At 72.7% G+C, this 56824-nt stretch carries 51 protein-coding genes and 1 pseudogene (1 of these 52 cut by a window edge); 21 read left to right on the top strand and 31 right to left on the bottom strand.

Annotated features, from left to right (window positions below):
• From qcrB to IE305_RS30290, 9 genes are all read right to left on the bottom strand, one after another.
• On the bottom strand, positions 1-1428 hold the 5' portion of the coding sequence (qcrB, locus tag IE305_RS30330; RefSeq protein ID WP_190133027.1) for a cytochrome bc1 complex cytochrome b subunit. The gene continues 228 nt to the left of window position 1, outside the view; only the first 1428 of its 1656 coding nucleotides appear in the window; the start codon lies at positions 1426-1428; the stop codon falls past the left edge of the window.
• 269 nt (positions 1429-1697) lie between these two features.
• Positions 1698-2792, bottom strand: coding sequence for a hydrogenase expression/formation protein HypE (gene hypE / locus IE305_RS30325; protein WP_308440289.1), 1095 nt, complete (start codon positions 2790-2792; stop codon positions 1698-1700).
• Positions 2785-3906, bottom strand: a complete 1122-nt coding sequence (gene hypD, locus IE305_RS30320; protein WP_190133026.1) for a hydrogenase formation protein HypD — start codon at positions 3904-3906, stop codon at positions 2785-2787. The genes hypE and hypD overlap by 8 nt, the downstream gene beginning before the upstream one ends.
• A gap of 4 nt (positions 3907-3910) precedes the next feature.
• Positions 3911-4222, bottom strand: coding sequence for a HypC/HybG/HupF family hydrogenase formation chaperone (locus IE305_RS30315; protein ID WP_190133025.1), 312 nt, complete (start codon positions 4220-4222; stop codon positions 3911-3913).
• 53 nt (positions 4223-4275) lie between these two features.
• Positions 4276-6732 (bottom strand): carbamoyltransferase HypF, encoded by a 2457-nt coding sequence (gene hypF / locus IE305_RS30310; RefSeq protein WP_190133024.1) that lies wholly within the window; start codon positions 6730-6732, stop codon positions 4276-4278.
• Positions 6732-7466: a hydrogenase nickel incorporation protein HypB gene (gene hypB / locus IE305_RS30305; RefSeq protein ID WP_190133062.1), complete on the bottom strand. Its 735-nt coding sequence runs from the start codon at positions 7464-7466 to the stop codon at positions 6732-6734. The genes hypF and hypB overlap by 1 nt, the downstream gene beginning before the upstream one ends.
• Positions 7467-7524: 58 nt before the next feature.
• Positions 7525-8124 carry a hydrogenase maturation protease gene (locus IE305_RS30300; protein WP_190133023.1) on the bottom strand — a complete coding sequence of 200 codons (600 nt, stop codon included), beginning with the start codon at positions 8122-8124 and terminating at the stop codon, positions 7525-7527.
• Complete coding sequence (locus IE305_RS30295; protein WP_190133022.1) at positions 8121-9842, bottom strand: enoyl-CoA hydratase-related protein; 1722 nt, start codon at positions 9840-9842, stop codon at positions 8121-8123. The genes IE305_RS30300 and IE305_RS30295 overlap by 4 nt, the downstream gene beginning before the upstream one ends.
• A 26-nt stretch (positions 9843-9868) precedes the next feature.
• Positions 9869-10237, bottom strand: coding sequence for a low affinity iron permease family protein (locus tag IE305_RS30290; protein ID WP_190133021.1), 369 nt, complete (start codon positions 10235-10237; stop codon positions 9869-9871).
• An 83-nt stretch (positions 10238-10320) separates the two neighbouring features.
• On the opposite strand from IE305_RS30290, the gene IE305_RS30285 reads away from it, so the two are divergent.
• A complete protein-coding gene (locus IE305_RS30285; RefSeq protein WP_190133020.1) occupies positions 10321-10671 on the top strand; it encodes a phage holin family protein in 351 nt (116 codons plus the stop codon).
• Between the two features lie 18 nt (positions 10672-10689).
• Positions 10690-11109: pseudogene (locus IE305_RS30280) on the top strand (GNAT family N-acetyltransferase); the annotation flags it as partial.
• A gap of 151 nt (positions 11110-11260) precedes the next feature.
• Here IE305_RS30280 and IE305_RS30275 read toward each other — a convergent pair.
• A complete protein-coding gene (locus IE305_RS30275) occupies positions 11261-12634 on the bottom strand; it encodes a tetratricopeptide repeat protein (RefSeq protein WP_190133019.1) in 1374 nt (457 codons plus the stop codon).
• 210 nt (positions 12635-12844) lie between these two features.
• On the opposite strand from IE305_RS30275, the gene IE305_RS30270 reads away from it, so the two are divergent.
• Together IE305_RS30270 and IE305_RS30265 are read left to right on the top strand one after the other, a co-directional pair.
• Positions 12845-14233: a phosphatase PAP2 family protein gene (locus IE305_RS30270; RefSeq protein WP_190133018.1), complete on the top strand. Its 1389-nt coding sequence runs from the start codon at positions 12845-12847 to the stop codon at positions 14231-14233.
• A 121-nt stretch (positions 14234-14354) separates the two neighbouring features.
• Positions 14355-14909 (top strand): phosphatase PAP2 family protein, encoded by a 555-nt coding sequence (locus IE305_RS30265; RefSeq protein WP_190133017.1) that lies wholly within the window; start codon positions 14355-14357, stop codon positions 14907-14909.
• 18 nt (positions 14910-14927) lie between these two features.
• Here the strand turns inward: IE305_RS30265 and IE305_RS30260 are convergent, their stop codons facing one another.
• Together IE305_RS30260 and IE305_RS30255 are read right to left on the bottom strand one after the other, a co-directional pair.
• Entirely contained in the window at positions 14928-15479 is a 552-nt protein-coding gene (locus IE305_RS30260; RefSeq protein ID WP_190133016.1) for an HAD domain-containing protein, read from the bottom strand.
• A gap of 107 nt (positions 15480-15586) precedes the next feature.
• A complete protein-coding gene (locus IE305_RS30255) occupies positions 15587-15733 on the bottom strand; it encodes a hypothetical protein (protein ID WP_190133015.1) in 147 nt (48 codons plus the stop codon).
• Positions 15734-16018: 285 nt separating this feature from the next.
• Between IE305_RS30255 and IE305_RS30250 the strand changes: the two genes are divergently transcribed.
• The gene (locus tag IE305_RS30250) at positions 16019-17821 is read left to right on the top strand and encodes an APC family permease (protein WP_190133014.1); all 1803 of its coding nucleotides are present in this window, start codon (positions 16019-16021) and stop codon (positions 17819-17821) included.
• On the opposite strand, the gene IE305_RS30245 is transcribed toward IE305_RS30250, so the two are convergent.
• The 3 genes from IE305_RS30245 to IE305_RS30235 are packed head-to-tail and all read right to left on the bottom strand — an operon-like array spanning position 17796 to position 20798.
• Positions 17796-19469 (bottom strand): hypothetical protein, encoded by a 1674-nt coding sequence (locus IE305_RS30245; RefSeq protein ID WP_190133013.1) that lies wholly within the window; start codon positions 19467-19469, stop codon positions 17796-17798. The two genes, IE305_RS30250 and IE305_RS30245, sit on opposite strands and share 26 nt — an antisense overlap.
• The gene (locus IE305_RS30240) at positions 19466-20494 is read right to left on the bottom strand and encodes a hypothetical protein (protein ID WP_190133012.1); all 1029 of its coding nucleotides are present in this window, start codon (positions 20492-20494) and stop codon (positions 19466-19468) included. Before IE305_RS30240 ends, IE305_RS30245 begins: the two co-directional genes overlap by 4 nt.
• 1 nt (position 20495) lies before the next feature.
• Positions 20496-20798, bottom strand: coding sequence for a hypothetical protein (locus IE305_RS30235; protein WP_190133011.1), 303 nt, complete (start codon positions 20796-20798; stop codon positions 20496-20498).
• A 335-nt stretch (positions 20799-21133) separates the two neighbouring features.
• On the opposite strand from IE305_RS30235, the gene ctaD reads away from it, so the two are divergent.
• On the top strand, positions 21134-22795 hold the full coding sequence (gene ctaD, locus IE305_RS30230; protein ID WP_444546179.1) for an aa3-type cytochrome oxidase subunit I: 1662 nt from the start codon (positions 21134-21136) through the stop codon (positions 22793-22795).
• Positions 22796-22876: 81 nt separating this feature from the next.
• On the opposite strand, the gene IE305_RS30225 is transcribed toward ctaD, so the two are convergent.
• Both IE305_RS30225 and IE305_RS30220 read right to left on the bottom strand, forming a co-directional pair.
• Positions 22877-23821: a MerR family transcriptional regulator gene (locus tag IE305_RS30225; RefSeq protein ID WP_190133010.1), complete on the bottom strand. Its 945-nt coding sequence runs from the start codon at positions 23819-23821 to the stop codon at positions 22877-22879.
• 56 nt (positions 23822-23877) lie between these two features.
• On the bottom strand, positions 23878-24747 hold the full coding sequence (locus IE305_RS30220) for an SDR family NAD(P)-dependent oxidoreductase (RefSeq protein ID WP_268255959.1): 870 nt from the start codon (positions 24745-24747) through the stop codon (positions 23878-23880).
• Positions 24748-24854: 107 nt separating this feature from the next.
• Between IE305_RS30220 and IE305_RS30215 the strand changes: the two genes are divergently transcribed.
• Entirely contained in the window at positions 24855-25445 is a 591-nt protein-coding gene (locus IE305_RS30215) for a TetR/AcrR family transcriptional regulator (protein ID WP_190133008.1), read from the top strand.
• 140 nt (positions 25446-25585) lie between these two features.
• Here the strand turns inward: IE305_RS30215 and IE305_RS30210 are convergent, their stop codons facing one another.
• Positions 25586-27814 (bottom strand): MMPL family transporter, encoded by a 2229-nt coding sequence (locus tag IE305_RS30210; protein ID WP_190133007.1) that lies wholly within the window; start codon positions 27812-27814, stop codon positions 25586-25588.
• 248 nt (positions 27815-28062) lie between these two features.
• Between IE305_RS30210 and IE305_RS30205 the strand changes: the two genes are divergently transcribed.
• The 6 genes from IE305_RS30205 to IE305_RS30180 all read left to right on the top strand — a co-directional run bounded on the left by IE305_RS30205 (position 28063) and on the right by IE305_RS30180 (position 34232).
• The gene (locus IE305_RS30205; RefSeq protein WP_190133006.1) at positions 28063-29331 is read left to right on the top strand and encodes a sensor histidine kinase; all 1269 of its coding nucleotides are present in this window, start codon (positions 28063-28065) and stop codon (positions 29329-29331) included.
• On the top strand, positions 29331-30056 hold the full coding sequence (locus IE305_RS30200; RefSeq protein ID WP_268255960.1) for a response regulator transcription factor: 726 nt from the start codon (positions 29331-29333) through the stop codon (positions 30054-30056). The genes IE305_RS30205 and IE305_RS30200 overlap by 1 nt, the downstream gene beginning before the upstream one ends.
• A 53-nt stretch (positions 30057-30109) precedes the next feature.
• Positions 30110-30799 carry a flavin reductase family protein gene (locus tag IE305_RS30195; RefSeq protein ID WP_190133005.1) on the top strand — a complete coding sequence of 230 codons (690 nt, stop codon included), beginning with the start codon at positions 30110-30112 and terminating at the stop codon, positions 30797-30799.
• Positions 30796-31599, top strand: a complete 804-nt coding sequence (locus IE305_RS30190) for an alpha/beta fold hydrolase (protein ID WP_190133004.1) — start codon at positions 30796-30798, stop codon at positions 31597-31599. Before IE305_RS30195 ends, IE305_RS30190 begins: the two co-directional genes overlap by 4 nt.
• A 109-nt stretch (positions 31600-31708) precedes the next feature.
• Positions 31709-33412 carry an amidohydrolase gene (locus tag IE305_RS30185; protein ID WP_190133003.1) on the top strand — a complete coding sequence of 568 codons (1704 nt, stop codon included), beginning with the start codon at positions 31709-31711 and terminating at the stop codon, positions 33410-33412.
• A 31-nt stretch (positions 33413-33443) separates the two neighbouring features.
• On the top strand, positions 33444-34232 hold the full coding sequence (locus IE305_RS30180; protein WP_190133002.1) for a helix-turn-helix transcriptional regulator: 789 nt from the start codon (positions 33444-33446) through the stop codon (positions 34230-34232).
• On the opposite strand, the gene IE305_RS30175 is transcribed toward IE305_RS30180, so the two are convergent.
• Together IE305_RS30175 and IE305_RS30170 are read right to left on the bottom strand one after the other, a co-directional pair.
• On the bottom strand, positions 34209-35294 hold the full coding sequence (locus IE305_RS30175) for a carbohydrate kinase family protein (RefSeq protein ID WP_190133001.1): 1086 nt from the start codon (positions 35292-35294) through the stop codon (positions 34209-34211). The genes IE305_RS30180 and IE305_RS30175 overlap by 24 nt on opposite strands.
• Entirely contained in the window at positions 35287-36345 is a 1059-nt protein-coding gene (locus tag IE305_RS30170) for a LacI family DNA-binding transcriptional regulator (protein ID WP_190133000.1), read from the bottom strand. The genes IE305_RS30175 and IE305_RS30170 overlap by 8 nt, the downstream gene beginning before the upstream one ends.
• A gap of 149 nt (positions 36346-36494) precedes the next feature.
• Between IE305_RS30170 and IE305_RS30165 the strand changes: the two genes are divergently transcribed.
• From IE305_RS30165 to IE305_RS30155, 3 genes are all read left to right on the top strand, one after another.
• Positions 36495-37628 carry a substrate-binding domain-containing protein gene (locus IE305_RS30165; RefSeq protein WP_190132999.1) on the top strand — a complete coding sequence of 378 codons (1134 nt, stop codon included), beginning with the start codon at positions 36495-36497 and terminating at the stop codon, positions 37626-37628.
• A 102-nt stretch (positions 37629-37730) separates the two neighbouring features.
• Complete coding sequence (locus IE305_RS30160; RefSeq protein ID WP_190132998.1) at positions 37731-38765, top strand: ABC transporter permease; 1035 nt, start codon at positions 37731-37733, stop codon at positions 38763-38765.
• Complete coding sequence (locus IE305_RS30155; RefSeq protein WP_190132997.1) at positions 38762-39544, top strand: ATP-binding cassette domain-containing protein; 783 nt, start codon at positions 38762-38764, stop codon at positions 39542-39544. Before IE305_RS30160 ends, IE305_RS30155 begins: the two co-directional genes overlap by 4 nt.
• A gap of 14 nt (positions 39545-39558) precedes the next feature.
• Here IE305_RS30155 and IE305_RS30150 read toward each other — a convergent pair whose 3' ends face one another.
• Positions 39559-39732: a hypothetical protein gene (locus IE305_RS30150; RefSeq protein ID WP_190132996.1), complete on the bottom strand. Its 174-nt coding sequence runs from the start codon at positions 39730-39732 to the stop codon at positions 39559-39561.
• On the opposite strand from IE305_RS30150, the gene IE305_RS30145 reads away from it, so the two are divergent.
• Positions 39731-47665 (top strand): type I polyketide synthase, encoded by a 7935-nt coding sequence (locus IE305_RS30145; RefSeq protein WP_190132995.1) that lies wholly within the window; start codon positions 39731-39733, stop codon positions 47663-47665. The genes IE305_RS30150 and IE305_RS30145 overlap by 2 nt on opposite strands.
• 33 nt (positions 47666-47698) lie before the next feature.
• On the opposite strand, the gene IE305_RS30140 is transcribed toward IE305_RS30145, so the two are convergent.
• The gene (locus tag IE305_RS30140) at positions 47699-47947 is read right to left on the bottom strand and encodes a TauD/TfdA family dioxygenase (protein WP_373311782.1); all 249 of its coding nucleotides are present in this window, start codon (positions 47945-47947) and stop codon (positions 47699-47701) included.
• A gap of 156 nt (positions 47948-48103) precedes the next feature.
• Positions 48104-48250 (bottom strand): universal stress protein, encoded by a 147-nt coding sequence (locus IE305_RS30135; protein WP_373311785.1) that lies wholly within the window; start codon positions 48248-48250, stop codon positions 48104-48106.
• 24 nt (positions 48251-48274) lie between these two features.
• On the opposite strand from IE305_RS30135, the gene IE305_RS33860 reads away from it, so the two are divergent.
• A complete protein-coding gene (locus IE305_RS33860) occupies positions 48275-48430 on the top strand; it encodes a hypothetical protein (protein WP_373311781.1) in 156 nt (51 codons plus the stop codon).
• Between the two features lie 136 nt (positions 48431-48566).
• Here IE305_RS33860 and IE305_RS33300 read toward each other — a convergent pair whose 3' ends face one another.
• Positions 48567-49208, bottom strand: coding sequence for a transposase family protein (locus tag IE305_RS33300; RefSeq protein ID WP_229891726.1), 642 nt, complete (start codon positions 49206-49208; stop codon positions 48567-48569).
• A 53-nt stretch (positions 49209-49261) separates the two neighbouring features.
• Positions 49262-49804 carry an MOSC domain-containing protein gene (locus tag IE305_RS30120; protein ID WP_190132993.1) on the bottom strand — a complete coding sequence of 181 codons (543 nt, stop codon included), beginning with the start codon at positions 49802-49804 and terminating at the stop codon, positions 49262-49264.
• A 1073-nt stretch (positions 49805-50877) separates the two neighbouring features.
• Between IE305_RS30120 and IE305_RS30115 the strand changes: the two genes are divergently transcribed.
• Entirely contained in the window at positions 50878-51444 is a 567-nt protein-coding gene (locus IE305_RS30115; protein ID WP_229891724.1) for a hypothetical protein, read from the top strand.
• Positions 51445-51767: 323 nt separating this feature from the next.
• On the opposite strand, the gene IE305_RS33855 is transcribed toward IE305_RS30115, so the two are convergent.
• Together IE305_RS33855 and IE305_RS30105 are read right to left on the bottom strand one after the other, a co-directional pair.
• A complete protein-coding gene (locus IE305_RS33855) occupies positions 51768-52409 on the bottom strand; it encodes a Rieske 2Fe-2S domain-containing protein (protein ID WP_190132992.1) in 642 nt (213 codons plus the stop codon).
• Between the two features lie 136 nt (positions 52410-52545).
• A complete protein-coding gene (locus IE305_RS30105; RefSeq protein WP_190132991.1) occupies positions 52546-52851 on the bottom strand; it encodes a hypothetical protein in 306 nt (101 codons plus the stop codon).
• Between the two features lie 39 nt (positions 52852-52890).
• Between IE305_RS30105 and IE305_RS30100 the strand changes: the two genes are divergently transcribed.
• Positions 52891-53487 carry a phosphoribosyltransferase family protein gene (locus IE305_RS30100; protein WP_190132990.1) on the top strand — a complete coding sequence of 199 codons (597 nt, stop codon included), beginning with the start codon at positions 52891-52893 and terminating at the stop codon, positions 53485-53487.
• A gap of 330 nt (positions 53488-53817) precedes the next feature.
• Positions 53818-54000: a hypothetical protein gene (locus IE305_RS30095; protein WP_190132989.1), complete on the top strand. Its 183-nt coding sequence runs from the start codon at positions 53818-53820 to the stop codon at positions 53998-54000.
• A 333-nt stretch (positions 54001-54333) separates the two neighbouring features.
• Here the strand turns inward: IE305_RS30095 and IE305_RS30090 are convergent, their stop codons facing one another.
• The 4 genes from IE305_RS30090 to IE305_RS33290 form a co-directional block, all read right to left on the bottom strand.
• Positions 54334-54756: a TipAS antibiotic-recognition domain-containing protein gene (locus IE305_RS30090; protein ID WP_190132988.1), complete on the bottom strand. Its 423-nt coding sequence runs from the start codon at positions 54754-54756 to the stop codon at positions 54334-54336.
• A 492-nt stretch (positions 54757-55248) separates the two neighbouring features.
• Positions 55249-55692 carry a helix-turn-helix domain-containing protein gene (locus IE305_RS30085; RefSeq protein WP_190132987.1) on the bottom strand — a complete coding sequence of 148 codons (444 nt, stop codon included), beginning with the start codon at positions 55690-55692 and terminating at the stop codon, positions 55249-55251.
• Positions 55693-55755: 63 nt separating this feature from the next.
• Positions 55756-56136 carry an NUDIX hydrolase gene (locus tag IE305_RS30080; protein WP_190132986.1) on the bottom strand — a complete coding sequence of 127 codons (381 nt, stop codon included), beginning with the start codon at positions 56134-56136 and terminating at the stop codon, positions 55756-55758.
• A 343-nt stretch (positions 56137-56479) separates the two neighbouring features.
• On the bottom strand, positions 56480-56671 hold the full coding sequence (locus tag IE305_RS33290) for a hypothetical protein (protein ID WP_229891721.1): 192 nt from the start codon (positions 56669-56671) through the stop codon (positions 56480-56482).
• Positions 56672-56824: the final 153 nt, after the last annotated feature.

Genomic DNA, 56824 nt, shown 5'->3' with positions numbered 1-56824 from the left:
GCGGCCCAGGCCCACCCGTCCCTCGCGGTGGCCGTCCGCCGCGGCGAGCCGTACGACCCCCGTCCCGGTGGCCTTCTCCAGGCGCCGGCGGTCCGCCGCCTGGAGCGACAGGCACAGCTGTTTCGTCGCCCGGTAGGTGAGCAGCGGCCCCACGACCAGCACCATCCGGAAGGCATACGTCAGCCCCTCGACCGGCAGGCGGAGGACGTACGCCAGCACATCCTGCGCCCCCGCCATCAGCAGCACCGCGTAGAAGCAGACGCCCGCCGCGCCCAGCGCCGTGCGCGTGGGCTGGTTCCGCGGCCGGTCGCACAGGTGGCGCTCCCGGCCCGGGCCGGTGACCCACCGTTCCGCCCACGGGAAGAGGTAGAGGCCGCCGAAGAGCACGGCCGGCAGCACGACGCCGGGGAGGAACACGTCCCAGGCGATGGTGTGCCCCGCGACGTGCGTCTCCCAGGCGGGCATGAGGCGCAGGGCGCCCTCCAGGTAGCCGACGTACCAGTCGGGCTGTGCCTCGGTGGACGCCCGGTCGGGGCGGTACGGCCCGAACTCCCAGACGGGGTTGACCTGGAGGAGCCCGCCCAGGGCGAAGAGGACGCCGGCCACGGTGCAGAACAGGCCCGCCGACTTCGCCATGTACTGCGGGAAGAGGGGCCGGCCCACGACGTTGCGGTTGCTGTGCCCGGGCGCGGCCCAGTGCGTGTGCTTCAGCTTCACCACCAGCCCCAGGTGCACCCGGACCAGGAGGAGCAGCAGACCGGGCACCAGCAGGACGTGGGCGTAGAACAGCCGGGGGATGATGTCGTGCCCGGGGTACTCGCCACCGAAGAGGAACAACGCCAGGTAGGTGCCGGCGACCGGGATCGAGAGCACGATGCCGTGCGCGGTGCGCAGCCCGGTGCCGGACAGCAGGTCGTCGGGGAGCGAGGAGCCGCAGAAGCCCTCCAGCAGCGCCAGCAGGAACATCGTCAGGCCGATCGTCCAGTTGGCCTCCCGCGGCCGGCGGAACGCGCCGGTGAAGAACACGCGCAGCAGGTGGCACCCGATGGCGGCCACGAACACCAGGGCGGCCCAGTGGTGCGTCTGCCGGACCAGCAGCCCGCCGCGCACGTCGAAGCTGATGCGCAGCACCGAGTCGAACGCGTGCGACACCGGCACGCCCCGCAGCGGCCCGTAGGGGCCCAGGTACGGGATGTCGCTCATCCCCGCGCGGAAGAACAGGGTCAGCCACAGTCCCGTGACCACCAGGACGACGAGGCTGTAGAGGGCGATCTCGCCGAGGAGGAAGGACCAGTGGTCGGGGAACGCCTTGCGGACGTACCCCGTGGCCCGCGACACGAGGGACAGCCGCCGGTCGGCGGCGGAGACGAGGCGCTCCCCACGCGTCGCCGCCGGGCGGCGCCCCCGGTCGTGTTCCGGCCCTGCCACGGTGGCCTCCTCGGGTCGGTCCGCAGGTGACGGCTCGTCGAGCTAGCCGTGTCCTGGCGGGTGGCGGGCAAAACGCCCGGTGGGCCGTCCGGGGGACACCGTCCCCCTGCGTGCGCGGGCGGGCCCCGGCTCCGCGTGCGCGCCGCTGTCCCGTCTGCGTCATGAGAGGAGACGAGCAGCCCGGCCCCGCCCGGGAGGACGCCATGGCCCTCCGCGGCGGCGGCGGTCCGGCAGGCCGCTGCGGGGAAGGGGGTTCCGGCGCGGCCGGTTCAGCAGATGCGGGGCAGTTGTTCGCCCAGCGGCAGGTCGACGACGCGGGTGCCGCCCAGGGCCGTCGACACCACGACCGTGCCGGGGTGCTCCGCCACGCACTCGCCGATCACCGTGGCACCGGTGCCCTGGGGGTGGGCGCGCATGGCCTCCAGCACGGCGTCGGCGGCGGCGCGCGGTACGAACGCCACCAGCCGCCCCTCGTTGGCGATGCAGAGGGGGTCGAGGCCCAGGAAGCCGCAGGCGTTCGCCACCGGTTCCGGGACGGGCACGGCCCGTTCGGCCAGCCGTACGCCGGTGCCGGAGGCGCGGGCGATCTCGTTGAGCGCGGCGGCCAGGCCGCCCCGGGTGGGGTCGCGCAGGACGTGGACGTCGGGGGTGACCGCCAGCATGGCCGCCACCAGGCCGGCGAGGGGCGCGGTGTCGCTCGTCACCTCGACCCCGAACTCCAGCCCCTCCCGCACGCTCATGACGGCCACCCCGTGCAGGCCGACCGGGCCACTGACGATGACGACGTCGCCGGGCGCGGCCCGCTGGGGGCGGATGTCCACCCCGTCGGGCACCACGCCGATGCCGGAGGTGGTGACGTACAGGCCGTCGCCGTGCCCCTTCTCCACCACCTTGGTGTCACCGGTGGCCACCACGACGTCCGCGGCCCGGGCGGCGGCGCCCATGGCACGGGCCACCCGCCCGACCACCTCGAGCTCCACGCCCTCCTCCAGGACGAACGCGGCGGACAGGAAAGCGGGCCGGGCACCGCTCATGGCCAGGTCGTTGACGGTGCCGTTCACGGCGAGGTCGCCGATGCAGCCGCCGGGGAAGAACAGCGGCCGCACGACGTAGGAGTCGGTGGAGAAGGCGAGGCGGGCGGTGCCGGGGCCGCTGCCCAGGTGCAGTACCGCCGAGTCGGTCAGCGCCGCGAGGGTCGCGTTGCCGTACGCGAGCGCGAAGACCTGCTCGACGAGTTCGGCGGAGAGCGCGCCGCCCCCGCCGTGCCCCATGACCACCACGGGCTGGTCGTGCAGCGGGGCGGGACAGGTCCAGGACGCCGGGTCGACCGGAGCCGGTGACGTGGGGGTCGCCGTGTCAGCCAACAGGGTTCGCCTCCTTCTGGTGCGGCGCGGTCGTGCGCCGGTAGAGGTGGTACGCCGCGCAGGCCCCCTCGTTGGAGACCATGGTGGCGCCCAGCGGGGTGCGGGGCGTGCACGCCGTCCCGAACGCCGGGCACTCCGGCGGCTTGATCAGGCCCTGCAGGACGTCGCCGCTGCGGCAGACGGCCGGTTCCTCGGTGCGGATGCCGGTCACGTCGAAGCGGTGCTCGGCGTCGTAGGCGCGGTACTCCTCCCGCAGCCGCCAGCCGCTGCCGGGGATGGGGCCGATGCCGCGCCAGGCGCGGTCGGTCACTTCGAAGACCTCCTCGATCATGCGGAGGGCCGTGGGGTTGCCCTCGTCGCGGACGGCGCGCCCGTAGGCGTTCTCCACCCGGTGCTCGCCGCGCTCCAGCTGGTGCACGGCGCGGCGGATGCCTTCGAGGATGTCCAGCGGTTCGAAGCCGGTGACCACGACCGGTACGCGGTGCCGTGCGGCCAGGGCCGGGTATTCACCGGTGCCCATGACGCTGCACACGTGCCCGGCGGCGAGGAAGCCCTGCACGCGGCAGGACGGCGCCGACATCACCGCCTCGATCGCGGGCGGCACCCGGACGTGGGAGACGAGCATGCTGAAGTTGCGCAGGCCCAGCCGCCGGGCCCGGTGGACGGCCATGGCGTTGGCGGGCGCGGTCGTCTCGAAGCCGATCGCGAAGAAGACGACCTGCCGCTCCGGGTGCCGGCGGGCGAGCTCCAGGGCGTCCAGGGGCGAGTACACGACGCGGACGTCGCCGCCCTCGCCCTTGACGCGGAACAGGTCCCGGCCGGTGCCGGGCACGCGCAGCATGTCGCCGAAGGAGCAGAAGACGACGCCGGGGCGGGAGGCGATGGCGAGCGCCTTGTCGATCGTCTCCAGCGGGGTGACGCAGACGGGGCAGCCGGGCCCGTGGATGAGTTCCAGGCGGTCCGGGAGCAGTTGGTCGATGCCGTGCCGGATGATGGAGTGGGTCTGGCCGCCGCACACCTCCATCAGGGCCCAGGGGCGCGTGACGGTGGCCCGGATCTCGTCCAGGAGCGTCCGCGCCAGCCCCGGGTCGTTGAACTCGTCGACGTACTTCACGGGGTCACCCGCTTCCTTCCTCCGCCTCGGGCCCGGCGGCGGGCTCCAGCTCGGCCGCGGCCCGTTCCCAGGCGTCGCCGAACTCCTCCTCCAGCAGCCCCAGCTGCTCGAACAGCTCCAGGGAGGCCCGGGCCGACTCCTCGTCCAGGCGTTGCAGGGCGAAGCCGACGTGCACGATGACGTACTCGCCGGCCTGGGCGTCGGGGACGTAGTCGAGGCACACCTCCTTCTGCACGCCGCCGAAGTCGACCAGGCCCGTCACGGTGTCGTCGCGCTGCTCGACGGCCAGGACCCTTCCGGGTACCGCCAGACACATGTGGCTCTCCTGACTGTGTGGTCCCCCGTGTCATCGCTTGCGAAGGGTGCTTCTCAGGGGCCGGCCGCCGGCCGCTCCCGCGCCGCCACCAGGAGCTGGCCGAGGGCCAGTCCGCCGTCGCCGGGCGGCACCTCGCCGTGCCGGAGCACCTCGAAGCCGTCCGCCGCCAGGAGCGCCGTGCACGCGTCCTCCAGCAGGGCGTTGGCGAACACGCCGCCCGTGAGGGCGACCGTGCCGATGCCCGTCTCCCGGCGGGCCCGCCGGCAGAGCTCCGCCACCGCCGCCGCGAGGCTGCGGTGGAAGCCGGCCGCGAGGACGGCGGGCGGTACGCCGCGCCGCAGCCCCGCGGTGAGGGCGCGCAGCACCGGGGAGGGGTCGAACAGCAGGGGGGCGGGCGGACCGTGGGCCGTCGCCGGCCGCCGGCCGGAGGGCGCGCTGCCGATGCCGAACGCTGTGCGGGACCCGCTGTCCGGGGTGGCGTCCCAGGCGGTGGTGGCGACGGCCTCCAGCGCGACGGCCGCCTGCGCCTCGTGGCCGGCCCGGTGGCACAGGCCCAGCAGGGACGACACGGCATCGAACAGGCGGCCCACGCTGGAGGTCGGCACGCAGGCGGTGCCGCGCTCCAGCTGCCGGCCGAGCAGGGCGAGTTCGCCGGACGTGCAGGCGGCCACGCTGGGCAGCCGGCTCTCCCACGGCACCCCGGCGGCCCGCAGCCGGGCGAGGGCGACGCGGCAGGGGTTGGCGACGCCGGCGTCGCCGCCGGGGAGCGGGGCGGGCGCGAGGTGGGCGAAGCGGCGGTGGCCGTCGTAGTCGGCGAGGAGCACCTCGCCGCCCCAGATGGTGGCGTCGTCGCCGTAGCCGGTGCCGTCGAAGGCGACGCCGATCACGGGGCGGCTGCCGTCGAGGCCGTGTTCCGCCATGGCGGAGGCGATGTGGGCGTGGTGGTGCTGCACGAGGCGCAGCGGCAGGCCGGCGGCGGCCCGGTGGCGTGCGGCGCGGGTGGAGTGGTAGCCGGGGTGGCGGTCGGCGGCGATGATGCGGGGGCGGACTCCGGTGAGCCGCCGCAGGTGCTGCTCGGCCCGCCGGTGGGCCTCCTGGGTGGCGAGGTCGCCCATGTCGCCGATGTGCTGCGAGAACCATGCCTGGTGGCCTTCGCCCAGGCAGAGGGTGTTCTTCAGGTCGCCGCCGGCGGCGAGGGCGGGGAGCAGGGGGACGGGGACGGGCAGGGGCCGGGGGACGTGGCCGCGCGAGCGGCGCAGCACCTGGAGGGTGCCGTCGGGGCGTACGCGCAGCACGGAGTCGTCGCACGGCGCTTCGATGGGGCGGTCGTGGGACAGCCAGGCGTCGGCGATGCCGGCGAGCCGGGTGAGGGCGTCGCGGTCGTCGGTGAGGACGGGTTCGCCGGAGCGGTTGCCGCTCGTCATCACCAGCAGGCGGGGGCCCGGCGGGTCGCCGGGCAGGCCGAACAGGAGGTGGTGCACGGGGGCGTAGGGCAGCATGACGCCCAGGTAGGGGCTGCCGGGGCTGACGCCGGGGGCGGGCCGGGGGGCCGGTGCGTCCGCGCGGGGGCGCAGCAGGACGACGGGTCGGCCGGGGCCGGTGAGGGCCTCGCGTGCGGCGGGGGTGACGACGGCGACGCGGGCGGCCTCGTCGAGGCCGGCGCACATCACGGCGAACGGTTTGTCGCCGCGGGCCTTGCGGGTGCGGAGGGCGGCCACGGCTGCGGGGTCGGAGGCGTCGCAGGCGAGGTGGTAGCCGCCGATGCCCTTGACGGCGAGGATCCGCCCGGCGGCCAGCATGCGGCGGGCGGCGGTGAGGGCGTCGTCGCCGTGGAGGGGCGAGGAGCCGTGGCCGGGGGCCGGGGTGAGGGTGAGCCGGGGGCCGCAGTCGGGGCAGGCGAGGGGCTGCGCGTGGAAGCGGCGGTCGGCGGGGTCCGCGTATTCGCGGGCGCAGGCCCGGCAGAGGGGGAACGCGGCCATGGTGGTGGCCGGCCGGTCGTAGGGCAGCGACCGGACGATGGTGAAGCGGGGGCCGCAGTGCGTGCACGTGATGAAGGGGTGCCGGTGGCGGCGGTCGGCGGGGTCGGCCAGTTCGCGCAGGCAGGCGTCGCAGGGGGCGGTGTCGGGGGGCAGCTGGGCCCGGCCGGTTCCGCCGTGGTCGTGGTCCTGGTCGTGGTCGTGCTCGTGGGAGGGGCGGATGGTGAAGCCCTCGGTGCCCGCCGGCGGGACGTCGGTGGCGTGCAGGCCGGTGACGGCGGCGAGGGGAGGCCGTTCGCGGGGCAGCCGGGAGCAGAACGCGGCGACGGCGTCGGGGTGGCCTTCCACCTCGACGAGCACGCCGTCGGGTGTGTTGCCGACGTGGCCGCTGAGGGCCAGCTCGGTGGCGAGCCGGTGCACGAAGGGGCGGAACCCGACGCCTTGGACGACGCCGGTGACGGTGAGGCGGCGGCGTACGGCAGCGGGAGGTACGCCTGGGGGTGCTGGGGTGGTGCGGCTCGCCAGGGCGTCCATCAGGCGGGGGCGGTGCGGGTCGTGGTGGCGGTGCCGTGGGTGCCCGCCGGGCCGCCCAGGGCCGGCGCGTGGGGCGGGGCGCCCGCGCGTACGGCCAGGACGTGGTCGAGGAGGGCGCCGGCACCGGTGCCGGTACGGGCGCTGGTGCGGACCACGGGCACGCCCGGGTTCACGCGCGCCACGTTCGCCGTGAACGCCGCCTCGTCGAACCCGGCGGGCTCGGCCAGGTCGGTCTTGGTGAGCACGACGAGGTGGGCGGAGCCGAAGGCCGTCGGGTACTTGAGCGGCTTGTCCTCGCCCTCGGTCACGGCCATCAGTACGACGCGGAGCGTCTCGCCGAGGTCGTAGGCAGCGGGGCAGACGAGGTTGCCGACGTTCTCCACGAAGAGCAGTTCGGTGCCGGCGGGCAGCCACCCGTCCAGGTGGCCGCGCACCTGCCCGGCCTCCAGGTGGCACAACCCGCCGGTGAGCAGCTGTTTCACGGGGGCGCCGGAGCGTGCCAGCCGGCGGGCGTCGTTCTCCGTGGCCAGGTCGGCGGTGAGCGCGGCGGCCGTCAGGCCGCCGTCGAGGGCGCGGCGCAGCACCTGGCCCAGGAGCTCGGTCTTGCCGCTGCCGGGGCTGGACATCAGGTTGACGGTGGTGACGCCGCGTCCGGCCAGGTCGGAGCGGAGGGTGGCGGCGAGGCCGTCGTTCTTGGCGAGGACGGCCTGCTGGACGTCGACGGACCGGCACATCATGGGTGCTCCCTGGCGGTGTCGGCGGGCGGGGGTGGGGGGCGGACGGGAGTGCGACTCATCGATCGTGAGCGGCTTCCTGGGCCGGGTGGGGTCCACGCGGCGGGAGCGGGGCTTCTTTTTCCTCCGCCCGGCCGAGCGGGCCGGGCGTCGGCGCGGCCCGCGGGTCGGCCAGCAGCGTGGGGACGAGCTGGTGGAGGAGGTCCACGGCCGGCTCGACGGCGTCGCGCACGGGTGCGCTGAGGCCCACGCTGATGTCGTCGCCGGCGCCGAGGCGTACGAGGGGCTCGCAGCCCAGGACGACGACGCGCGGGAGCGGGGTGTCCGCCAGGTGCCGGGCGAGGGCCAGCACCTTGACGGGGTCCATGGCGTGGGCCTCGGGGGCGGCGGTGGCGCACGCGTCGAGGTCGGGTTCGACGACGTACAGGCTGCCGGGCGGCCCGCCGCGGGGCGCGGCGTCGACGAGGATCGCGACGTCGTACCCGTCCAGGAGCCGGTAGGCCAGGTCCATGCCACGGATGCCGAAGTCCGTCACATCCACGGACGGCGGGAGGGGGCGCGCGGCGAGGGCGCGGATCACCTCGGGGCCGAAGGCGTCGTCGGCGAGGAAGACGTTGCCGATGCCGGCGACGAGGAGACGGGGGGTGCGGGCCGTCATGGGCGTCGGGTGGCACGGAGGGCCCGGGGGGCGGTGAGGGGCCGGGGCGGGCCGCCGGCCTCCTTCCGCACGAAGGCGGAGCGCAGCGCGTGGTAGGGGGCGTGCGGGTCGAAGAAGATGCGGTGCATCTCGGCCAGTTCGGCTCGGCGGTGGTCGTCGAGGGGGCGGTCCGCCTCGTGCCGGGCGCGGCGGGCCTGCTTGGCGGTGACGGCACGGTCGAGGTCGGGCGACCGGGCGAGTTGTGCGGCGAGCCGTTCCGTTTCGGCGGCGAAGTCCTGCGGGGAGGCGGTGACGAGCCGGTCGGCCAGGCCGAGGCGGACGGCGGTGGCCGCGCTCACCGGCAGGGCCTCGGTCATGAGCCGCTCGGTGGTGGCGGGGCCGGCGCGGTGCGGCAGGGTGTACGTCCAGAACTCCGACCCGTACAGCCCCATGCGCCGGTAGTGCGGATTGAGCACCGCTCCGGCGCGGCACCACACCTGGTCGGCGGCGAGGGCGAGCATGACGCCGCCGGCCGCGGCGTTGCCGGCGAGGGCGGCGACGACGAGCCGGTCGGTGGTGCGCAGCACGGCCTCGACCAGGTCGTCCATGGCGTTGAGGTTCGCCCAGGACTCGGCCGCCGGGTCGGTGGCGGCCTCGATGACGTTGAGGTGGATGCCGTTGGAGAAGAAGTCGCGGGCACCGCCGAGGACGAGGACGCGGGTGGGGCGGGTCAGGGCGTGGCGGTAGGCGTCGAGCAGACGGCGGCACTGGTCGGTGCTCATGGCGCCGCCGGGGAAGGAGAAGCGGAGGAAGCCCACGTCGTGGTCCTGGCGGTAGTGGATGTCGCTCCACGTGCGCCGGCCGGCGGCGAGCTCCGGTGCCACCGGTGCTTCGGGGACGCCGGCGAGCCGGCGGGGGCCGAGGACGTGCGTGGCGGGCAGCCGGAAGGTGGGCGGGCCGCCGGGGCGGCGCCGGGCCCGCAGCTCGGGGATCCACACGGCACCGTCGCGGGTGGCGCGGCAGACCGCGCCGGTGCGGGTGGCGAGGAGCTCGCCCGGGGAGCCGCGGAGCCGGTCCTCGGGGTGGCCGCCGTGGAGGAAGACCTCCGCGCCGCACAGTTCGTCCAGGACGCCGGGCCGCGAGTCGGCGGCGCGCAGCTTCCGCAGCACGGTCGCGGTCGTGTCGGTGTCCCAGTCGATCCGCCGCTGCTCCTGGCGGACCGCGGGCCGCCACGTGACGTCGGCGTCCGGGTCGTCGTCCTGCGGCCGCGGCTCGTACGTGCCGCCGGCGTACCGCTCGACGGCCAGCAGCACCGCGGCCACCGCCGCGTCCGCCACCTCGTTCCGGTACAGGTCGCTCTTCCCGGCCGGCACCACGTCGAAGGGGACGCTCGCCCAGACGGGCCCGGCGTCCATGTCCTCCTCGGCCTGGAGGACGGTCACGCCCCAGCGGGTGGCGCCGCCGGCGATCGCCCAGTCGAGGGACGACGGGCCGCGGTCCCCCGGTGGTCCGGGGTGGACGACGAGGCAGGTGTGCTCGGCCCACACGTCCTTGGGCAGGGCGGTCCGCAGTATCGGCGCGACGACCAGATCGGGCCGGACATCACGAACAGCCCGCCGGACCTCGTCGTCACCGTGCGCGGCGAGCACGACCTCCACACGGTGCCGCCGGTCGGACAGCTCGGCGTACACCCGCTGGGTGAGGCTGTTGAAGGCGCTGGCGACGAGGAGGATCTCCATGGGGGCATCCCTCCCCCGGCGCGGTCTCAGGTCTCCTCCTCCATCCGGATGGAGTCGCGCAGGTTGTCGAAGGCCCGGCCTTCGTGCCCCTCGTTCATCTCCAGCAGGGCGGCCGCGATCGCGTCGAGCTTGCGCTGGATGGCGTGCTCGGCGCGCAGCTCCGAATTCTTGAGGAGGGCGAGGAGCAGGAGGGTCACGGCGGTCATGGATTCGCCGGTGAGGAGCAGCCATTCGAGTGACAGCTGCGCCGCGTGGGCGCTGATGAACGCGGCGACCAGCAGGAGGCAGACAAAAAAGAAGACGGGGGAACTCGTGAAATGGGAGGCGTATTCCGCGAATTGCTCGAACTTTCCCCGGCGGGCGCCGCCCCGGTGGGCCGGGTTCTGAATGCTCATGGATTCAGCATGCTGCCGCTGTTTCACCGGGAGCATCCGGGGCACTCGGGAGGCGAGGTGCCGGCGAACGGAGGACGGACACGATGACCGGTGAACCGGGCGGCGCGGCGGAACGGCTCCGCCGGGACGTGACCGCGGTGGTCCAGGAGGACCTCGGCCAGGCGAAGGCGGAAGTCCTCGCCACGATCCGCCGCGCGGGCCTGGCCTCGGCGGCCCTCGCCGCGAGCGGCGTCTGCGCCACCCTGGCCCTCGCCTCGGCCCACCAGGCCCTCCTCCGCACCGTCGAACGCTTCCTCCCCCGCCACCACGCCGCCTGCGCCCTGACGGCCACCTACGCCACGGCAGCCGCAACCCTGGCCTGCTACGCCCGCTCCCACGCCCGAGCCGCGGGCCACTCCTCCCGCGAGGCCCTGGACGCGCTGGCGGAGGAGTGAGGCTGCGCCCCGGCCGGAATGCGCGAGCGGCCGCGCCGGCAGGTCCCGTACCGTGCCGGAATGGTGAAGGTGACCGTGCGAGCGATGACGGAAGCCGACGTTGCGGCGGTGTCGGCCGTACGCGTGGGCGGCTGGAAGGCGGCGTACGCCGGGATTCTGCCGCAGTCGTATCTCGACCGCATGACGGTCGAAGCGGATGCGCGACAGCGTCGGCAGTACTTCGCGCAGTCGGCGACGGCGATGTCCAACCTGGTGGCGATCGACGCCCGAGGAGCCGTCGTGGGGTGGGCCTGCCTCGGGCCGTGGCGCGGCAGCGCGACACCGGGCACGACGGCGGCTGAGCTCTACGCCCTGTACGTACGGCCCACCCTCATCGGGTCCGGAATCGGCCGCACGCTGCTCGACACCGTGCACGCGCACGCTCTCGGCAACGGCTTCGACCTGATGCTGCTGTGGGTCCTCAGCGGCAACACGGCGGCACGCCGCTTCTACGAACGCGCCGCTACGCCGCCGACGGCGCCGTCCAGGCCGACGACTACGACGGGGTCTCCGTACCGGAAGTCCGCTATCGGCGCGCCCTCCGGGCCACCTAGAAGGGCGGCTCCGTCGAGTACCCGTGCTCGCCCGCAGGGGCGGGCTCGGGCTTCGGTGTGGCGGCTCGTTGCTCGGCCGCCGTGGGGTGGACGGCGATCGCCTCGGCCGCCCGGCCCTGCCGGATCAGGACCTCGCACAGTTCCGTACGTGCCTCGATCGTGCCGAGGGCCCGCAGTGCGGTGGCGGCGGCGTCGAGGTGACCGGCCGTGGCGAGGAGGCCGGCCTTGACGATACGGGGGTCGGTCCAGGGGCGCGGGTCGGCTTCGGCCAGGGCGATCGCCTCGTCGACGCGCCCCAGGCCGGCAAGTGCCCACGCCCGCCAGACGTGCTGGAACTCCTCGTGGTCGTGGTGGGGCCGGACACGGGGATGTTCCAGCAGGTGGAGCAGGTCCTCGGGCCGGTCGGCCAGCGCGTGCACGAGGGGTGCCAGGAGGTTGGAGCAGTCGTACCCGCCGAAGCCGGGTTCGGCCACGGCGATCGCGTCGTCCAGCCGGCCGTCCCACAGCAAGGCGGAGGAGAGCCAGGCCCGGTGCCCCGTCCAGTCGTCGGCGGCGATGGCCTCGCGCATCACGGCCTCGGCCTCCTCACCGCGCCCGTGGTCGCGCAGCGCATCGGCGTAGACATCCAGGACGGTGTGCGCATTCTGCCCGGCCAGCTCGCGCAGGTCGTCGAGCCGGCCGTGACGCGCCAGGAGCCGGGCGTAGGCGGTGAGGGTGTTCTGCGTGAGGTAGCGGTGCCCCGCTATGTCCTGACCGAGGACCCGGATCGCCTCGTCGGCACGACCCGCGCGCTCCAGCACCTGGGCCTGGAGCTCCTGCGCGTTGTGGAAGGGGTGGTCCCACCGGTTCTCGGCCCGGGCGTGCCGCGCGCTGTCGGCGTGCGGGGCGATCAGCTCCAGCACCCGCTCGTCACGGTCCCGGCCCTCGGTGATCTGCACCAGGACGGACAGGGTCCACCATCCGTCGATGTGGGGAACGAGCAGACCGACGGCCTCGTCGACGCGTCCTGCCCGCGCGAGCAGCGCGGCGAGATCATGGCACTCGGCCTTCGAGGCCCCACCCGCGTCGTCCGGACGTACCAGATCCAGCGCTTCCCGCGGCCGCCCCGCCCGGAGCAGGATGTCGGCCTTCGCCGACAAGGCAGTCCGCCACCCGGTCGCGACGAACGGCTCCATGACCTTCAGCGCCCGCCCGAACTCCCCCGCCCGGCACAGCTCCTCCACCGCGCCCTTCGCGCAGAACCACTCGCCACGTTCCGCCGCCGCCCGGATCACCAGCTCCAGGTGGCCCCGCTCCAGCAGGAGGCCCACCCTTCCCGGTGGGAGACCGCCGAGATTGCTCGCCTGCCAGGCCAGATCATCCATGTGCATGGACGGGAGCGTAGGAGCACCCACCGACACCCGCACCGCACGAGCCCGGCGCACTGTTCGGGTGAACGACGGAGCCGCTTCCTTTGAAGCGTGCCCCCTACGGATACAACAACGACGTCGTCCCGACCCTGCCGCCGGAGCCGGCGTGCACCCACGTCGACACATTCGGCACTCTTCTACTCGACACCCACCAAATCGGTCACGTGATCGATGCCTATAGTATGGCGGGTGCTTTCGCGAATAAACTGCAGAATTGAGTCGGCCGCGTGGCGTCGGCCACGGGCGATCCTGTGGGCCGCGGCAGGCGTGGCGGCCCTCGTACTGCTCGTCGCCCTGGAGATCGCCGCGCGCCGCTACGCCGGTGTGCCCGGTCCGGTGACCACCCAGGTGCGAGAGGTGATATTCGCGCCCAAGCCGGGCCCACTCTACGGCGGCCTGGCGTTGACCATGGTGGTGCTCACCTGGCGGGAACGGTTCATCGCGGCCGGCGCCGCGATCGGCATCGACCTCGTCTTCGTCCTCGTCCGCTGGGCCGTCGACGCCGAGGTGCCGGAGGGCCACGAGTTCGGCAACGGCGCGTTGTGGGTGATGCTCGGCTGCGCGGTCATCGCCCTCACGCGCCGTACCGGCGAGGAACGGGCCCTCCTGCTGAAGGGCGTCGGGCTGGGCCTGCTGCTCGTGGCCGGCCGCAAGACCGGCGACACCTGGCTGCTCGTCACGGCGAAGACGCGCCCCGACGTGCTCGACCCGTACCTGGCCACCGCCGACCACGCCCTGGGCAATCCGTCATGGGCGATGGGCCGGCTCCTCGAGGCCAGTGGCCCGGTCGTCACCCACCTCCTCGACGTGGTCTACGCGCAGCTCGCGGTGGCCGCGGTCGCCGTCGCGCTGTACCAGCTGCGCAAGGTGGCGACCGAGCGCCGCTTCCCGCGCCACCACCTGGTGCGCACCTTCCTCGTGATCGGCCTCCTCGGCCCGGCCATCTACATGATCTTCCCGGTGGTCGGCCCGGTCTTCGCCTACGGTCCGGGCGCGTCCGGCACGGGCGGCGTGCAGTGGTCGGTGGCCAACCTGTGGCCGCACACGCCCGTGCCGGTCCACATCCCGCACCCGGTGCCGTACGACGACCTCACCCCGCGCAACTGCATGCCCAGCCTGCACACGGCCTGGGCCACCGCCATCTTCGTCCACTCCCGCAAGGGCCCCCGGCTGCTGCGGTTCGCGGGGGCGTTCTGGCTGGTGGCCACGCTCAGCGCGACGCTGGGATTCGGCTACCACTACGGCGTGGACCTCGTCGCCGGCGTGGTGTTCGCGCTCACGATCGAGGCCGCTCTGCGCGCCTACGACCGCGGCTGGGACAAGCGGGGAATCCTGCTGGTCGCCCACGGCGCGACGGTCTTCACCGCGCTCCTGTTCTCGTACCGGTTCCTGCCGCTGGAGATGGCCGAGCACCCGTGGGTCTCGGGCCCCCTCCTCGTCCTGGCCATGTGCTCCGTGATCTACGGCTACGTACGGACCACCCGCCAGTGGGAAGCGAACACCCCGAAGCCCGTACCGGCACCCCGCCCGGAACCGGAGCGCCGGCCCGAACTCGTGTGAACGCCCACGGCCCGCGAAGGCGACCGGACCGGCGGGCCCGGCGGGTCCGGCCGGACCGGCCGGTCCGAGAGGGGCGCGGCTGCGGAGCATCGGGCCGGGCCGGCGGGGCACCAGTGGGACCATGGGAACCGTGGACGACCTGCACGAGGCCGAGAGACACCTCACCCGCCGGGTGGCCTCCTGCCGCCACCCCCTCGTCCGGTGGGGCCGGCCGGTGGTCGGAGAGGCCGCCGAACACACGAAGCTGTGGTGGGCCGTCGCGCTGGCGCTCGCCGCCGCGGGCGGAACGCGGGGCAGGAGGGCCGCCACGGCCGGGCTGACGGCCATGGGACTGGCGGAGCTGCTCTCCAACGCCGTGATCAAACCGCTCTGGCGGCGGCGCCGGCCGCCCAGGGAGCTCATCCCGCACGACGGCGTCGACGGCCGCCCCGACAGCCCCTCCTTCCCCTCCGGCCACACCGCAGCCGCTGCCGCCTTCACGACGGCGGTCGCCCTCACGTGGCCCCGCGCGGGCGCGCTCTGCGCCGTCCCGGCCGCGCTGGTGGCCGCCGAGCGGGTACACAGCGGCGCGCACTACCCCAGCGACGTGGCCGCAGGAGCAGCCGTCGGAGCCGCCGCCGCGTACACCGCACGCCGCCTCCCCCGGCTGTCGCGGTACGTCAGGCAGAGAAGGTGAGCCGTCGGGCGCGCCCCGTCAGAGCACACCGCTGACGCCGGGCGCGCCGTGCGGGACGTCCAGGGAGCGGGCGAAGCCGGTGAGCGTGCGGAAGTCGTCCTCGCGCAGACCGATGCGCGGATTGACATGGTGGAGAAGCCCCGGCCCCGGGTGGTGCGCGCTCACGTACGCCTGGTCGAGAGCGCTCTGCTCGTCGTCCACCCAGACGAAAGGACGACCGTTGGCGTACTCCACGAGCGGGCCGGTCTTCCAGTGGACCCCGTCGGGGCGTTCCCGGAAAAGGGCGTCACCGAAATTAACAAAGGGGAGTTCGGGAAGGCCGAGGACCGGGGCGATCCACCGGTTGGCGGCATCCATCCATGTGGTGGCCCAGCACAGCTCGTAGTCGAGCCGCAGCAGGGCCCGGCCGTGCTCCGGGTTGAGCCAGAGCCGGTGCGGCCGACGCCGGGCCGGGAGCCCGTCGCCCTGGGGCACCCTGAGCGTGGTCCAGCCGTCGGGGCACCTCTCCGGCTCGGCCGCATAGGGGTTGAGCGGCCCGTCCACATCGAGGAACAGCAGTGGCCGGTTCATGTTCTCGTTCTCCCCCTTGCTCTACGCCGAACGACACGGTAGCCGGTCGATCACCTTCGGCTCACCCTTGCCCCCGGGCTGCGATGGCTGCCCAGCGCAGGAACCGGTCACTGCAACCAGCTGTGGAGCACGGAAACCACCGTCAGCCCCACTGACAGCGCGGCTCCGGCGGCCGGGTGAAGAAATGCCACATACACGCCGCCGGCTCCGGCCAGCAGGAGCACGGCGGTACGGGTGTCGAGCCGACGGTTCACACAGGGCTCCCGGTCGTCCGGAGACGAGCAACTTTCCACCCCGCGATCGTACCGACGTTCGAATTTCGATCGTGGTACGCCACGCCCACACCGGCCAATGCATGAGGCCCGGCGCGACAACCGCGCTGCACAGGAGGGCGCCGCGCTGCCCCGGCGCGAGGCGCACTCCTGGCGCTCGGTGTTCACCTTCTGCGCCGGGTGGTGAAGGTGGATGAGCGCCGTACGTCACCGAGCGCGGCGCTAGCCTGTCGCTACCCAGGCGCGACGGAGTGAGTGCGGGGCGAGGTGTATGACTCTTCCGAGAGCCCGGACAGCGACGGGCAGCCGGTGGTGACCGCCCGGGGGGACGAGGCACGGCGGCTGTCGGTCTTCGACCTGATCGGGCTGGCGGCCGGCGGCATGATCGGCTCCGGCTGGTTGTTCGCCGCCCTCTACGGCCGCAAGCTCGACTACACCTCCCTGTGGATCTGGGTGGCGGACGGCGCGTTGATGCTGGTGCTGGCCGTGGTCATGGTCGAGTTGGGCACGGCCCGGCCGAAGACCGGCGGGTTGATCTTCCTTCCTCTGCAGAGCAGTGGACCGCTGGTGGCCATCATCATGGCCGCCGGCTTATGGATCTTCTATGTGACCGACGGCGTCAGCCAGGCCTTCGCGATGACAAAGGCCCTGTCCCTCTCGTCCCCGGGGCTCTGGACCGACGGCCCGCAGCCGGAGATCACCAGGTGGGGCCTGGTGTGCGCGACAGCTCTCCTCGCGGTGTTCGCCGCAGTGAACCTGCTTCCGCCGCGGCTCTTCGTCACAGTCGTCCTCGGACTGACCGTGTGGAAGGTGCTCGTCTCCTTCCTGGTCGTCGCCGCGCTGTTCACGACCGGCCACCACGGCGCAGTGCTGCCGGCAGATCTGCAGGAGCACTGCAGGCAGTCGCCCCAGGACCAGCAGGACCAAGCCGACCTGCACATGCTGGTGAGCTCCAGCGTGCTCTTCTCGTACGTCGGATTCCAGCTGCCCCTGGACTTCGCCGGGCACGTCAAGCAGAAGGACAAGGAGGCGGGGAAGGACAAGGGCATCGGCGAAGCGACCCGCTTGCGCAGGGCGGTGTACGGCAGCCTGGCCGGCGCGTTCGTGCTGTACGTCGCCGCCCAGCTCGCCCTGCTGCACCATTCCGAGCTGGGCACGTGCTCGCCGAAGGACCCGAGGACCATCATGGCGGTCGCGAAGGTGACGGGCGTGATGACGTATCCCTTCCTGATCGACGCGTTGGTGGCCCCGCTCGCCACAGGGCTGGTCTTCGCCCATGCGCTCACCCGCGAGGTCGCCGCCCTCAGCGCGGCCCACCTCACGCACCGCAACCTGCGGACCATCCGTGGCACGTTCATCAAGGTGCGAGGCCGCTCGCACGAGGTGTACTGGAAGGTCCTGCTGGTCAACTTCGCCGTCGGAGCCGTGATCGTGACTGCCATTCACGGGTCCTGGGAGAAGGTCTCCGCCATGAACGGCACTCTGATGCTGGTCGTCTACGCCATGCCCGGCGTCGTCCTGGTGGCGCTCAGTCCGGAGTGCTCGCGGCGCCGCAGGATCGTCCGCGGCATTCTGGCGCGCGTCGGCTTCCTGTCCATCGCGCTGGTCCTGTTCTGGGTGCAGCGGGACAGCCTCTGGTACGGGATGGCGGCCCTGCTGGCGGGCTGTGTCCTGCTCCTGGGGCTGCCCGCCCTGGCCCGCTCGGGCCTGCCGGTCCTCGGGCGGGGGGCCTACGACGCCCAGAGCCACCTGGCGCTGCTGCGACAGTGGCGCACGAACCCGGCTGCCGGCGCGGGGGTGCTCCTGCTGGCCTATCTGGCCGCGCTGACGCTTCTGCGCTTACTCCCCGACGGGTGGTTGTGGCAATCGCGGCCGGCAGCACGCCTGGTCGTTCTGGTGCTGGCAGCCGTGGTGTTCGAGGGGCTCGTGAGGCTGTCCGGACGCCACATCCGGGGGCCCGGGAACACCACCGCGGGGCCGCCCCCGGCGCCGGCTCCCGCGCCGGTGCCGGCCCCGGCCCCGGCACCGGACGGGACCGACGTGGTCACCCCGCCCCCTCCGCTTCCGTGACGAATCCGGCCTCGGACAGCCGCTGGAGCGCACTGTCGCGCAGGTGGGCATCGAACCAGCGGCCCACCGTCGCCGACAACAGGGACGCCACCCACTCGGGCGGCTTCGCCCCGCCGCCACGCAGGCGCCCGACGACCTTGGGGGCATCCTCGGGCGCGATCCGGTGTTCGCTCTCCAGACAACGTTCCAGGAGGTTCATGGCGTCGTCGGTCAGCTCCAGCCGGCACAGCCGCTCGGCGATGTCGGCGACCAGCGTGACCCACACGGCGTGAGCATGGCCGGAGTGGGAGGAGTGGCCGGAGCGGGAGGAGTCGGCGAGTTCCTTGAGGGTCGTGGCGATCGTACGGGTGTCCTGTGCCTCGCGCAGCGCCTTGATGTAGTCGACGAGCGTGCGGCTCGCCGCGTCGTCCTGGCGCAGGGCGCGGGCGGTGAGTTGCGCAGCGATGTTCTGTGCCGCACGCCAGCGGTCCCCGCGCCGCTCGATGCGGTGCAGCAGGGTCGCGAGGTCGGCCCCGGAGCGGCCGTCGACGTGTTCCGCGGCGACGAGCCGGAGCATGCGGTTGCACTCCGGATCGGCGCGGATGTTGCGCAGCACGTGGTCGAGGTCTGCGAGGTCGCTGAGCGACCGGGGGCCGCCCTGCGGTGCGGCGCGCATCGCCACGATGTCTCTCAGCAGGTCCCGGGTGGTCCTCGCCAGGCTTTCCGCGCCGCGCCAGGCGATGATGACGTCCGCCAGCTCCTGGACGTCGTGACGGGACGCGGCATGCAGGCGGACCTGTGCGCACTTGTCCGGAGCGGTCCTGCACAGCTGACTGCACAGTTCGACGAGGTCGTGGCGCCGCCAGTGACGGCCGATGTGCTCGACGAGGGCGTCCCGGCCCGGTGGCCGGCCGACGGTGAGGCGTACGACGCGGCCGATCGTGTAGGGCACACGCTGGGGGAAGCGCAGCTCCTTGTCGATCCACTCCTCGAGGATCCGCTCGGACGGGCTGAGCTCGTGCAGCGCCCCCACCAGGTCGTCCAAGGCGTCCGCGTCGTCCACAGCGTTGGTGGCGTCCAGGTCGCCGAGGCCCTTCAGCGTCCGGCCGAGCAGCTCGACGGCCTCCTCAGCACAGCCCTCGTCGCGCAACGCGATGTAGAGCAGGGCCTTGTCAAGGCTTCTCCGCCCGGAGCGGGGCTCGGTGAAAGCGCCGAGCGTCTTGGCCACCAGCGGGGCTTTGTCGGCCTTACGGCATTCCCGGACGAACGCCGCGACGTCCGGGACGGTCCGCTGGCGGGCGATGTCGCGAATGATGTCGTCGGTCTTCGGTGTCCTGTCGCCGTGCTTCGACTCCGCCCGCCACTGGCGGATCGTGAGCTCGGCGGCCTCCGGCACGCTGCGGCACAGCGCGGCGGTGGCCAGGACACTGACGGCGTCGCGGTAGCTGAAGTCCTTCCGCGCGGCCTCGATCAGATCGGCGGTGGGACGCATGACCGCGAAGGCGTGCAGAGCCCTGATGGCGGTGGCCGGCCGGGGCGGCTCGCCGGGGTCGGTGTCGATGCCGGGCTGCTCGCCCTCCCGGAGGGCCTGCACCCTCCGTACGAACTCGCCGATCTCGCACGCCGTCACCCAGGAGTAACCGTGATCCGGCCGGTCGCCGTGGCTCATGCACGCAGGGCCCGTTCCGCCTTGTTCCAATAACGGGCGAAGTCATGGGAGCGGAACAAGGCGGACGCCCGCTCTTCGAGGTGCTGCGCGATCGCTGCGGCGCCCTCACGTGAGGAGGTGCGCAGCAGGGCGACCACTTCGCCGGTCTTGCGAGGGTCCTGCAGGAGTTCTTCCAGGTCGCAGCCGTTCCCTCGCAAAAGGGCCGCCACCCACTCCTTGGCCGAGACCGGACTCCCGGGGTGCGGTTCGCGCAGGGCGGCATCCATGCGGTTGGTGAACAGCGCGCGGCTCTCCCGGGCATCGTTGAGCAGCATCCGCGGCTTGTCGTGGTCGAACCGGCAACGGCGCATTTCACTCACGACGGCGTCACGGAGCAGCCCCAGGGTGATGTGGGGGCGATAGTCCGTCGTCCCGCGCTGGAGGACGTCCAGCAAATGCCCGCTGAAGGGCGTGCACTTCGCCAGTTCGCCGGGAAGTTCGGTGCAGCCGAGCGGCCAGGCCCTGATGTTGTCGTCCTTCAGTGCGGTCAGCACACACGTGCCCTGGCCGGCGTCGTCGAACACCCCCGGAAGGGTGTCGAGCCCGTTCCCCAGGTGCGGCAGCATGTTGGAGTAGCAGCAGTCGGCGATCAGGACCTTCAGGTCCGCCCTGCACAGGCGCATCGCCCGGTACAGATACCAGCTCGACAGCCACGTCCACGGCTTGCCGTCGTACGACGACCCGACGGAGAAGTGCACCTCGGCGCCCGGCACGTCGCCCCAGTAGGCGCCGTGTCCGACGTAGACGACCAGGAAGACGTCGCCCGCCCCGGTCCTGCCCGCCTCTTCCTCCAGCGCCGCCATCACGCCGTCGGCGGTGTCCACCTCCTCCTTGGTCAGCACGCGGCAGCGGTCCTCGCCCCACATGGGGTTGTCGGCCAGGACCTTGCCGTACTGGGCCGCGCTGATGCCGATCTCCTCGTACCGGGGGACGCCCGCGTCGTCGGCGTACTCCCATGGGCCGATCACCACGGCGCGGGAGGCCATCTCAACCGCCCGCGCCGTCGAGCTCGGTCTCGTCGACGGGCGAGACGTCGACGTGTGTCTGCAGCGGGCCGAGCCTCTCCCCGCGCCAGCGGTCGACCCGCTCCCTCGCGACCCGGACCACGTACTCCAACGACGCCTCGGCGCTCTTGGCGATCAGGGCCTCCAGCAGGATCTCCGCGATTCCGCCGGTCAGCGCGGGGCCGTGTTCGACCTCCTGCCAACGCCACGTCACGTTCGTGACCCGCTCGAGCTCCCGGAGCATCCGACCGGGATCGTCCAGGCCCAGCTGACCCTTGACGGTCACGCACACCCTCGTCGCCAACGCCGCGCCCCCATCCCCCGGGCCGGCCTCGATGCCGGCCACCACCAGTATCCCCCTCGGCGATCAGGCCCGGCGGACGTCGGGGCACTCCACACGGCGCAGATGGGGGAAATTCGGCGCGCACCGACCGCACGCACGCCCCTGGTCGTCGCCGCCCGACGGCGCGGGCCGAGGGCCCGGAGGTCCCTGTTCCGGGGGCCGGGAGGGCCGGGAACGCGGGGCGCTCGGCCCTGTCCGCCGCCGGGGCGGCGTGCCGATCATGAGCCGGTCATTCCTTCCGTACGTTGGGGAGTTGGTGGTCCGTGGACGGCATCGGTGTGGGTGCGGACGAGAGAGCCGAGGAGCGGCACGCGCCGGCCGCCGGCGCGGATACCGCCCGGATGTCCCGTGGCTCGGTGGTGGACTGGCTGACCACCACCGATCACAAGAGGATCGGCACGCTCTACCTGGTGTCGGCGTTCGCGTTCTTCGTCATCGGCGGCCTGATGGCCCTGCTGATGCGCGCGGAACTGGCCCGGCCCGGGCTGCAGATCATGTCGAACGAGCAGTTCAACCAGGCGTTCACGATGCACGGCTCGGTGATGCTGCTGTTGTTCGCCATGCCGTTGTTCACGGGATTCGCCAACTGGCTGATGCCGCTGCAGATCGGCGCGCCGGACGTGGCGTTCCCGCGGCTGAACATGCTCGCCTTCTGGCTCTTCCTGTTCGGTTCGCTGATCGCCGCGGCCGGTTTCCTCACCCCGCAGGGGGCGGCGGACTTCGGCTGGTTCGCGTATGCGCCGCTGTCGGACGCCACGCACTCCCCCGGCGTCGGCGCCGACATGTGGATCATGGGTGTGGCGCTGTCCGGGTTCGGCAGCATCCTGGGCGCGGTCAACTTCATCACGACGATCATCTGCATGCGGGCGCCGGGCATGACGATGTTCCGCATGCCGATCTTCACGTGGAACGTGCTGCTGACCGCCGTGCTCATCCTCCTCGTCTTCCCGGTGCTCGCGGCGGCGCTGCTCGCCCTGGAAATGGACCGGAAGTTCGGCTCGCACGTCTTCGACGCGGCCAACGGCGGTGCGCTGCTCTGGCAGCACCTGTTCTGGTTCTTCGGCCACCCCGAGGTGTACGTGCTGGCACTGCCGTTCTTCGGCATCGTCTCGGAGGTGATCCCGGTCTTCTCCCGGAAGCCGATGTTCGGCTACTGGGGCCTGATCGCGGCCACGATCTCCATCGCGGGTCTGTCCGTGACGGTGTGGGCGCACCACATGTACGTCACCGGTGGCGTGCTGCTGCCGTTCTTCTCCTTCATGACCTTCCTCATCGCCGTTCCGACCGGCGTGAAGTTCTTCAACTGGATCGGCACCATGTGGAAGGGCTCGCTGTCCTTCGAAACCCCGATGCTGTGGGCCACCGGATTCCTCGTCACCTTCGTCTTCGGCGGCCTGACCGGGGTGATCCTCGCCGCACCGCCGCTGGACTTCCACGTCTCCGACTCGTACTTCGTGGTGGCGCATTTCCACTACACGCTCTTCGGCACGGTGGTCTACGCGATGTTCGCCGGCTTCCACTTCTGGTGGCCCAAGTTCACCGGCAGAATGCTCGACGAACGCCTCGGGAAAATCACCTTCTGGACACTCACCGTGGGATTCCACACCACGTTCCTCGTCCAGCACTGGCTCGGCGCGGAGGGCATGCCCCGCCGCTACTCCGACTATCTGGCGTCGGACGGCTTCACCGTCCTGAACACGGTTTCGACCATCGGCTCGTTCCTGCTGGGCCTGTCGATCCTGCCGTTCTTCTACAACGTCTGGAAGACCGCCAAGTACGGCAGGAAGGTCGAGACCGACGACCCGTGGGGCTACGGACGGTCGCTGGAGTGGGTGACGTCCTGTCCGCCGCCGCGCCACAACTTCCACGCCCTTCCCCGCATCCGTTCCGAATCCCCCGCCTTCGACCTGCACCGCCCGGACGTCGCGGCGACGCCCTGACCTGCCCCTGTCCGAACACCCCGGCGCGGGGGCCGGGCCGGGGAGCCGGGTCCTTGTCGGGCCCGACCCCCCGGTGGTGGGTCAGGCGGTGCGGGACGCCCGTACCGCCGCCGTCAGCCAGTCGACGGCGGGGCCCATGTCCGGGGCGGGCCAGCCGTTGATGACGGAGATGAGGCGCCAGTAGTGCTCATAGCGGGAGTCCCGGGCCGCGTCGAGGCGCTGCAGCAGCCATGCGCGGAACTCCGGCCCGTCCGTACGGCCGCTGAGTGCGGCGCACTCCCGGACCAGCTCGTCCACGACGGGCCGCGCGGCTTGCGACTCCGGCGTGATGCCGGCCGCGCGAGCGTCTGCGGTCCGGCGCCGGATCAGCTCCGCGAGCCGTTCGGCCTGGGCGGGCTCGGGGCGGTCGATCTCCTTCAGGGCCTCGATCTGGTCGATGGCGGCCTTGCGCATGCCGGCGCGGAAGTCGTCGTCCTGGACGAGCTCGGCCAGCTCGACCCAGGCGTCGATCTGGGCCTGCGTGGGGTCGTCCGGCAGCTCGGGCATCGCGCTGCGCAGGGTGGCGAGGAAGCCCGGGTCGACCTCCAGGCCCTCGAAGGCGCTGTCGATGAACGCGGTGACCAGGCGGCGGCGCTCCCGGTCGGACAGGGTGGCGAGCTTGTGCATGAGTTCCATCTCCTCCGGTGTGGAGCCGCGTCCGGCCACCGTGCGCAGGACGGCCCGGCGCAGCCGCAGGGTGCGGATCTGCGTCTCCAGGGCCTCGGCGTGCACCGCGGCGACCTCGGCGACGGTCACCTCGCGCTCCAGCACGCGCTGGATCGTGGCGAGGCCGACCCCGAGGTCACGCAGGGTACGGACGAGGCCGAGGCGTGCCAGGGCGTCCTGCCCGTAGAGGCGGTAGCCGGCGGGCGTACGGCCGGTCGGCGGCACCACACCCGCATCGGACCAGAACCGGATGGTCTTGACCGTCAGGCCGGTCGTCCGGGCCAGTTCGCCGATGGAGTACAGGGGGGTGTCGTCGTCCATGTCCGCCACCTTGGGGTCTCCCGTCGCTGGAGGGTCAACGCGAGCACAGCGTACGGTCAGCGCACCCAGGTGCCGGTGAGGTTCCGGACGGCCGAGCCGTCGAGGTCGGCGAGGCTGGTGGCGACGAAGTCGCGGGCCCACTGCGAGGTCTGGACGCGGAAGGGCGGGTGGGCGGCGGTCAGGGCGTCGACGACCGGGGCGGCCGCCTCGGCCGGGGTCTGGGCGTTGCCGAACGACTGCCGGGTGCGGGCGAGGTACGCCTCGAGCGCCGGTGCGTAGGGCCCGGCGGCGGCGAGCAGCGCCGGTACGTCCAGGCCGAGGTTGGCGACGAACTCGCTCGCCACCGCGCCCGGCTCGACCACGGTGATGTCGACGCCGACGGTGGCGGCGACCGGTGCGAGGGACTGCATGAAGCCCTCGACGGCGAACTTGGCCGCGCAGTACGCCTCGTTGAAGGGCTGACCGACGACGCCGCCGACGCTGGTGACGGTGACGACGCGGCCCTTGGACGCCCGCAGGTGGGGCAGGGCGGCCCGGGTCGCCGCCACCACGCCGAAGAAGTTGACCTCCATGGCGGCACGGACGTCGTCGACGCTGCTCTGCTCGATGGTGCCGACCTGGGCGGCGCCGGCGTTGTTGACCAGCGCGTCCAGGCGGCCGTGCTCGGCGACGACCTCGTCCAGGCAGGCGGCGATGCCGGCGGAGTCGGTCACGTCGAGGCGCTTGACCTGGATCCGGTCCGCGACACCCGCCGCGGCGGCGGCCTCGAGCAGGGCCGCGGCCTTTCCGGTGTCGCGCATGGTGGCGATGGTCGTCCAGCCCGCCCGGGCGGTGCCGATGGCGGCGGCCAGGCCGATGCCGGAGGAGGTGCCGGTGATCAGAACCGTCTTCGGGGAGGTCATGAGGGTCTTCCTTGCCTGGGGCACAACGGGGCGACACCCGTAACCGGGGAGTTCCCCGGTTATCCGCAACGGTAAGCGGGGAACTCCCCGGTTGTCCAGTTAGACTGGCCCACGACGACGGGAGAGCTGCCTTGACCACGAAGCCGGGCGCGCTGCGCGCCGATGCGCGCCGCAACCGCGAGCGCATCCTCGAAGCGGCCGTGCGCGCCTTCGCCGAGAAGGGCGCGGACGTCGCGATCGACACGATCGCCAAGGCCGCGGGGGTCGGCTCGGCCACGCTCTACCGCCACTTCCCCACCCGCGAGGCGCTGGTCGAGGCGGCCTACCGCAACGAGCTGGCCCGGGTCTGCGACAGCGCCACGACGCTGCTCGCCGGCCATACGCCGGACCGGGCGATCCGCCTGTGGATGGACGACTTCATCGACTACCTGGCCGCCAAGCAGGGCATGGCGGACGCGTTGCGGGCGGCGGTCGCGTCCGGCGCGGACCCCTTCGCCGAGACCCTCGACAAGCTCGGCACCGCACTCGGCACCCTTCTGCGCGCCGGCGCCGACGCCGGTCTCCTGCGCCCGGACACCGACCCCCTCGACGTCGGCTTCGCCCTCGCCGGCGTCGCCCTGATCACCAGCGCCCCCGACCAGCGCGACCGCGCCGGCCGTCTCCTCGACCTGCTCCTCGACGGCCTCCGGTACGGAGCGGACAGGCCACCGTCCGGCTCGTGAAGCGGCCTCGGGCGGCACCGGCCGGGGCGCCTGGGCTGCCAACCTGACGGCGGAAGGTCGTCAGGCCGTCCGGGCGACCAGCTGCTCGGCGAGTTTGCCGAGCGGCACCGGCGCAGCCGGTCGCAAGCAGCACGCCGCATCTATGACGGCGCCTTGACAGGCCACCTCTCCGTCCGGTGTCCGGCACCCTCGTGCGTGGGTGCCGGAGGCGTCGTCCGGTGGGTGCCGCGGCGGCGGAGGGGCCACCAGAAGCCTCTGCCCAGGAGGGCTGCCAGGGCCGGCACCAGGACGACCGACACGACGAGGGAGGAGAGCAGGACGCCGAAGGCGGTGACGGCGCCGATCTGCTGGGTGCTCGGCTCCGGGGTGACCGCGAGGGTCACGAAGGAGCCCGCGAGCACCACCCCGGCCGCCACCACGGCCGGGGCCGTGCGGCGCACCGCCTTGGCCACGCCGGCACGGGCGGGGAGGCCACCGTTCATTTCCTCGCGGATGCGGTCGCCGACGAGGATGTTGTAGTCCGTGCCCAGCGCGACCACGAACAGGAAGAGCACCAGCGGCAGCGTGAAGGAGACCCCGGGCCGCCCCAGCAGGTGCTGGAAGACGAGGGTTCCGCTGCCGAGGGTGGCCGCGAACCCCAGGCCGATGGCGCCCATGAGCAGCAGGGGCCCGGCGACGCTGCGGAGCAGGACGAGCAGGATCAGTGCGACCAGCGCCGCGGCGAGCGGGAGGATCCGGCGCATGTCCCGGTCCACGGCGGTGGAGACATCGGCGGCCACCGCGGCGGTGCCGGTGACGTGCGCCCGGGTGCCCGGCGGCGTGTGCCGTGCCACGGCCGTGCGCACGGGGCCGAGGACGAGGGCGCGGGCCTTGGCGGAGCCGGCGTCGGAGGTCAGGAAGAAGTCGATCCTGGCGGCGGAGCGGTCGTGGTTCAGCACCGGGGCGGCGACCTGGCCCACACCCGCCGTGCCGGTCAGGGCGGTGGTGAGTCCGGCCAGGCGGGCGGTGGTCAGCGGCTGCGCGGTGCCGGTCGCGGCGACGTACACGTTCTGCGGTTCTGCTGCGCCGAGGGGCAGGGAGCGGGCTATCTCGGCGGCCGTCGCTGCGGAAGCGGTGTGCGTCCGGCCTCCGCCCTGGCCGTAGTCCAGCCGCATGCCCAGTGTTCCTGCCGCCAGTGCGGCCAGGCACACCGCCGAGGCGGCCGCGAGGAGCGCCGGGCGTCGCGTCAGCCCGCTGGTCAGCCGGTCGAGCGCGGCCGACGGCCGGTCCTGCCGCCAGGTGCGCGAGGGCCAGAACATGCGGCGGCCGCAGACGGCCAGCAGGGCCGGCATGAGGGTGAGGCTGGCGGCGAGCATGACGAGGACCGACACGGCGATCGCCGGACCGAGCACCCGGAACTGGCCGAAGGCGGCCGTGCCCAGGGTGGCGAACGCGACGACGATGGTCAGCGCGGCGGAGGTGATGGCGGTGCCGACCCGGGACGCGGCGTCGGCGGCAGCGGTCCTGGCGTCCCGTTCCCGGCCGCGCAGTTGCTCCCGGAAGCGGAACAGCAGGAACAGGAAGTAGTCGATACCGATGCCCAGCAGGACGACCCCGATCACCGAGGGCGTCGACGGGTCCAGCCGGGTGCCCGTGAGCAGGGCCGTTCCGATCACCAGGCCGCCGGCGACCCCGCTGGCCAGCGACACCGCCACCAGCGGCAGCACCGCGGCGAGCACACTGCGGAACACCCAGCCGCTCAGCAGCATGATCAGGCACATCGCCACGGCTGCGGCCACGATGCCGGTGGTCTTCTGGGCGTCGGACGCGTCCACACGGTCGGCGATGCCACCGGTGAAGCCGGTGCGCATGCCGACGCCGGCGAACTCGGCCCGGGCGGCATCGCGGAAGCTCCGGTAGACGCCCCGCACACCGGGGTCGTCCGGACTGCCCGTCAGGGAAACGGTCAGGAGACGGAACTTCCCGTCCGGGGCCGTCTCACCTGGGGTGATACGAGGGGTCTGCGACCGGTCCTGTACGAGGAATGCGGGGACGCCGTCGCGTTCGGGCATGGTGACCCGGCGTCGCCCGAGTGCCGTGGCCGTCTCGGTGACGCGCTGCCGGTCCTGCGTGGTCAGCGCGGCGCCGTCCGTGCGCGCGACCAGCATCGTGAAGGTCTCGGAGTCGCCGCGCGCGGCGAACTTCTCCTTCGCGATGTTCCAGGCGCTCACCGAGTCGTAGCCGCGGGGCAGGAAGTCGGTGAACCGGGAATCGGTGACCCGGTGGACCAGCTCCTGGCTCGCGACGGTCAGCGTCAGGCCGAGCACGGTCCAGACGATGATGACTTTCCAGGCGTGACGGGTGCCGAACGCTGTCAGGGCGCGGATCACATGTCCTCCGAAGCACGTGTTTCATGCGGTGCCACCAGCCCATCACCCGTTGCGGTGCCGGGCATCGGCCGAGGGGACGGACCGGCGATGGCACCACAGGCCCAGGAGGGGCGGGACCGGGCCCGTGAGGGTGGGCCCCCAGGCCCAGTCACCGCCGGAATTGGCTCTCGACCAGGCGGTTCGGCAATGATCGGGCGCCGACGAGCCGCCGGAGGGCGGCCGACCGACGTGGAAAGGACGGTGCCTGGATGAGTGCCGCGCCTGCCGCCGCACCGGCGGCGGAGCCGGAGCTGAAGCCGGAGCCGGAGCAGACGGCGGGACTGAAGCCGGAGCCGGAGCAGACGCCGGAGCCGGAGCCGGCCTGGCCTTACGGCCTCTGGGCGTGGAGTCGCAGCGACAGTCTGGTCGCCGTGGGCGCGGGCGCCATGGACCTGCTCAGCTACCTCCTCGCCGGCCCGGACCAAGGCATGGCGACGACCGTCCCGGGTGCTCTGCTGCCGTTCCTCGCCGCCCTCCCGCTTTTGGCCCGGCGCCGCCGCCCGCTCCCGGTACTGGCCGCCGTCCTGTTGTGCGGCTGGGTGCCGGAGCTCGGTGCCCTCACTCCGGTCGGCCTGCACGCCGCCCTGTCAGTCGCGCTGTACTCGGTCGCCAGGGCGTCCCGGCCCGCCACGGTCGCGGTCGCCGCGCTGGTGACCACCGCAGTACAGGTGCTGCGGGCGTGGAGCACCGACCCGTGGCTGGCGGTGGCCGAAGCCGTCTCGGTGCTGGTGGTCGTCGCGTTCGGTGTCACGGTGCGCCAGTGGCAGCAGCAGGTGGAGGCCAACCGGAGACTCCAGGCCGACCGTGCCGTGGCCGAGGAACGCCGCCGGATCGCCCGGGAACTGCACGACATCGTGGCCCACCACATCACCACCATGTACCTGATGTCCGGTGGCGCCCGGGCGAACCTGCACAGCGACCCGGACGTCGCCTGGGACGCCCTCGTCGAACTGGAGAGCTCCGGCCGGATGGCCCTGCGGGAGATGAGGCAGCTGCTCGGCGTGCTGCGCGGCACGGACGAGCACCACGGAAACCCCGCGACGCCACAGCCGGGGGTGGCGGACCTGGACCGGCTGGCCGCCGATGCCGGCGCCGCCGGTCTCCCCACCGAGCTGTCGGTGCACGGCGTACCGCACGAGCTGCCGCCGGCCGTGGGCCTGACCGTCTACCGGATCGTGCAGGAGGCGCTCACCAACACCCGCCGGCACGCGGGGCCCACCGTGGCGCGGGTGCGGCTGGAGTACGGGGCCGGCGAGGTGTCGGTGGAGGTGTGCGACGACGGCCGGGGGGCGCCGGCCGGAGCACCCGGCTCCGGCGGATACGGTCTGCTGGGCATGCGGGAACGCGTGGCACTGCACGGCGGGACGCTGGAGACCGGCGCACGGCGTGAAGGCGGTTTCCGGGTGGCGGCACGCCTTCCGGTCCACCCCGAAGACGACGAGAACCGGCCGAAGAGGAAAGAGGGACAAGAGGCGTGATACCGGAGGAGTCCGCTCGGGCCGGGGACGAGGAAGGCCGCTCGGTGCGCGGCGCGGTCCGGGTGCTGATCGCGGACGACCAGCCGATGGTCCGCATGGGCCTGGCCCTCATCCTGCGTACCGCTGCGGGGATCGAGGTGGTCGGTGAGGCCGGCGACGGGGCCGCAGCAGTCCGCCTGGCCGGGGACCTCCGGCCGGACGTGGTCCTGATGGACATTCGCATGCCCGTCATGGACGGAGTGGAGGCCACCCGCCGGCTGGCCGCGGAGCAGCCCGGGTGCCGCGTGCTCGCCCTGAGCACCTTCGACATGGACGAGTACGTGGTCGACGCCCTGCGGGCCGGGGCCTGTGGCTTCCTGCCGAAGGACGTCACCGCCGAGCACCTGACCGCGGCGGTGCGCACCGTGGCCGAAGGGGAGGCGGTGGTCGCTCCGCGCCTGCTCACCCGGCTGATCGCCACGTTCGTCGGCGCCCCGCCCGCGGCCACCCCGCAACCGGCGCCCTCCGTTCTCCAGGACCTGACGCCCCGCGAAGTGGAGGTGCTGCGGCTCCTGGCCGGCGGCCTGGACAACACGGAGATCGCCCAGACCCTGCTCATCAGCGTCTCCACGGTGAAGAAGCACGTGGCGAACCTCTTCGCCAAACTGGAGGTCCGGGACCGCGCCCAGGCGGTGATCGCCGCCTACGAGTCCGGGCTCGTGCGGGCGCGCACCGCCGTGGTGTGACGGCAACGGTGCCGCCGGTGGCCGGAATTGAACCCTCCCTTACGCTTCTCCCCATGAAGATCGTTGAGCCCCGTGTGCGGCCCGGCTCCGACGCCGACCCCTGTGTCTCCATAGAGCCGAGCGTTCTGTACTTCGGCACCCCCGTCGTGCTCCTGTCCACCGAGAATGCGGACGGCACCGCCAACCTGGCGCCGATGTCGTCCGCTTGGGCGCTGGGCCATGTGGTCGTGCTCGGTCTGGGCGCGGACGGCCAGACCGCGCACAACCTTGCCGCCCGGCCCGAACTCGTGATCAACCTCCCGGCCCCCGGGCAGTGGCAGGCGGTGGAGCGTCTGGCCCCGCTCACCGGCCGCGACCCCGTCCCCCCGACCAAGCACGCCGGCTGCCGCTTCGAGAAGGACAAGTTCGGGGCGGCGGGGCTGAGCAGCCTCCCGTCCCATACGGTGCGGCCGCCCCGGGTCGACGGCTGCCCCCTCCAGCTGGAGGCGCGTGCCGAGCACATCCGGCCGGACGCCTCCGGGGAGTTCCTCATCGTCGAGGCCCACGTGACGAAGGTGCACGCCGACCCCAGGATCGTCGTCCCCGGCACCGATCACATCGACCCCGCAGCGTGGAGCCCGCTGATCTACAACTTCCGGCACTATTTCGGCCTCGGCCCCGAGCTCGGCCACTCCTACCGCTCCACCACGCCGCGCGAGCAGACGGCCGCGGCACCTGGCGTCGAAGAGGGCACGCCCGCATGACGGCGCTCCACGTCCACCGCTACGGTGCGGCCCGGGGGCCTGCACTGCTCGCGCTGCACGGCATCAGGGGGCACGGCGCCCGCTGGCGGCACGTCGCCGAGACGTCGCTGGGCGACTTCTCGGTCATCGCGCCGGACCTGCGCGGGCATGGACGCTCCACCCATGCCCCGCCGTGGAACACCGAGGCGCATGTGGCGGACATGCTCGCCGTCCTGGACGCCCATGGCCCCGACCGTGTGGATCTGCTGGGGCACTCGTACGGCGGGCTGATCGCACTGCGCCTGGCCCATGCCGCCCCCGAACGCGTCGGCCGCATGGTCCTGCTGGACCCCTCGACCGGCCTGCCCGCCGGGCAGATGCACGACCAGGCCCGCCGGACCATGAGCCCCGGCCTCTTCGCGAGCCCGCAGCAGGCGGAAGCGGAACGGAGGTCGGCCTGGCCGGCCGTCTCCCCCGCGGCCGTCGAAGAAGAGATCGCCGATCACCTCGTGCAACGCGACGACGGGCGGTGGCAGTGGCGCTTCGAGCCCGCGGCCGTGGTCACGGCGTGTTCCGAGATGGCGGGCCCACCCGTCACCCCGCCCGCCGGCGTGCCCACGCTCCTCGTGACCGCCCGGCGGTCGGGCTTCGTGTCCCCCGCATACGTCCAGGCGTGCCGGGCGACGCTGGGCGAGCAGCTCACCGTGGCGGAACTCGATGCGGGTCACATGCTGTACCTGGAAAACCCCGAGGAGACCGGCGAGCTGATCCGCCGCTTCCTCACCCGGTCCCCTTGCCGGGGCGGCAGCCCGACACCCTGAACGGGAACATCGGTGGAATGACCGATGTGCGGGGGCAGGGACCTGATTCATAGTCCTCGGGAGATCGATCGGGGTGGCCGTCGTGCACCCGTTCCCGAAAGGACTTTCCATGGACAGGTTTGCCGATCTGGTGTTTCTCGATGGGCGCGTGGTCACGGTCGATGCGGAGTTCTCCGTCGCCTCCGCGCTGGCCGTGACCGGTGGGATCATCACCGCCGTCGGCGGGCGGGACGACGTCGCGCCGCTCATCGGGCCCGGCACCCGCGTCGTCGACCTGCGCGGGGCGACCCTGCTTCCCGGCATCAACGATTCCCACCTGCACGGCTGCGCCTTCGGCATGGCGACGCCGCCGCTCTCCCTCGACCTCGGCCACCCCGCGGTGTCCTCCCTCGCGGACGTCGCCCGTGCGGTACGCGAGGCCACCGAGCGGACCCCGGACGGACAGTGGATCACGGGGCACGGCTGGGACACCGGCTACCTCGACGAGTGCCTCGGCGACCCGTCACGACTGCCCTCGCGGCACGACCTCGACGCCGTGAGCCCCCGCCACCCCGTCGTCCTGTACTCCTTCTCCGGGCATGCCACCTGGGTCAACTCCAAGGCACTCCAGCTCATAGGGATCGACCGGCACACCGTCGCGCCGCCCGGCGGGGCCATCGTCACGGACGCCGGCGGGGAGCCGACCGGGCTGCTCCACGAAGGGGCGCAGGCCCTCGTGCAGAACGCGCTGCCGCCGCTCAGCCGGCAGGAGCGGACCGATGCGGTACGGTCCACCCTCGCCACGCTCGCCCGGCTCGGCGTGACCAGCTACACCGAGCCCGGGCTCGGCCCCGGCGGCGACGGCATCATGCGGGGCGCACTCGGCACGGAGACCCTCGACGTCTACCGCCGGCTGCTGGCCGACGGCGAACTGACCGCCCGCGTCGGAGTCCTGCTCCTGCCGACCGGAATGGCGAGCACCGCCGAGGAGTTCGCCCGCGCCCTCACCGCCATCGGCGAGACCGGCGACACCGACCCGCGCCGCCTCGCCGTCCACGGCGTCAAGATCTTCGCCGACGGCATCGTCCCCAACAAGACGGCCTGGATGAACGAGCCCTACGTCGGCGGCGGCTGCGGTTCCCTGTGCGTCGGCGGCGAGACCGACGCCGAGCGGACCGCCGAGATCGCCGCCATGGTCCGGCACGCCCACACCGCCGGATACCAGCTCGGCGTCCACGTCACGGGCGACCGGGCCATCGACACCGTCGTCGACGCCTTCGCCGCGGCCATGGCCGAGCACCCGCGGCACGACGCCCGCCACTACGTCATCCACGGCGACTTCCTCACCGCCCGCAGCATGAAGGTACTGGCCGCGCACGGCTTCGGCGTCAACATGAACCCCACGATCAAATGGACCGTCGCCGACATGGAGGAGGACTTCGTCGGCGCCGAACGGGCCGCGTACGCCTGGCCCTACCGCGACGCCCTCGACGCCGGCGTGCGGGTCGCGAGCGGTTCCGACGCCCCCGTCACGTACCCGGACTGGCGCCAGGGGGTCGCCACCATGATGCTGCGCGAGTCGAAGGCCGGCGGCCGGGTCAGCGGCCCCGAGCAGCGCATCGGCCTGGCCGAGGCGATCCGCACGTACACGATCGACGCGGCCTGGCAGGACTTCGCCGACAGCTGGAAGGGCTCCCTGGAGCCCGGCAAGGTCGCCGACCTGTGCGTGCTCGACGGGGACCTGCTCGCCGCCGACCCCCACGACATACCGGGGATGCCCGTCGTCCTCACCGTCGTGGACGGGCGCGTCGTGCACGACGCCCTGGGAAATTGACGCACTCCCGGAACGTGATCATCCTGGGGTGATGGCAGCGGAGCAGAGCACGGTGGACATCCTGGACGCGGCTGTCCACGTCCGTGAGGCCGCCAGGAACGCCACGAGCGGCACGGCCGGCCACGACACCGTCCTGACGGCGCTGTCGCAGCTCATGGCGTACGACCACGCCTCCCTGACCCGGTGGGATCCGCTGCGCCGCCGCCACACCACCCTGGCCGGGAGCTACCCGGACGAGGTCACGGCCTACATCGAGACACGCCTCCACCAAGACCCGGTGTTCCCTCTGTTGCACAGCCCGGACCGGGGCGGCCTCTGGCTCGGGGACGTCCCCCGGCACCTCCTGGCGGCATCCCCCGGCTTCCAGGAGGTGCTGCGTCCCCTCGGTGTCCAGGGCGGGGTGGCCCAGTGCCTGTTCACCGCCGACGGCCGGTACGTCGGCATGCTCAACGTCAGCACCCGCCGGCCGCTGAGCACGCCCGACCCGGCACGTGCCGCCGTCACCCTGCTCAGCGAGGCCCTCGCCGCGGCCGTCGCCCCGGGCGGCCCGCCTCCGGACGCGGCCGCGCGGCGGCCGGGCGGACTCTCACCGCGGGAACTGGACGTGCTGTCCGAACTGACCACCGGCCGCACCAACAAAGAGATCGCCGAGCGGCTGCACATCACGCCGCGCACCGTGGGCACCCACATCGAGCACATCCTCGCCAAGCTGGACCTCCCGAACCGCGCGGCCGCCGCCGCCCGCGCCGTCGCCTGGGGCATCGACCGGCCGGTGCTCGAACCCGACGGCAGGGCGTCAGCCCCTGCCGGACCGCGCTGACGGCACGACCGGGTCTGCTGTGCCCCTTCGGCCGGTGTCGCCGGGGAAGGCCAGATGCGTCACGTCGAGGGGCGCCCGGGCGGGCAGGTGCGGGCGGGGCAGGGCGGTGGGCGGGTCGGCGCCCGGGCGCCCGCAGGTCAGCGCCGAGACGAGGACGGCATCGTCCACGGCGGTCCTCAGCACGGCCGGGTCCGCCGAGGCCAGCGACTGCGGGGTGTGCACACCGTGGCGGACCAGTGCGCCGAGCAGCCCCGCGGTGAACGCGTCCCCCGCACCGACGGTGTCCGCCACCGTCACCTTCCGCCCGGGACGGCTCAGGCTTCCCGCGCCGGCATGGAAGGCGTGGGCGCCGTCGGGGCCGTCGGTGATGACGACGAGGAGCGCCCCCAGTTCCAGCCAGTGGGCGGCGATCCGCTCGACCGGCGTGTCCGGGTGGAGCCACTCGACGTCCTCGCGGCTGGCCTTGACCAGGTGGGCCGTGCCGATGCTGCGTTCGACGGCCTGCCTGCCGCGCTCCGGGCTGCCCAGAAGGGCCGGCCGGACGTTGGGGTCGTAGCTGATCAGCGCCGTGCCCCCGGCGTGCAGGCGCTGGACGGCGGAGTGGATGTGCCCGGCCGCCGGAGACGTCCAGGAGGCGATCGAGCCGAAGTGCAGCAGGGCGGTGTCCCGCGGTACGAGGGCCGTCTCCGCCCCGGTCCACTGCCCGTCCGCGGTGCCGTCCAGGTAGAAGTCGTAACTCGCCCGGCCTTCCGCGTCCGTGGAGACGACGGCGAGGGTGGTGGGCTCCGTGGCTGCCGGTGCGTACGTCAGGTCGATGCCCTCGGCGGCGGCGTGCGAGCGCAGCATCCGGCCGAAGGTGTTGTCGGCCAGCCGTGCCATGAGTGCGGTGCGGTGTCCGAGCCGGGCCAGGCCGACGGCGACGTTGAACGGGCTGCCGCCGGGCCTGGCACGGTAGTCACCGGGCGCGTCGAGCTGGACCAGGTCGACGAGTGCTTCACCGATCACGGTGACCAACGGGAGCGGTGGCGGGAGCTGTGCAGCGGCTCGTACGGTGTCAGTCATTGCCGGGCCCCTTCGCCGGAATCTCACCGGATCCCCGCTCGATCAGCCGGGTCGGCACGGTGACGGTGCGGGTGGGCGACTCGTCGCCGTCCAGCCTGCGGAAGAGCATCTCGGCGGCTGTCCTGCCCACTTGTACGACGTCCTGGGCGATGACGGAGACGCCCGGGCTGAGGAGGTCGGCCAGGGGGAAGTCGTCGAAGCCGACATGGGCGACGGTGTGCTGCAGGCCCATGGCGTGCAGCGCGCGGACGGCGCCTATGGTCACGAAGTTCTGGCTGGTGAACAGCGCCGTCGGCGGATCGGGCAACGACAGCACCTGCTCGGTCGCGGCGACGGCCGCGTCCTCGCCGGACCCGGCGTGGCGCACGATCTCGTCGTCGTAGGCGATGTGCGCCACTTCCAGGGCGTGCCGGTAGCCGTCGAAGCGCTGGGCGGCGGTGGGGATGGCGGTGCGGTCGCCGAGGTAGGCGATACGGCGGTGACCGGCCTTCAGCAGGTGGTTCACAGCGGCGATGGCGCCCTGCCGGTTCTCGGAGACGACGGCGTCCGCGTCGAGCAGGCCGGCCTCGCGGTCGACGAAGACCATGCGGGTGCCGGTGTTCTGCTCGGCGATGAGGTAGCTCTGGTCGCGGCCGGCCGGGACGATCACGAGGCCGTCGACCCGACGGTCGACGAGCGCACGGGCCAGTTCCCGTTCGCGGGCCGGGTCCTCGTCGAGGCTGCCCACCAGCACGAGCACTCCGCGTTCCCGGGCCACGTTCTCCACCGTGCGGGTCAGGGTGGCGGAGAAGGGGTTGGCCGCGTCCTCGACGAGCATGCCGATGGTGGCGGTGCGGCCGTCGCCGCGGCGCAGGCTGCTGGCCGTGAGGTTGGGACGGTAACCGAGTTGGTCGGCGGCCTCGCGGACCCTGGCGACGATCGCCGGATCCACGGTGGGCACGTCGTTGAACACGCGCGAGACGGTCTTGATGGCCACTCCGGCCAGCGCCGCGACCTCACGCATGGTGGGGCGGCTGCGGGCCGGCCGGGGCGGGGCCTCCCCCTGAGTCATCGTTGTCTCCCACTCGTCGTGCGTCACCCGCTCGTTGCCTGCGCATGTCTATCAGCGTCTTGACGAGGCCGTCCAGACGGGCCCAGTATCTCGCCCAGTCAACGTTGTCTCAGCGTCGGCCACGGGACGGCTCCGAAAGGAATCACGCCATGAACGTCTCCGTCTCCACCAGCCGGATGCCGGGCCACCGCGGCCGCCGTACCCGGGCGGCCGCGATCGGCGTCACCGTCTGCCTCGCCGCCACACTCGTGGCCTGCGGTCCCGCGAACGGCAGTTCCTCTTCGTCCGGGCCGGGCGGCAGCGGCACGGTGGGTGTCTCGCTGATCCTGAAGACGCTCACCAACCCGTACTTCGTGAGCATGGAGAAGGCCGCCAGGGCCCAGGCGGCCAAGGACGACGTGCGTCTCACGGTGGCGGCGGGCAACAACGACGGCGACACCCTGACCCAGATCACGGCCATCGAGAACGCCATATCGCGTGGCGACCGCGGCATCCTCATCACCACCAACGGCGACGCCGTGAACGCCGCCCTCAAACGGGCACGACAGGCCGGCCTGTTCGTGATCGCCCTGGACACGGCGACCAACCCGCCGGGCATCGCGGACCTCACCTACGCCACCGACAACGAGCAGGCGGGCAGGCTCGCCGGCCAGTACGCGGCGGCCGCCCTGGACGGCAGGCCGGCGGTCGTCGCCATGCTCGATCTGTTCGACAACCAGGTCGTCTCCGTGGACATCGCCCGTGACCACGGCTTCCTGAAAGGCATGGGCATCGATCCCGGCAGCAGCACCGAGAACGGCAAGGAAGCCAGGACCGGCACGTACACCGGCGGCAAGGGCGGCACCTACACGATCGCCTGTCACCAGGCCACCCAGGGAGCCGTCGACGGCGGCCGCACCGCGATGGAGAACTGTCTGTCGGCCAACCCCGGCATCAACGTCGTCTACGCGATCAACGAGCGCGCGGGCGAGGGCGCGTACAAGGCGCTCAAGGCGGCCGGCAAGGAGAAGAACGCTGCGATCCACACGATCGACGGCAGCTGCGCCGGTCTGAGGAACGTCGCCGGCGGCACGTTCGCCACCGACGCGGTGCAGTACCCGGGCAGGATGGCGGCGCTCGGCGTCAGCTCCGTCGCGCAACTGGGCCGCGGTGGCGCCAGGCCCGGCGCGGCCGGCGGCAAGACCTTCCACGACACCGGCACCGCCCTCGCCGCCGCACGGCCCGTCGGTGGCCTCACCGTGCAGTCGCCGTCGCAGGCCGCCTCCGCCTGCTGGGGCGGCTGACACCCCGGCCGGGCGTGCCCGCCCCCGAACGGGCGGGCACCCTCCACCACACGGGCCATGGGCCCATGAGCCCGTACCAGGGAAGACACCGGAAGGAGCCCTGTGACCACTCACGTGGAATCTCAAGCCGCACCGGCACCGGCGGAGGAGTTCCTCAACCGGCCCGCCACCCCCGCCCAGCGCATCCATGCGGTACTGCACCGTCAGCCGGCGCTCAGCCCGGCCATCGTCCTGGTGCTCGCCGCGGTGATGTTCTCCCTGGTGAACGAACGCTTCTACGCGTTGCAGAACCTTTCGCTGGTCGCCCAGCAAGTGGCCGTCGTCGGTGCGCTCGCCGTCGGGCAGACCGTCATCATCCTCACCGCCGGCATCGACCTGTCGATCGGTGCCGTCATGGTCCTCGCCTCGCTGCTGATGGCGAAGCTGGTCGCGGACCACCACTGGCCCGGCTGGCTCGCCCTCCTGGCCGGCGCGGCCGTCGCGACAGCGGCCCAGGCCGTCAACGGACTGCTGGTGACCAGGGTCAGGCTTCCCCCCTTCATCGTCACGCTCGGCACCCTCAGCATCTTCACCGCGCTCAGCCTCATCTACGCCAGGGGCCGGACCGTCTCCCTCCAGCCGGGCACCTTCCTCACGTGGAGCGGCGAGACCGTCTCCCTCGGCCAACTGCACCTGACCTACGGCGTCCTCCTCGTGATCGCCCTCTATGCGGTGGTCGGTTACGCCCTGCGCCACACCGCCTGGGGACGTCACCTCTACGCGGTCGGCGACGACGCCGAAGCCGCCCGCCTGGCCGGCATCTCCGTCAACCGGGTCCTGCTCAGCGCCTACGTGGTGGCCGGCCTCACCGTTGCCGTCGCGGCCTGGATCCTCATCGGCCGGGTCGGCGGCGGCGACCCCAACAGCGGTCTCAACGCCAACCTGCAGTCCATCACGGCCGTCGTCATCGGCGGCACCAGCCTGTTCGGCGGCCGCGGCGTCGTCATCGGCTCGCTGATCGGCGCGCTGATCGTCCAGGTCTTCGTCAACGGCCTCGCCCTGGCCGGCATGGACCCGAACTACCAAGTCCTCGCAGTCGGCATCCTCGTGATCGCGGCTGTCTCCGTCGACCAGTGGATCCGGAGTGTGAAGTCGTGACGACCGCCACCGCCCCCGTTCTCCAGGCCAAGGGCCTGGTCAAGGTCTTCGGCAGGGTCGTCGGCCTGAACGACGTCGACCTCACCCTGTACCCCGGCGAGGTCCTCGCCGTCATCGGGGACAACGGCGCCGGCAAGTCCACCCTGATCAAGTGTCTGTCCGGCGCCCTCGTGCCCGACCGGGGCAGCCTCTTCGTCGACGGGAAGGAGGTCCGTTTCAAGCGGCCCCGGGACGCCCGCGACGCCGGCATCGAAACGGTCCACCAGACCCTCGCCGTCGCCCCCGCCCTGGACATCGCCGCCAACCTGTTCCTCGCCCGCGAGATCCGCCGCAAGGGCATTCTCGGCTCGGTGTTCCGCATGCTCGACACCCGTGAGATGAAGAAGCAGGCCGCCGATCACCTCGAGCGGCTCGGCATCGGCACGCTGCAGAACATCGACCAGGCGGTCGAGACCCTCTCCGGCGGCCAGCGCCAGTCCGTGGCCGTCGCCCGCACCGCGGCCTTCGGCGGCCGGGTGGTGATCCTCGACGAACCCACCGCCGCCCTCGGCGTCCGCGAGACGGGCCAGGTCCTCCAGCTCGTCCGCGACCTGCGCGACCAGGGCCTCGGTGTCATCCTCATCAGCCACAACATGCCCAACGTCTTCGAGGTCGCCGACCGCATCCACATTCAGCGGCTCGGCGGCTGCGCGGGCGTCATCACCCCGCAGTCGCACTCGATGGAGGACGCGGTGGCCATCATGACGGGCGCGAAGAAGCTCTCCCCCGAGGTGAGCTGAAGGGCGCGGAAGGTTCACGCCGCGATCTTCGCATCCCGGTCCGGAGCACTGCGGCGGGTCTGTCGGTGACAGGCCGCCCCTGGTTTCATGGAGCGGACCACCGGGTCGCGGGCCACCGGGTCGACGCCGGTCAGGCACCGCGCCATGTCCGCCCGGACCGTCGTCACCTCGCCGGAGGCGCCGCACATGACAGACGTCCGAGGCGAATTGATCCGGGCGCTGCCGGGTGTGCTGGAAGCGCATGCGGCGCGAGCGGGAGGGAAAACCGCCTTCCGTGACGCCCGGCGGGGCGTCACGTACCGGGAGTTGGAGGTGCGGACCCGCCGGCTGGCGGGGCACCTGGTGCGGCTGGGGGTACGGAGGGGCGACCGGGTGGCGCTCCTCCTGGGCAACCGGGTGGAGATGGTGGAGGGTTTCCTCGCGGTGCTGCGGGCGGGAGCAGTCGGGGTTCCGCTCGATCCCGGGGCTGCCGAAGCGGAGCTCGCGTACTTCCTCGCGGACAGCGGAGCGGTGGCGGTGGTCACCGAGGAGACGCTGCTGCCCCGGGTCCCGCGATCGGTGGCCGTACGGATCCTCGTGGGGGGATCGAACGTCGCGCCGGAGGGAGCAGCTACCGGTACCCACTCCTTCGAGCAGCTCGCCGGGGCGGATCCGGGGTGCGCGCCGCGCGACGACCTCGGCCTCGACGAGCCGGCCTGGATCCTCTACACCTCGGGGACCACGGGGCGGAGCAAGGGCGTGGTCTCCAGCCAGCGCACCGCGCTGTGGTCCGTGGCGGCCGCCTACGTGCCGTTATGGGGCCTGGGTCCGGAGGACCGGCTGCTGTGGCCGCTGCCCATGTTCCACGCCTACGCGCACTCGTTGTGCTTGCTGGGAGTGGTGGCCGTGGGCGCGAGCGCGTACCTCCTCGACCGGGGCGCGAGCGTCGCCGAGGCGCTCGCCGAACAGCGGTGCACCATCGTGGCCAGCGTACCCGCCACGTACCGCCTGCTCACGAGCGCGCTCGGCGAAGCCTCCCCCCTGCCGCCGGCCGGCCTGCGGCTGTGCGTCACCGCAGGCGCGCCGTGTCCCCCTGAACTGCGGGCCGACGTCGAGGAGCTGCTGGGCGTCCCGCTGCTCGACGGTTACGGCAGTACCGAGACCTGCGGGAAGATCGCGGTCGAGCGGCTCGGCGGTTCCGGGGACGGCGGCTTGCCGGTGCCCGGCGTCGAGGTGCGGCTGACCGACCCCGCCAGTGGTGACGACGTCGCCGACGGCGAGGAAGGGGAGATCCGGGTCCGCGGCCCGAACCTGATGCTCGGGTACCACGGCCGCCCGGACGAGACGGCGCGCGCGGTGCAGGACGGCTGGTACCGCACCGGAGACCTCGGTCGCCGCGAACGGCGCGGCGGTCTGCGCGTCACCGGCCGCGTCAAGGAACTGATCCTCCGGGGTGGCGAGAACATCAACCCGGTCGAGGTCGAGCACGTGCTGCTCGACTGCCCCGGTGTCGTGGACGCGGCCGTCATCGGCAGGCCGCACGACGTGCTGGGCGAGGTGCCGGTCACCTTCGTCGTCGCCGAACCGGAGCACGGCATCGACACCGACCGCTTACGTGCCCGGTGCCGGGAGCGGCTGTCGGACTTCAAGGTGCCCGACGAGGTGTACGAGACCGACGCCGTGCCCCGTACTCCCTCCGGCAAGACCGACCGCCCCGCGCTGGCCCGGCAGCTGGCCGAGCGGCAAGGGCCGGCGCGCGAGGCGACGGCCTCCGCCCTGCGTCGGCGCCTGTCGGCGCTGTCCCCGTCCGGGCGGTACGACGCCGTGCTGCGTCTCGTCCTGGCCGCGACGGCGCACGCGAGCGGCGTGCCGGAACAGGAGCTGGAGCCGGGCCGGCCCTTCACCGCCTTCGGGGTCACGTCCCTCGGGGGCGTACTGCTGCGTGACCGGCTGGGCGCGGCCACCGGCCTGAAGCTGCCCGCGACGTTGGTGTTCGACCACCCGACGCCCGCCGCCGCGGCGGCGTTCCTGGCGACGGCACTGCTCGGTGGCCCGGCCCCGGACGGCGGCGAGGCGCGTGCGCCGGCGGCGGAGCCGGTGGCCGTCGTCGCCATGGCCTGCCGCTACCCGGGCGGCGTGGCCTCGCCCGAGGACTTGTGGCAGCTGGTCGCGGACGGGATCGACGCGACGTCGGAAGTGCCGGACGACCGTGGCTGGGACCTGCCGGGTTTTCACGACCCGGATCCCGACCGGCTCGGCACCTCCGTCACCCGTCGCGGCGGATTCCTGCGCGGGGCCGCCGGCTTCGACGCGGCCTTCTTCGGCATGTCCCCACGGGAGGCGCTGGCCACCGATCCGCAGCAGCGGCTGCTGCTGGAGACCACCTGGGAGGTGTGCGAGCGGGCCGGCATCGACCCGGCGTCCCTGCGCGGCACCCGCACCGGCGTCTTCGTCGGCGTGATGCACGACGACTACGCCGGCCGTCTCCTGCACCGCGGCCCGCACGAGCTGGAGGCGCACCTGGCGCTGGGCTCGGCGGGCAGCGTGGCCTCGGGCCGTATCGCCTACGCCCTGGACCTGCACGGGCCCGCCGTGACCGTGGACACGGCGTGCTCGTCGTCGCTGGTGGCGGTGCACTCGGCGGCGCAGGCGCTGCGGTCCGGAGAGTGCTCGCTGGCCGTGGCCGGGGGCGTCACCGTGATGGCCACTCCTGCGTCGTTCGTCGCGTTCAGCAGGTTGCGCGGCCTGGCGCCGGACGGCCGGTGCAAACCGTTCTCGGCCGCGGCCGACGGCACCGCCTGGGCCGAGGGGGTGGGCGTGGTCCTGCTGGAGCGGCTGTCCGACGCCCGGCGCAACGGCCATCCGGTGCTGGCCGTGCTCCGCGGGTCGGCGGTCGCTTCCGACGGCGCCTCCAACGGCCTGACCGCGCCGAGCGGCCCGGCCCAGCAGGAGGTGATCCGGCAGGCGCTGGCCGCCGCCGGGCTGTCCCCGGCGGACATCGACGTGGTGGAGACGCACGGCACGGGCACCGCCCTCGGCGACCCCGTGGAGGCGCGGGCACTGCAGGCCGCGTACGGGCCGGGGCGGCCCGGCGACCGGCCGCTGTGGCTCGGGGCGCTCAAGTCCAACATCGGGCACACCCAGGCCGCGGCCGGTGTCGGAGGGGTCATCAAGACCGTCATGGCGATGCGCCACGGACGGCTGCCGCGCCTGCTGCACTGCGAGGAGCCGTCACCGCACGTGGACTGGGCGTCGGGCCCCGTACGGCTGCTGCTGCGGGAGGAGGAGTGGCGGCCGGCGCCGGGCAGCCCGCGCCGGGCAGGGGTGTCGGCGTTCGGCATCGGCGGGACGAACGCCCACGTCATCCTGGAGGAGGCCGACGAAGAGACCGCTCGGCGCACTTCTTCGGCGAGACCTTGGAAGGCCCTGCCACCTCTGCTGCTGTCGGCCGCGGATCCGCAGGCCCTGCGCGCGCAGGCCGGGCAGCTGGCCTCCCTGCTGCGGGAGCACCCCGGGCTGTGCCCTCTGGATGTCGCTTTCTCGCTGGCCACGACCCGGGCGGCGCTCGCGCACCGGGTGGCCGTGCCCGCCGGGGACCGCGAGACGCTGCTGACCGCGCTGGACAGGTGGGCGGCGACCGGTGCCGGGCCCGGCAGCGCCGGGACGGGGCGGGGCACGCCCGCCGGCCGACCGGCCCTGCTGTTCTCCGGGCAGGGCGCGCAGCGGCCCGGCATGGGCCGGGAACTGCACGCCGCCTTCCCCGCCTTCGCCACCGCCTTCGATGCCCTGTGCGAACGGTTCGACGGCACCGGCGGCCTGGAACGGCCCCTGCGGTCCGTGCTGTGGGCGGACGAGAACACCATCGGCGACGCGGCTCTTCTGGACTGCACGGACTTTGCGCAGGCGGGGCTGTTCGTCTTCGAAGTGGCGCTGTTCCGGCTGCTGGAGTCCTGGGGTGTTCGGCCGTACGCCGTCGCCGGCCACTCCGTGGGCGAGCTGGCGGCGGCTCACGTCGCGGGTGTCCTGCCGGAGCCCGATGCGGTGGAGCTGGCCGCTGCCCGGGGCCGGCTGATGCGTCATCTGCCCGGCAGCGGCGCCATGGTGGCCCTGGAGGCCACCGAGGACGAGGTGGCGGAAGAACTGGCGGGGCGGGCGCACCGGGTGGCGATCGCGGCGGTGAACGGTCCGCGGTCGGTGGTCGTCTCCGGGGAGGAGGAGGCCGTGCAGGCCGTCGCGACCCGGTTCGCCGGGCGCGGACGCCGCACCGCGCGGCTGCGCGCCGGACATGCCTTCCACTCACCGCTGGTGGAACCGATGCTCGCCGAGTTCGGCCGCGTCGCGTCGGGAATGACGTACGGGAGGCCACGCATCCCGGTGATCTCGACCGTGACGGGGCGCCGGGCGGACGGGGACGATCTGCGCTCGGCGGCGTACTGGGTGCGCCACGCCCGTGAAACCGTACGGTTCGGCGACGCGGTGCACCATCTCGTACGCGACGAGCAGGTGACCGCCTGCGTGGAGGTGGGCCCCGACGCACAGCTCACCGCGGCTGCCATGGGCGGCGCCGCCGGGGAGCACGAAGGGCTGGTGTGCACGGCCACCGCACGGGCCGGCGTGCCGGAGGGGGAGGCGGTGCTGGCCGCGCTCGGCGAACTGCACGTGCACGGCCTGCCGGTGGACTGGGCCCGGGTGTACGCGGGCAGCGGCGCCCGGCGGGTGGATCTGCCCACGTACCCCTTCCAGCGGCAGCGCTACTGGCTGGAGGACGACACGGCTTCCACCGCCCCCACGCCGGCCGGCGGCGAGCATCCTCTGCTGACCGGGACGACCACCGTTCCTGGCACGGAACACCTGCTGTGCACCGGCCACCTCTCCGTCGCGGCCCAGCCCTGGCTGCGCGACCACGTTGTCGCCGGGCAGGTGCTCGTACCCGCCGCCGCCTTCGCCGAGATGCTGGTCCACGCGGGCGACCTGTGCGAGCTGGACGTCGTCGAGGACCTCGTGCTGACGGCCCCGCTGCCCTTGGCAGGATCGGGGGAAGGGATGCAGATACAGGTGGCGCTCGGCGAACCGGACGCCTCCGGCCGCCGTACCGCCGACGTCCACTCCCGCCCACAGGAGTCGGGCCCGCTCGGCGCCTGGACGCACCACGCGACCGGGCGGCTCGGCCCGGCCACCGGCCAGGGCGCGCACGAACCCGGTGCCTCCGCGTGGCCGCCCCCGGGTGCCGTGCCCGTGGACCTCACGGACGCCTACGACGGCCTGGCCGGCGCCGGTTACGCGTACGGCCCGGCCTTCCGTGGCGTCACGGCCGTCTGGCGGGGACCGGACGGAGAGGTGTTCGCCGAGGTCCGGCTGCCTGCGGCGATGCACGCCGATGCCGGCCGGTACGGCCTGCACCCCGCCCTGCTGGACGCCGCCCTCCACGCGTCGCTGCTCGCCGCGCCGGCCGCCGGGCCCGCCCGGATGCCTTTCGCCTGGCGCGGCCTGAGCGTGTACGCGGTCGGTGCCACGGCACTACGCGTGCGCATACGCGCCACCGGCACCGGCACGGTCTCCGTGGCCCTCGCCGACCCCGCGGGGAGGCCGGTGGCCGAGGTGGAGTCCCTGACCATGCGGCCGGTACCGGCACCCACCGACGCCGCGGCCAGGGGGCTGTACAGCCTGCGATGGGCCGCCGTTCCGGCCGGCGGCGACGGGCCACCCCTGTCCGTGGCGGAACCCGACGACCTCGGCCTGTGCTCCGTGCTCCCCGCCCCGCCGGCCGGACGGCGCGACGCCCCCGAGGTGGTGACGGTCTCCCTGTCCGCCCGCTCCACGGGATCGGACCCGGTCGCGGACACCCATGCCCTGACCGCACGTGCCCTGGCCGTGCTCCGATCCCGCCTGTCCGCCCCGGCCGCGCCCGGGTCTCAGCTCGTCGTGGCGACCCGTGGCGCCACCTCCGCGGTGCCGGACCTGCCGGCCGCGGCGGTGTGGGGCCTGGCGCGTTCCGCGCAGGCGGAGCATCCCGGGCGCCTCACGCTCGTGGACACCGACGGCCGGCCCGAGTCCCTGCGCCTGCTGGCCGCTGCCGTCGCCACCGGCGAACCTCAGCTCTCCCTCGTGGAAGGAGCGGTACGCGTCCCCCGGCTCGTCGGCTCGAACCCCCGGCCGGGCAGTTTTCCGGCAGAGGGCACCGTCCTGGTGACGGGCGGCACCGGAGCCCTCGGCGGTCTGCTGGCCCGGCATCTCGTCGCCCGGCACCACGTCCGCCGTCTCGTCCTCGTCAGCCGGCAGGGCATGCGGTCGCCGGCCGCGCGGCGGCTGCGGGCGGAGCTGGAGGAGTCCGGCGCCCGCGTGGACGTGATCGCGTGCGATGCCGCCGACCGCCCTCGGCTGGCCGCCGTCGTCACCACGTACGCGCACGAGCTGAGCGCCGTCGTGCACGCCGCCGGGGTCCTGGACGACAGCGTGCTGGAGTCCCTGACACCCGGGCGGCTCGCGGCAGTGCTGCGGCCGAAGGCCGACGCCGCCTGGAACCTCCACGAGCTGACGAAGGACCTGCCCCTGTCGCACTTCGTCCTGTTCTCCTCGGCGGCCGGCCTGCTGGGCACCGCCGGGCAGGCCAACTACGCCGCCGCGAACGCCTTCCTCGATGCGCTCGCGCACCACCGCGCCGCTCTCGGCCTGCCGGCGCTCTCCCTCGCCTGGGGCCCGTGGGCGGGCGGGGAAGGAATGGCGGCGCGCATCACCGACCGCGGCCAGGCCCTGGGCGGCGTGCTGCGGGCCGTCTCCCCCGCACAGGGCCTGGCGATGTTCGACTCAGCGCTGGGCAGCGGCGAACCGGTGCTCGCCCCGCTGCTGCTGGACCGTACCCGGCGGGCGGGGACCACCGGGCGGCCGGTGCCGCCGCCCCTGCGCGGGCTGCTGCGCACGGCCCGTCCGACTGCCGGGACCGTGGCCGGGGCGGGTGACGATCCTGGACGCGCGGCCGGCTCCTGGCGGGAACGGCTCGCCGCGCTGCCCGGGCCCGACCGGGCAGCAGCCCTGCTGGAACTCGTCCGCGAGGAAGTCGCCACGGTGCTCGGCCACGCCGACGCGGACGCCGTGGCCCCCGGCCGCCCCTTCACCGAGCTGGGCTTCGACTCCCTGACAGGGGTGCAGCTGCGCAACCGTCTGAGTACGGCCACCGGTCTGCCGTTGCCCGCCACCGTCGTGTTCGAGTGGCCGAGCGCCGCGGAACTTGCCGGTTATCTGCACCGGGAGTTGAGCGGCGCCCTGCTGGAAGAGCCCGCCACCTCACGGGCGACGACGCGGCCGCCGCAGACCCTCGCCTCCCTCTACCGGCGCGTGTGCGAGACGGGCGACGTCGTCTCGGCCATGCACATGCTGGTGACCGCCTCACTCGCCGTGCCCGCCTTCGAACGCGCCGACAGCGCCCGGCACGAGCTGCCACCCCTCAAGCTCGCCGAAGGCCCCGCCGGTCCCGCGCTCGTATGCTTCCCCGGCTTCTCCCCCGCCCTCGGCCGCCCCTGGCACGCCACGCTGGCCGCCTCCTTCGCCGGCGAGCAGGACGTCCTCGAGATCCAGCACCCCGGCGTCGTCCACGGCGACTCCGTTCCCCGCGACTGGGAGACCCTCGTCGACCTGCACGCCGACACCGTGCGCAAGTACCTCGGCAACCGCCCGTACGCCGTCCTCGGCTCCTCGATGGGCGGCTGCCCGGCGCACTCGGTGGCCGCACGCCTCGCGGCGACGGGCACACCACCGGTCGGCTTGGTCCTCATCGACACCTACCACGTCACCCCGGGCCTCGAACACGAGCCGTGGCTACTCGCCCTGCCCGCCCGTCTCCCCTTGCAGATGGGCGAGCGCTTCGACGCGGCCGTGGACGACACGTCGATGGCCGCCCTCGGCGCCTACACCCGCATCGCCCGCGGCTGGCAGCCGGAACCCACGGATGTCCCCACCCTCCTGCTCCGCGCCACCGAGCCACTGCGACCCCCGTCCCCCGGCAGACCCCAGCGCGCATCCTGGCCGATGCCGCACACCGTCGTCGACGTCCCCGGCAACCACTGGAGCATCACCGAGGAACACGCCCACACCACTGCGCAGGCCATGAGGACATGGCTCGGCACGCCCACCCGCGACCGGTCGTGAAGCGGCCGCCTAGGCGTGTTGTCGCGCGTCGTTTCAGTCCACCCACACACGGGCCAGGCACCGGCGGGCGTGTGGGCTGGGCGGGTCGTCGAACGCGGTGCGGCCGTGCAGTACGACGGTGTTGTCCAGCCAGAGCAGGTCTCCCGGCTCCAGGCGGATGCGCAGGACCGTGCGCGGGTCGGAGAGGATCTGGTCGACTGTGTCGAGGGTCACCTGCACCCTGCTACATCCCCGTCCCCAACGCACTTGCCGGCGACACCCTTCACGGAGACGACGGCTCACTGACTCCCCGACGACGAGCCGAACGCTAACCTCACGCGTTCATGGAACTGCCGCCGGGACGGCCTCCGGGCAGGCCTGCGCGGGTGCCGTTCGAGGGGCGACGTGCGTACGCGACGGCCCGGCCGCCTCGGGGTGGCAGCCAGGCGGTCGACCCGGTCAGGCGTGGGGCACCACGACCACCGGACAGGGAGCGTGGTGCAGGGCCCGATGGGCGACCGAGCCGATCCGCCGTACGCCGTGCTGCCCGGCGGCGTGCCGCCCCACCACCAGGAGGCAGGCCCGCGTGCTGTGGGAGAGCAGCACCTCCGCGGCACTGCCCAGCTCCACGTGCTCGTCTACGGCATCAACAAGATTGCCGGCGGGTGGCCGCGCCTGGCCGGCACCGAGTTCGCCGGTTCCCTCCAGGCCGGCTGCCGGGTACCGACCAGCTCGACCGACGTCTACCTCTTCAAGAACGACCGGTACGTGCGCTACACCGTCTGACCCCCGCCCGCTCTCCGCAGTGCCGGGTGGCCCGCTTGGCGGCGCCTCGTCGGAGTCTTTCGGTCTTCTCGGCGGGGCGCTGACCTGGTCGGGAATTCGTTGGCCAGCCCCCGGTAGCCCTCGTCGACCTCGGCTTTCACGCTGGGCTGGAGGCGGAACTGCTCGGCGATGCCCTCGGTGCGCACAAGGTCTGGTCGTGCATCCGGCCGGGACGCATTGCGCCGGACCACAGGGTGCGGCCCTGATGATCGCTGATCGTGGTGGTCTTGATGGTGTTCTGCCTGCGCTTGCCGGAGACGAAGGCCTGTCTGCCGGGCCGGTTGGCCCTGGGGCGCCGGACCTGGGTCTCGGTGCCGTCGATGCGCAGAGTGGCGTTCTCGGCGGCGGCGTAGGCGAACACGTCCTCCAGGGTGTGCAGTCGCAGGCCGGGCCGGTCGGGGATGGCGAATCCGCGCTCCGTCAGGAGCGGGGGCATCTCGCTGATGGAGCGGCCGATGATGGTCGAGCTCACGTCGTAGATCATGCCGAGGGCCTCGTGGGTGAGGCCGGTGCGCAGGTGAACCAGGGTGGCCAGCAGCCGGTCGGTGAAGACGAGTTCGTACGTCGGTCCGGACCCGGCCTGCCGTCGGCGCGCGCCCCGGCGCCGCTCGTGCCGCGCGGACTCGCAGCGCGCTTCCCAGCGTGGCGCGAGTTCTTCGGTCAACTCGCCGAGATGCTGGCGCGCGACGCCGCAGAAGGCAGGATGGGCCATGGTCGCGCGGGCCTGCTTGATCTTCACACCTCAAGAACCCGGACGGCCCTCGTCATGTCACGGCCTGCCCTGGAGGCTGGTCAGACCCGGTCCAGGGGTCGGTGCGGACCGCTGGGGAGTTCCATTTCGATCGTGTCGCCTGGGCGTACTACGCCGCCTTCCCTCACGATGCTCATGATTCCGGCTTTGCGCACGATGTTCCCCGCCTCGTCGCGGCCGACCACCTGCTTGAGCAGCCCATCCTGGAAGTGGTCGATCTGCAGGCAGGGATTGCGGAGGCCGGTGACTTCCAGGACCGCGGAGTTGCCGATGTGCAGCAATGTGCCGACCGGCAGACCGAGCAGATCGATGCCGCGCGTGGTGATGTTCTCGCCGAGTTCGCCGGGCGCCACCTTGAACCCTTCTCCGCCGACCTCGGCGAAGAGCTCTTCATGAATGAGGTGGACCTGGCGCAGATTCGGTTGGGTGGGATCCTGCGCGACGCGCGAGCGGTGCTTGACCGTCACACCGGCGTGCACGTCCCCCTCCACGCCGAGCCCGGCGAGCAATCTGATGCTGTCCCGGTTCGGCTTGGTGAACGAGTACTCCCCGTTACTGCTGACCGCCATCACTCTTCCGCTCATGGCGCGGAACCCCCTCGTCGGTAACCGTGATCAGCCACAAGCCTAGCCCTGGCCCCTCAAGACACAGCATCACCATCAATCGCGGGTGGGGCCGTAAGCGAGCTCCGCCATGGCGATCCCGCCGATGGCCGCGGTACCAGGGTCTGCGGCCCGGCCGTCATTCGAACGGCCGGAGCCGTCTCGCCACCGGCCCGACAGCGGTGAACAACTGGTGAAGGAGACCGTCGTCGCCGCCAGGAGACCGCCATGCCCCAGCCGGACACCCCAAGGCAAGCCGCCCGACGCACCGTGCTGGTCACCGGAGCCGCTACCGCACCGCGGAAGCGGACGCCGACTCCGGCGACGTCTTCACCACCACGCACATCGAGCCCAACATCGGCGCCGCCACCGCCCTCGAACTCGCCCAGACGGGCCCACCTCGGCCGAGGCCGACCTCTTCGACACCGACTCCGTACGCACCATGGCCTCCGCGCTCCTGCAGCAGAAGACGGCCTCATTTTAAATGCCGTGCGTGGAGCTCGAATTCGCCAACCAGGCCTCAGCGCCCTAGTCCAGGTGCCGGCCGCAAGGCGACCCGTTGGTAGCTTTTGTGTCGTCAGGTGGACTGGGTTTTCGCGCCCTTAAGCGGTGGTGGGCATGGTCAACGGGCGGACCGAGCAGGACCGCACCTTCGCCCCCCGGCCGCGACGGTGGACTGCTGCCTCCCGGGTGGCGGACGGCTTCTGGTTCGCCTTCGGCCGGGCGGTGCCTCGCAAAGGGCTTCTTGGACCTGATCCATGCCCTGGTCCTGCTGCGCGAGCGCGGAGTACAGCACCCGCATCTCGTGCTTGCTGGCGGCCGTCAGCGAGACGGACGACCCCACCGACCACCAGCGGGAGCTGTCCGCCTTCGTGAGTGAGCACCGGCCGCCGGTCACCCTGATCGGCCGGTTCGGCGCCGGGGTGCGCCAGCTGCCGGCCCACCCGGGCCTGCGGGTGGTCGTCCCTCACCCTCGCGGCTACCGTGGAACTTCGCCTGTCCTGCCCCCCCCCCCCGGCAGGGGCGCCGGCTGGGGTTCCCGTAACGTCCGCTCCATGATCGCTCTCGATGCCCTTGTCCGGCTCTGCCCACCGCCCGCCGATCCGCCGCCCGCCGTGGGCTGGGCGCAGGTCGAACGCGCCCTGGGTGCGGCTCTGCCCGCCGACTACAAGCAGCTCGTCGAAACATACGGCGATGGCGTCTTCGACGACACGATCTGGCTGCTCGCCCCCGACTCCGCCTACGAGGACTGCGACCTGCAAACGCAGACGACGGAGCGGAACGAGATCTTGGCAGACCTGTGGGAGGGGGGCGAGGCGAAGCCCGCCGGCCTGGTGGAGGCGGGGGCGCGGGTTCTGCCGTGGGCATTCGAGGAGGGCACGGGGGCCTTCCTTTACTGGCTGGCGCGGCCCGGTCAGCATCCTGACGAGTGGACCGTGCTCTACAACGAAGGACGCGGCCCGTTGTGGGAGCACCATGACATGGGGTGCCTGGCCTTCCTGCTGGCAGTGCTCACAGGAACGGCGGAAACGCAGTACTTCGGCCACCTCCACGAGGAGCTGAAGCCGACGGAGCACCGCTTCTCGACGGCCGACCAGACTCTCGGAACATCCCAGCGCTGACGCCGTCCGGCCGCTCTCGACGGCCTGGCGTCGACCCGTCAGCGGTCGCGACGCGTCAGGAGGCGCCCGGTCGTACGGGGTACCACCGGTCCGGACGGGCCCCGGTCAGCTGTAGAACTGGGCGGCCCACTGCCGGTAGCGGTGATCGTGCCGTCGCCCTCGGCCAGGCGGGGTCGCGGCAGGTAGACCTTGTGGTACCAGATCGGAGTCGCTGACCAGATCCTGGCGCATGGTCGGCCCCAGCAGGTGGGTGAGGAGCCAGGAGAGAACCAGGGAGGCCGTCACCTGGCCGCCGCGCGTCCGGTGCTGCGACACCGGGCACTTCAAGGCTGGCGGAGACGCGGAATTCCATGGTGCGCGGGCCGGTGGGGGTGAAGAAGACGTACGAGTCGGCCTGGCCGCGGATCTGGGGGATGCCCGCCAGGGCACGGATGAGCCCGAGTCCGTGCCCCTGGGCGTGGATGACGAAGCGCAGGGTCCCCACCAGGGGGAAGTGGCGCCGGGTGACCAGGCGCGAGCGCGACCGGGACCGGGACCGTCGAACTCGACCGCCTCCACCCGTGTTTCCCGGTAGCCGTGCAGGGTCGGGAAGTGCCCACGTCGAAGGCGTTCTCGTTGACGCCTTGCGGATAGGCCGTGAGCGTTCGTCTGTGCTCGATCGGGCGGGGAAAGCCGGCGACGCGCAGCTCAGAAACGTCCCAGGTGGCGGGTCGCCGCTCGGCGTGCCACCACACCATGACCGCACCGTTGACGTCGCGTACGTCGAGAGTGTGCAGGCCCATCCGGGGGATCCGTTGGCCGTAGCCGGACCGTACACATGGGCCGTCCGGGCCGAAGGCGAAGGTGTGGAAGGGGCAGACGATGTCTTCCCCCTCGACCCGGCCTCCGCGGCCGAGGTGGGCGCCGAGGTGGGGGCAGTGGGCGCCGGCCGCCAGCGGGGTCCCGTCGCCGGTGCGGTGGAGCACGACGTCCTTGCCAATGAGACGCCGTCGCAGCACCTTTTGTGGGAAAGCTCACTGCTGTAGGCCAGCGCGAACCAGCCGTTGGGGTAGGGCAGCTCGGTTGTCAGCGGTCGGTCGACCATGCGTCGTGGTCTCTTTGTCAGAGCAGGTAGCGAGGGTCGCGGTCGCGCCCAGTCAGCGGGAGGTACGAGGGGGTCTCGGTGTCGCACGACGCGATGCGGTCCTGGGTCTCGACCAGCTCGAACCCCCTCTCCTGCAGGGCCTTGTCGACGAACCTCCTGGTGGGGATGCCCGAGAGGGCCGTGCCCCTCTCGATGCCGCGCTTCACTCGCCGGTGGTCCAGGTTCGCCGGGTCGTACCGGTCGGTACTGACCAGCGTCGGGTGGCCGGGGGCGGACCTCGTCGGAGAGGTCCGCGCGGAGGCCGCGGGGTGGATCGCCCCCACCTGCGAACCAACACCTCCTTAAACGCCAGCGACACCTGCGTGCTGCAGGCCACCGGCCAGGTGTACCTCGACGGTGAACAGCCGTCGGTGAACCCCATCCCGCGCGGCGCCAGGCTGCTGGTGGTGGACGACATCGCCGGGTCCGGCGCCACCTTGCGCACCGTCCAGACCTGGCTGCGCGCCCGACTGCAGCCGGCGGCGCTACGCAGTGCGGTGCTGTGCCGCAACCGCGGCACCGGCACTACCCCCGACACCTGGGGATGGGACGTGGCCGACTGGGTGCGCTTCCTCTGGGAGGGCCCCCTGGACCAGGCCACCGAACCGCTCCCGACCCTGACCGTGCTCCACCACCGCCGGGACTGGCCCCCCACGCCGCCCAGCCTGACGTCGGCGCTCGCGCCGGCACCCACCCGTTCCCTTCCACGGACAGACAAGAGGAGGCAGGCCATGACCTTCGGCCTCGTGCCCGGCAACCGCGTCCTGATAGTCCCGCCCCACCCCGACGACGAAACCCTCGGAGCCGGCGGCACGATCGCCCGGCTCACCGCCGAAGGCGTCGAGGTGCACGTCCTAGCCGTCACCTGTTACCCCCTCCCCCCGCTGGGGAAAGGCGGCCAGCACCGAACAGCGCCGTGAGGAGTTCGAAGCGGCCTGCGACGTGCTCGGGGTGGCGGGCCGGGCCATCGCCTGGACGGACGACGACCGGGCCCTCCACCTCGAAGCCCACCTGAGCGACCTCGTCCGCCTGATCGAAGACAAATCCGAGCCCTCGTTGAACGTCCTGCGGCCCACCGCTCTGCTCATGCCGGCCGCGGAAGCCGTCCACCAGGAGCACGAGCTGGGCCCCGGGCCTGCTACGCCGCCGCCCGGCCCGGTGGCACCGCGCGCCACAGTCCGGACGTCGTCCTGGGCTTCGCCGGCCCTGAAGACTACGCCTGGGCCCGCAGCCCCGAGCAGCACCCGGTGGTGGGCATCACCGGAAGCGCCGCGGTGAAGGAGAAGGCGCTGGAGTGCTACCGCCGGGAGATGCGAGGTGCCGCCCACCCGCACAGTCTCGAGAGGATCTGGGCCTTCGACGCCGCCCGAGCGGCGGCCCTGGGCACCGAGCGGGCAGAGTCGTTTCGCCCGTACCGAATGGCCTGGCGGTGAGCGCCGACACCTGCCGAAGCGAAGGTACTGGTGGCCGTCGGGCTGGTGGCAGACGACGTACCCGGTGAAGGAACTGCCGTGGCACGCGATCGATGCGCCGTGCCCACGGCTGCCTCTGGTAGCGCCACGTATCGCAGGAGAAGGATGACGTGGCGGTGGTGCCGTTCCACGCCGCGGGCAGATCGCTCCCGCAGAAGACGCAGACGAAGTCGCCCTCACGCACGATGTCGTCTCGGCACCAACCCGAGACCCCGGTCTCTGCTTCCTCCTCCCAGGGCTGCGGCAGCCCTGGGGCCTACCCCGTCCATGCATGTCCTGGCCCGTGCCGCCCGACTACGCCGAAGCCTCGGCCCCTGCGCAAGGGGCGAACCCACTCCCCTGCTCGGCGAACACCTTGATCGCGGCGCCCAGGAAATCCACCAGACCGGGGTGGTAGGAATCGTGGAACGCCCTCATGGCCTCGTCCTCGGCGTAGAAGAGCGACATGCCGACGTAAGCCTCCCTGGAGGGGGTGTAGAACCGGCAGGCGATGTCGAAGTGCCTGCGGACGAGCTCCTGGACCTGCTGGTCCCCTGGCAGGGAGCCGCCCTCCAGGAAAGCCGCGATCTCCCGGTACAGGACGTCCCAGTCCTGGTGGACCCGCTCCCTGTCCACATGCTCCCAGTTGTTGGTCGCGGCAAGGCTCTTCGCCTGCTCCTCGGCCAAAGACCGGCGACACTCGTCCTCGTAATTGTTCCCCACGGCACCGGTTCCCATCGTTTCGTCACCTCTCCGGTGGGTCCCCGAGAGGCCGCCGACATGTCGACGTCGACCGGCCGCCGATGATCAACTGCCGGTCCAGGCCGAACGGTGACACACAGCCACCGGGTCGGCAATCCATTTCTTGGCCCCTCCGGCGCTCCGTCCCGGTCAGCCGACGGCGGAAAGGCGCAGCTCGAACGGTGAGCCTCGGAGCGGGGCGTCCAGCCGCTCGACCGCGCGGCCCGGATTCCCGCGGTGACCTTGCGCGGCAGGACGAGCTCGGCTCGCGCCGGGTCCGGTTCCATGACGGCCGGTCGACCGGTCTCCACGACGGAACACCGGTGCGGACGCGGAACCGTATGCCGTCGATCAACTGCCGCCGAGGCCAGACGGGGGGGCAGGCTGCGGGCGGTCCAGCGGGCCGCGGTGGCCAGGCGCTCTTCGGGGAGCACGTTGCCGAGGGCGACGCCGAGGCCCACGCGGGCACGGGCGAGGAGCCGTACGACGTCACGTTCGCTGTGCCCGTCCTCGACACGGGCTTCCAGGCGCGCGACGAGCGGCCAGAGTTCGGCGACGGCTTCGGAAAGCGTAGCCGGACTGGCGGGCGATCTCGGCGAGCCGGACGGTCGACTCCCCGAACTGCACCATGGCCCGGTGGTCGGTGTCGGCGACGTCGGTCACGCCGAGGACGTGCGGCGGCAGCCCGAGGCGTTCCGCGACGCGGCGACGGGAGCCGACGTCGTCCAGCGAGCGTTTGCCGAGTTCCAGAGCCGAGACGTACGTCTTGTCGTGCCCCAGGGCATCGCCGAGCTCCGTCTGGTTGAGCCGGTGCACCGCCCGGTGGAACCGCAGGATCGTCCCCAGGTCACGGGTGGCGAGAGCGGCCTCGGCCTGCGGGCTCGCCCAGTGCCAGACGACATGGCGGGCGGCTGGGCGGGGCGCCGGCAGCATCACGTCGCTCCTCCCGGCGGCCGGTCAGCGCTGCCTCTGCCCGTACCAGGTGGCGATGGCGCTCTAGTAGCCGTCGGGCATGTTCAGCCCTGCAGCCTCGTCGGCCGTGAAGAGGCCGATCTCCTTGTGCTCGTGGCTGATGACCGGCGTGCGATCCGGGGTGAGCACGGTGCAGCCGTACGTCACGATCAGCACGCGCCGGCCGGGGATCGGCTCGTAGATCCACACGCCGCCGTCGATGAGCGGTCCGGTCTTCACCTCCCAGCCGGTCTCCTCCAGCAGCTCCCGCTCGACCGTCGTCTCCGGGCTGTCGTCGTGGTGCTCGAGGCGGCCGCCGGGCAGCTCCCATTCCGCGCGTTCGTTCTTGAGCAGCAGCACGCGCTGATGGATGTCGAGGGCGACGGCCTTGACGGAGACGGGCCAGGTCGGGGGCGTGTAGGTCATCGCTGTCCTTCGCGCGTCGCCGGTCCTTGGGGCGTGCGGAACATAGCACGCACTCAGCAACTCTCCGCCCGTATAGGCCAATTGTCCGAGTCGACAATCCGTCGCTGTACCACGCCACCGGTCCGAGTCGACCCTGGCCGCACCGTTCCCGAGGAGAGGAGCGCGCTGATGCGCGAGGCGAAGCCGCACAAACAGCACCGCGCGCCAGCGGCGTGGTGGTGTCAGGCGGAGGATGCTGGACGTGTTGCGCGAGACCGTGGGCTGCCGCCGCTCTGTTAACAACGGCCCTTGGCATACACGGCGGATATTCGAGTTGCTCAACTCCGTGGTGACCTTCACGCGGTCACCGCCTCGGCGGTTTCAACATCCAGCGGACGGGTGGCAGCTCGGTCAGCCGCTTGTCCCACGGCTCGGGCACAGCCACCCTCTTGAAGGCCATGGCCTGCTGTTCGTGCAGCTGCTCCAGCCGTGCGGCCAGTAGGTGCTCGGCCGTACGAGACCGCGCGGTCTCGGCGGCCCTGGTGGCGGCGGCCACGGCGTCCGCGCCGTCCGGGTTGCCCCGGAACCAGCGCCGCTTCTGCTCGGTTGCGAACGCCCGCCGGGCCTCCGCCTCGGCTTCCTCGGTGCGGCCTAGGCCGTTTCTTTCGGATCATCTGATCGTTGGTCTGGTGTGCCGTTGACGGACGCG

The sequence above is a fragment of the Streptomyces mashuensis genome (assembly GCF_014654785.1).
GTDB lineage: Bacteria > Actinomycetota > Actinomycetes > Streptomycetales > Streptomycetaceae > Streptomyces > Streptomyces mashuensis.
This window is presented reverse-complemented; position numbering and strand designations above follow the sequence as displayed.

What these genes read in the sequence shown, in the direction of transcription:
- IE305_RS30315 (WP_190133025.1), bottom strand. Translation starts at nt 4,222, where the DNA reads ATGTGTCTGGCGGTACCCGGAAGGGTCCTGGCCGTCGAGCAGCGCGAC.
- hypF (WP_190133024.1), bottom strand. Translation starts at nt 6,732, where the DNA reads ATGGACGCCCTGGCGAGCCGCACCACCCCAGCACCCCCAGGCGTACCT.
- hypB (WP_190133062.1), bottom strand. Translation starts at nt 7,466, where the DNA reads ATGTGCCGGTCCGTCGACGTCCAGCAGGCCGTCCTCGCCAAGAACGAC.
- IE305_RS30300 (WP_190133023.1), bottom strand. Translation starts at nt 8,124, where the DNA reads ATGACGGCCCGCACCCCCCGTCTCCTCGTCGCCGGCATCGGCAACGTC.
- IE305_RS30295 (WP_190133022.1), bottom strand. Translation starts at nt 9,842, where the DNA reads ATGGAGATCCTCCTCGTCGCCAGCGCCTTCAACAGCCTCACCCAGCGG.
- IE305_RS30290 (WP_190133021.1), bottom strand. Translation starts at nt 10,237, where the DNA reads ATGAGCATTCAGAACCCGGCCCACCGGGGCGGCGCCCGCCGGGGAAAG.
- IE305_RS30285 (WP_190133020.1), top strand. Translation starts at nt 10,321, where the DNA reads ATGACCGGTGAACCGGGCGGCGCGGCGGAACGGCTCCGCCGGGACGTG.
- IE305_RS30275 (WP_190133019.1), bottom strand. Translation starts at nt 12,634, where the DNA reads ATGCACATGGATGATCTGGCCTGGCAGGCGAGCAATCTCGGCGGTCTC.
- IE305_RS30270 (WP_190133018.1), top strand. Translation starts at nt 12,845, where the DNA reads ATGCCTATAGTATGGCGGGTGCTTTCGCGAATAAACTGCAGAATTGAG.
- IE305_RS30265 (WP_190133017.1), top strand. Translation starts at nt 14,355, where the DNA reads ATGGGAACCGTGGACGACCTGCACGAGGCCGAGAGACACCTCACCCGC.
- IE305_RS30260 (WP_190133016.1), bottom strand. Translation starts at nt 15,479, where the DNA reads ATGAACCGGCCACTGCTGTTCCTCGATGTGGACGGGCCGCTCAACCCC.
- IE305_RS30245 (WP_190133013.1), bottom strand. Translation starts at nt 19,469, where the DNA reads ATGAGCCACGGCGACCGGCCGGATCACGGTTACTCCTGGGTGACGGCG.
- IE305_RS30240 (WP_190133012.1), bottom strand. Translation starts at nt 20,494, where the DNA reads ATGGCCTCCCGCGCCGTGGTGATCGGCCCATGGGAGTACGCCGACGAC.
- IE305_RS30225 (WP_190133010.1), bottom strand. Translation starts at nt 23,821, where the DNA reads ATGGACGACGACACCCCCCTGTACTCCATCGGCGAACTGGCCCGGACG.
- IE305_RS30205 (WP_190133006.1), top strand. Translation starts at nt 28,063, where the DNA reads ATGAGTGCCGCGCCTGCCGCCGCACCGGCGGCGGAGCCGGAGCTGAAG.
- IE305_RS30195 (WP_190133005.1), top strand. Translation starts at nt 30,110, where the DNA reads ATGAAGATCGTTGAGCCCCGTGTGCGGCCCGGCTCCGACGCCGACCCC.
- IE305_RS30190 (WP_190133004.1), top strand. Translation starts at nt 30,796, where the DNA reads ATGACGGCGCTCCACGTCCACCGCTACGGTGCGGCCCGGGGGCCTGCA.
- IE305_RS30185 (WP_190133003.1), top strand. Translation starts at nt 31,709, where the DNA reads ATGGACAGGTTTGCCGATCTGGTGTTTCTCGATGGGCGCGTGGTCACG.
- IE305_RS30180 (WP_190133002.1), top strand. Translation starts at nt 33,444, where the DNA reads ATGGCAGCGGAGCAGAGCACGGTGGACATCCTGGACGCGGCTGTCCAC.
- IE305_RS30175 (WP_190133001.1), bottom strand. Translation starts at nt 35,294, where the DNA reads ATGACTGACACCGTACGAGCCGCTGCACAGCTCCCGCCACCGCTCCCG.
- IE305_RS30170 (WP_190133000.1), bottom strand. Translation starts at nt 36,345, where the DNA reads ATGACTCAGGGGGAGGCCCCGCCCCGGCCGGCCCGCAGCCGCCCCACC.
- IE305_RS30165 (WP_190132999.1), top strand. Translation starts at nt 36,495, where the DNA reads ATGAACGTCTCCGTCTCCACCAGCCGGATGCCGGGCCACCGCGGCCGC.
- IE305_RS30145 (WP_190132995.1), top strand. Translation starts at nt 39,731, where the DNA reads ATGACAGACGTCCGAGGCGAATTGATCCGGGCGCTGCCGGGTGTGCTG.
- IE305_RS30150 (WP_190132996.1), bottom strand. Translation starts at nt 39,732, where the DNA reads ATGTGCGGCGCCTCCGGCGAGGTGACGACGGTCCGGGCGGACATGGCG.
- IE305_RS30120 (WP_190132993.1), bottom strand. Translation starts at nt 49,804, where the DNA reads ATGAGCGGAAGAGTGATGGCGGTCAGCAGTAACGGGGAGTACTCGTTC.
- IE305_RS30115 (WP_229891724.1), top strand. Translation starts at nt 50,878, where the DNA reads ATGATCGCTCTCGATGCCCTTGTCCGGCTCTGCCCACCGCCCGCCGAT.
- IE305_RS30090 (WP_190132988.1), bottom strand. Translation starts at nt 54,756, where the DNA reads ATGGGAACCGGTGCCGTGGGGAACAATTACGAGGACGAGTGTCGCCGG.
- IE305_RS30085 (WP_190132987.1), bottom strand. Translation starts at nt 55,692, where the DNA reads ATGCTGCCGGCGCCCCGCCCAGCCGCCCGCCATGTCGTCTGGCACTGG.
- IE305_RS30080 (WP_190132986.1), bottom strand. Translation starts at nt 56,136, where the DNA reads ATGACCTACACGCCCCCGACCTGGCCCGTCTCCGTCAAGGCCGTCGCC.